This window comes from Leptolyngbya sp. Heron Island J (genome assembly GCF_000482245.1).
GTDB lineage: Bacteria > Cyanobacteriota > Cyanobacteriia > Phormidesmidales > Phormidesmidaceae > Leptothoe.
Genome location: NZ_AWNH01000015.1, coordinates 55751 through 112752, shown reverse-complemented (window position 1 = coordinate 112752; position 57002 = coordinate 55751). Strand labels below are relative to the sequence as shown.

Annotated in this window: 55 protein-coding genes and 2 tRNA genes (1 of these 57 cut by a window edge); 22 read left to right on the top strand and 35 right to left on the bottom strand. The window is 48.8% G+C overall.

What is annotated here, in order from left to right; translation table 11 throughout:
* The 9 genes from N836_RS0137195 to N836_RS45185 all read right to left on the bottom strand — a co-directional run.
* Positions 1–227 (bottom strand): hypothetical protein (locus tag N836_RS0137195; RefSeq protein WP_031291818.1); only part of this gene is annotated, 227 nt, incomplete at its 3' end.
* A 5-nt stretch (positions 228–232) separates the two neighbouring features.
* Positions 233–655 carry a hypothetical protein gene (locus tag N836_RS45220; RefSeq protein WP_023071242.1) on the bottom strand — a complete coding sequence of 141 codons (423 nt, stop codon included), beginning with the start codon at positions 653–655 and terminating at the stop codon, positions 233–235.
* The gene (locus N836_RS45215) at positions 656–1180 is read right to left on the bottom strand and encodes a hypothetical protein (protein WP_152532066.1); all 525 of its coding nucleotides are present in this window, start codon (positions 1178–1180) and stop codon (positions 656–658) included.
* A gap of 154 nt (positions 1181–1334) precedes the next feature.
* Complete coding sequence (locus tag N836_RS45210) at positions 1335–1679, bottom strand: hypothetical protein (protein WP_023071240.1); 345 nt, start codon at positions 1677–1679, stop codon at positions 1335–1337.
* A gap of 12 nt (positions 1680–1691) precedes the next feature.
* Entirely contained in the window at positions 1692–1985 is a 294-nt protein-coding gene (locus N836_RS45205) for a hypothetical protein (protein ID WP_023071239.1), read from the bottom strand.
* Between the two features lie 14 nt (positions 1986–1999).
* Positions 2000–2638, bottom strand: coding sequence for a hypothetical protein (locus N836_RS45200; protein WP_023071238.1), 639 nt, complete (start codon positions 2636–2638; stop codon positions 2000–2002).
* Between the two features lie 319 nt (positions 2639–2957).
* Entirely contained in the window at positions 2958–4502 is a 1545-nt protein-coding gene (locus N836_RS45195; RefSeq protein ID WP_023071237.1) for a hypothetical protein, read from the bottom strand.
* A 2-nt stretch (positions 4503–4504) separates the two neighbouring features.
* Positions 4505–6889: a collagen-like protein 5 gene (locus N836_RS45190; protein ID WP_023071236.1), complete on the bottom strand. Its 2385-nt coding sequence runs from the start codon at positions 6887–6889 to the stop codon at positions 4505–4507.
* A gap of 2 nt (positions 6890–6891) precedes the next feature.
* Positions 6892–7221 (bottom strand): hypothetical protein, encoded by a 330-nt coding sequence (locus N836_RS45185; protein WP_023071235.1) that lies wholly within the window; start codon positions 7219–7221, stop codon positions 6892–6894.
* A gap of 138 nt (positions 7222–7359) precedes the next feature.
* On the opposite strand from N836_RS45185, the gene N836_RS45180 reads away from it, so the two are divergent.
* Positions 7360–8103 (top strand): hypothetical protein, encoded by a 744-nt coding sequence (locus tag N836_RS45180; RefSeq protein WP_023071234.1) that lies wholly within the window; start codon positions 7360–7362, stop codon positions 8101–8103.
* Here the strand turns inward: N836_RS45180 and N836_RS0137190 are convergent, their stop codons facing one another.
* From N836_RS0137190 to N836_RS45170, 3 genes are read right to left on the bottom strand one after another with little or no spacing between them, the layout of a single operon-like run.
* A complete protein-coding gene (locus tag N836_RS0137190) occupies positions 8104–8445 on the bottom strand; it encodes a hypothetical protein (RefSeq protein ID WP_023071233.1) in 342 nt (113 codons plus the stop codon). It abuts the gene before it with no gap.
* Complete coding sequence (locus tag N836_RS45175) at positions 8438–8680, bottom strand: hypothetical protein (protein ID WP_023071232.1); 243 nt, start codon at positions 8678–8680, stop codon at positions 8438–8440. The genes N836_RS0137190 and N836_RS45175 overlap by 8 nt, the downstream gene beginning before the upstream one ends.
* A 3-nt stretch (positions 8681–8683) precedes the next feature.
* Positions 8684–10066, bottom strand: a complete 1383-nt coding sequence (locus N836_RS45170; RefSeq protein WP_152532065.1) for a hypothetical protein — start codon at positions 10064–10066, stop codon at positions 8684–8686.
* Between the two features lie 268 nt (positions 10067–10334).
* Here N836_RS45170 and N836_RS45165 point away from each other — a divergent pair, with 268 nt between their 5' ends.
* The 3 genes from N836_RS45165 to N836_RS45155 all read left to right on the top strand — a co-directional run bounded on the left by N836_RS45165 (position 10335) and on the right by N836_RS45155 (position 11434).
* Complete coding sequence (locus tag N836_RS45165; protein WP_152532064.1) at positions 10335–10610, top strand: helix-turn-helix transcriptional regulator; 276 nt, start codon at positions 10335–10337, stop codon at positions 10608–10610.
* Between the two features lie 126 nt (positions 10611–10736).
* Positions 10737–11186, top strand: coding sequence for a hypothetical protein (locus tag N836_RS45160; RefSeq protein ID WP_023071229.1), 450 nt, complete (start codon positions 10737–10739; stop codon positions 11184–11186).
* 17 nt (positions 11187–11203) lie between these two features.
* Positions 11204–11434 (top strand): hypothetical protein, encoded by a 231-nt coding sequence (locus N836_RS45155; RefSeq protein ID WP_023071228.1) that lies wholly within the window; start codon positions 11204–11206, stop codon positions 11432–11434.
* Here N836_RS45155 and N836_RS76355 read toward each other — a convergent pair.
* Positions 11431–11580 carry a hypothetical protein gene (locus N836_RS76355; protein ID WP_161634929.1) on the bottom strand — a complete coding sequence of 50 codons (150 nt, stop codon included), beginning with the start codon at positions 11578–11580 and terminating at the stop codon, positions 11431–11433. The two genes, N836_RS45155 and N836_RS76355, sit on opposite strands and share 4 nt — an antisense overlap.
* Positions 11581–11622: 42 nt before the next feature.
* Here N836_RS76355 and N836_RS45150 point away from each other — a divergent pair, with 42 nt between their 5' ends.
* From N836_RS45150 to N836_RS45125, 6 genes are all read left to right on the top strand, one after another.
* On the top strand, positions 11623–12195 hold the full coding sequence (locus N836_RS45150) for a hypothetical protein (protein WP_023071227.1): 573 nt from the start codon (positions 11623–11625) through the stop codon (positions 12193–12195).
* A gap of 146 nt (positions 12196–12341) precedes the next feature.
* Complete coding sequence (locus N836_RS45145; RefSeq protein WP_023071226.1) at positions 12342–12926, top strand: hypothetical protein; 585 nt, start codon at positions 12342–12344, stop codon at positions 12924–12926.
* Complete coding sequence (locus tag N836_RS45140; protein ID WP_023071225.1) at positions 12919–13314, top strand: hypothetical protein; 396 nt, start codon at positions 12919–12921, stop codon at positions 13312–13314. Before N836_RS45145 ends, N836_RS45140 begins: the two co-directional genes overlap by 8 nt.
* 13 nt (positions 13315–13327) lie before the next feature.
* On the top strand, positions 13328–13861 hold the full coding sequence (locus N836_RS45135) for a hypothetical protein (RefSeq protein ID WP_023071224.1): 534 nt from the start codon (positions 13328–13330) through the stop codon (positions 13859–13861).
* A 3-nt stretch (positions 13862–13864) separates the two neighbouring features.
* Entirely contained in the window at positions 13865–15283 is a 1419-nt protein-coding gene (locus N836_RS45130) for a hypothetical protein (RefSeq protein ID WP_023071223.1), read from the top strand.
* A 190-nt stretch (positions 15284–15473) separates the two neighbouring features.
* On the top strand, positions 15474–15998 hold the full coding sequence (locus N836_RS45125; protein WP_023071222.1) for a hypothetical protein: 525 nt from the start codon (positions 15474–15476) through the stop codon (positions 15996–15998).
* A gap of 180 nt (positions 15999–16178) precedes the next feature.
* On the opposite strand, the gene N836_RS72875 is transcribed toward N836_RS45125, so the two are convergent.
* The 7 genes from N836_RS72875 to N836_RS45100 form a co-directional block, all read right to left on the bottom strand.
* Complete coding sequence (locus N836_RS72875; protein ID WP_051394518.1) at positions 16179–17330, bottom strand: pentapeptide repeat-containing protein; 1152 nt, start codon at positions 17328–17330, stop codon at positions 16179–16181.
* Positions 17331–17434: 104 nt separating this feature from the next.
* Positions 17435–18688 (bottom strand): site-specific integrase, encoded by a 1254-nt coding sequence (locus tag N836_RS74115; RefSeq protein WP_081716798.1) that lies wholly within the window; start codon positions 18686–18688, stop codon positions 17435–17437.
* 3 nt (positions 18689–18691) lie between these two features.
* Positions 18692–18765, bottom strand: a tRNA-Pro gene (locus tag N836_RS45115).
* 131 nt (positions 18766–18896) lie between these two features.
* Positions 18897–20075, bottom strand: coding sequence for a D-Ala-D-Ala carboxypeptidase family metallohydrolase (locus N836_RS45110; protein ID WP_023071219.1), 1179 nt, complete (start codon positions 20073–20075; stop codon positions 18897–18899).
* Positions 20076–20193: 118 nt separating this feature from the next.
* Positions 20194–20559, bottom strand: a complete 366-nt coding sequence (locus N836_RS45105; RefSeq protein ID WP_023071218.1) for a DUF1818 family protein — start codon at positions 20557–20559, stop codon at positions 20194–20196.
* Positions 20556–20957 (bottom strand): hypothetical protein, encoded by a 402-nt coding sequence (locus N836_RS72870; RefSeq protein WP_023071217.1) that lies wholly within the window; start codon positions 20955–20957, stop codon positions 20556–20558. The genes N836_RS45105 and N836_RS72870 overlap by 4 nt, the downstream gene beginning before the upstream one ends.
* Positions 20958–21061: 104 nt before the next feature.
* Positions 21062–21286: a DNA-directed RNA polymerase subunit omega gene (locus tag N836_RS45100; protein WP_023071216.1), complete on the bottom strand. Its 225-nt coding sequence runs from the start codon at positions 21284–21286 to the stop codon at positions 21062–21064.
* A gap of 344 nt (positions 21287–21630) precedes the next feature.
* Between N836_RS45100 and N836_RS45095 the strand changes: the two genes are divergently transcribed.
* On the top strand, positions 21631–22674 hold the full coding sequence (locus tag N836_RS45095; RefSeq protein WP_023071215.1) for a class I SAM-dependent methyltransferase: 1044 nt from the start codon (positions 21631–21633) through the stop codon (positions 22672–22674).
* Positions 22675–22852: 178 nt separating this feature from the next.
* Here N836_RS45095 and fba read toward each other — a convergent pair whose 3' ends face one another.
* From fba to sipA, 3 genes are all read right to left on the bottom strand, one after another.
* Positions 22853–23926 carry a class II fructose-bisphosphate aldolase gene (gene fba, locus N836_RS45090; RefSeq protein ID WP_031291803.1) on the bottom strand — a complete coding sequence of 358 codons (1074 nt, stop codon included), beginning with the start codon at positions 23924–23926 and terminating at the stop codon, positions 22853–22855.
* Between the two features lie 247 nt (positions 23927–24173).
* Positions 24174–24245: transfer RNA gene (locus tag N836_RS45085), tRNA-Lys, on the bottom strand.
* An 87-nt stretch (positions 24246–24332) separates the two neighbouring features.
* Positions 24333–24560 carry a regulatory protein SipA gene (gene sipA / locus N836_RS45080; protein WP_023071213.1) on the bottom strand — a complete coding sequence of 76 codons (228 nt, stop codon included), beginning with the start codon at positions 24558–24560 and terminating at the stop codon, positions 24333–24335.
* A gap of 275 nt (positions 24561–24835) precedes the next feature.
* Here sipA and N836_RS45075 point away from each other — a divergent pair, with 275 nt between their 5' ends.
* On the top strand, positions 24836–25636 hold the full coding sequence (locus N836_RS45075; protein WP_023071212.1) for an ion transporter: 801 nt from the start codon (positions 24836–24838) through the stop codon (positions 25634–25636).
* Positions 25637–25691: 55 nt separating this feature from the next.
* On the opposite strand, the gene N836_RS45070 is transcribed toward N836_RS45075, so the two are convergent.
* Together N836_RS45070 and N836_RS0137175 are read right to left on the bottom strand one after the other, a co-directional pair.
* Entirely contained in the window at positions 25692–26171 is a 480-nt protein-coding gene (locus N836_RS45070) for a hypothetical protein (protein ID WP_023071211.1), read from the bottom strand.
* A 90-nt stretch (positions 26172–26261) separates the two neighbouring features.
* On the bottom strand, positions 26262–27749 hold the full coding sequence (locus N836_RS0137175) for a serine/threonine protein kinase (RefSeq protein WP_023071210.1): 1488 nt from the start codon (positions 27747–27749) through the stop codon (positions 26262–26264).
* A 185-nt stretch (positions 27750–27934) separates the two neighbouring features.
* On the opposite strand from N836_RS0137175, the gene argC reads away from it, so the two are divergent.
* From argC to N836_RS45050, 5 genes are all read left to right on the top strand, one after another.
* Positions 27935–28906 (top strand): N-acetyl-gamma-glutamyl-phosphate reductase, encoded by a 972-nt coding sequence (argC, locus tag N836_RS45065; RefSeq protein ID WP_023071209.1) that lies wholly within the window; start codon positions 27935–27937, stop codon positions 28904–28906.
* Between the two features lie 400 nt (positions 28907–29306).
* Positions 29307–30311 (top strand): DUF1350 family protein, encoded by a 1005-nt coding sequence (locus tag N836_RS45060; protein ID WP_023071208.1) that lies wholly within the window; start codon positions 29307–29309, stop codon positions 30309–30311.
* Between the two features lie 141 nt (positions 30312–30452).
* Positions 30453–34655: a DEAD/DEAH box helicase gene (locus N836_RS45055; RefSeq protein WP_023071207.1), complete on the top strand. Its 4203-nt coding sequence runs from the start codon at positions 30453–30455 to the stop codon at positions 34653–34655.
* Positions 34656–35143: 488 nt separating this feature from the next.
* Complete coding sequence (locus N836_RS72865) at positions 35144–38512, top strand: EAL domain-containing protein (protein WP_161634928.1); 3369 nt, start codon at positions 35144–35146, stop codon at positions 38510–38512.
* Positions 38513–38959: 447 nt separating this feature from the next.
* Complete coding sequence (locus N836_RS45050; protein ID WP_023071205.1) at positions 38960–40714, top strand: DUF3747 domain-containing protein; 1755 nt, start codon at positions 38960–38962, stop codon at positions 40712–40714.
* A gap of 561 nt (positions 40715–41275) precedes the next feature.
* Here N836_RS45050 and N836_RS45045 read toward each other — a convergent pair.
* The 4 genes from N836_RS45045 to def all read right to left on the bottom strand — a co-directional run bounded on the left by N836_RS45045 (position 41276) and on the right by def (position 44621).
* Positions 41276–42490, bottom strand: a complete 1215-nt coding sequence (locus N836_RS45045; RefSeq protein WP_023071204.1) for an FAD-dependent oxidoreductase — start codon at positions 42488–42490, stop codon at positions 41276–41278.
* Positions 42491–42505: 15 nt separating this feature from the next.
* Positions 42506–43495, bottom strand: a complete 990-nt coding sequence (locus N836_RS45040) for a methyltransferase domain-containing protein (RefSeq protein WP_023071203.1) — start codon at positions 43493–43495, stop codon at positions 42506–42508.
* A 287-nt stretch (positions 43496–43782) separates the two neighbouring features.
* Positions 43783–43983, bottom strand: coding sequence for a hypothetical protein (locus N836_RS45035; protein ID WP_023071202.1), 201 nt, complete (start codon positions 43981–43983; stop codon positions 43783–43785).
* Between the two features lie 80 nt (positions 43984–44063).
* Entirely contained in the window at positions 44064–44621 is a 558-nt protein-coding gene (def, locus tag N836_RS45030) for a peptide deformylase (protein WP_023071201.1), read from the bottom strand.
* Between the two features lie 188 nt (positions 44622–44809).
* On the opposite strand from def, the gene N836_RS45025 reads away from it, so the two are divergent.
* On the top strand, positions 44810–45715 hold the full coding sequence (locus N836_RS45025; RefSeq protein WP_023071200.1) for a cell division protein FtsX: 906 nt from the start codon (positions 44810–44812) through the stop codon (positions 45713–45715).
* A gap of 130 nt (positions 45716–45845) precedes the next feature.
* Here the strand turns inward: N836_RS45025 and psaC are convergent, their stop codons facing one another.
* Complete coding sequence (psaC, locus tag N836_RS74415) at positions 45846–46091, bottom strand: photosystem I iron-sulfur center protein PsaC (RefSeq protein WP_006515950.1); 246 nt, start codon at positions 46089–46091, stop codon at positions 45846–45848.
* A 418-nt stretch (positions 46092–46509) separates the two neighbouring features.
* Between psaC and acpP the strand changes: the two genes are divergently transcribed.
* The 3 genes from acpP (at position 46510) to tkt (ending at position 50577) form a co-directional block, all read left to right on the top strand.
* A complete protein-coding gene (acpP, locus tag N836_RS45020; RefSeq protein ID WP_023071199.1) occupies positions 46510–46752 on the top strand; it encodes an acyl carrier protein in 243 nt (80 codons plus the stop codon).
* A 67-nt stretch (positions 46753–46819) separates the two neighbouring features.
* Positions 46820–48073 (top strand): beta-ketoacyl-ACP synthase II, encoded by a 1254-nt coding sequence (fabF, locus tag N836_RS45015; RefSeq protein ID WP_031291789.1) that lies wholly within the window; start codon positions 46820–46822, stop codon positions 48071–48073.
* A 506-nt stretch (positions 48074–48579) separates the two neighbouring features.
* Entirely contained in the window at positions 48580–50577 is a 1998-nt protein-coding gene (gene tkt, locus N836_RS45010) for a transketolase (RefSeq protein WP_023071196.1), read from the top strand.
* Between the two features lie 339 nt (positions 50578–50916).
* Here tkt and secG read toward each other — a convergent pair whose 3' ends face one another.
* The 4 genes from secG to N836_RS44990 form a co-directional block, all read right to left on the bottom strand.
* On the bottom strand, positions 50917–51264 hold the full coding sequence (gene secG / locus N836_RS45005; protein ID WP_023071195.1) for a preprotein translocase subunit SecG: 348 nt from the start codon (positions 51262–51264) through the stop codon (positions 50917–50919).
* Positions 51265–51414: 150 nt separating this feature from the next.
* Positions 51415–53013, bottom strand: coding sequence for a 2,3-bisphosphoglycerate-independent phosphoglycerate mutase (gpmI, locus tag N836_RS45000; protein WP_023071194.1), 1599 nt, complete (start codon positions 53011–53013; stop codon positions 51415–51417).
* Positions 53014–53589: 576 nt separating this feature from the next.
* Complete coding sequence (locus N836_RS44995; protein ID WP_023071193.1) at positions 53590–55311, bottom strand: ABC-F family ATP-binding cassette domain-containing protein; 1722 nt, start codon at positions 55309–55311, stop codon at positions 53590–53592.
* 128 nt (positions 55312–55439) lie between these two features.
* Entirely contained in the window at positions 55440–56168 is a 729-nt protein-coding gene (locus tag N836_RS44990; protein ID WP_023071192.1) for a DUF928 domain-containing protein, read from the bottom strand.
* A gap of 91 nt (positions 56169–56259) precedes the next feature.
* On the opposite strand from N836_RS44990, the gene N836_RS44985 reads away from it, so the two are divergent.
* The gene (locus N836_RS44985; protein WP_023071191.1) at positions 56260–56883 is read left to right on the top strand and encodes a hypothetical protein; all 624 of its coding nucleotides are present in this window, start codon (positions 56260–56262) and stop codon (positions 56881–56883) included.
* 6 nt (positions 56884–56889) lie between these two features.
* Here the strand turns inward: N836_RS44985 and N836_RS77400 are convergent, their stop codons facing one another.
* On the bottom strand, positions 56890–57002 hold the 3' end of the coding sequence (locus N836_RS77400) for a hypothetical protein (protein ID WP_023071190.1). 409 nt of this gene lie beyond the right edge of the window; only the last 113 of its 522 coding nucleotides appear in the window; the start codon falls outside the window, past its right edge — the gene reads right to left on this strand; it ends in the stop codon at positions 56890–56892.

The following is a 57002-nucleotide window of genomic DNA, read 5'->3' as shown; positions in this document are numbered from 1 at the left end:
GTACTGGGCTTCCCGTTGCCATCGCGCAACCAAATGTCATCGCCCTCTCGGTAAAGGGTCGCGTGAACTCTGGACAGAGATTGAAAATAAATAGACCGTGGGTCAACACCCACGGCCATTTGATACGTATCGCCCTGACCTTTGCCAATGGTGGCCGGTAGGTTTTCCAGGTCGATGGGCGTTGACTGTTGAGCTCGCCCAGGCCTGCATTCAACTATTTTCAACATTGAACTTACGGGTTCAAATCCTGCTCCTGATATTCGTCAACGAGGTCATCCACCAGCAGGTCAATGTCCTCGACGATGTCTTCAATGGGGTCTCGCTGCGGTACCCAATACTCCACCACCACACTCCACCCATCGACCGGCACATACCGGCTGCTTTTGAACTGCACCTCGTGACGGCCTAAGTCGGGTTCCCAGGGAGACATTACAACCATTTCTGATTGGGGTTTGGGCCAAATGCGAAGCCACCGATTAGAAACAATATTCTGATCGGTGAACTTCACCCGCATGTAGCCACGGAAGCCCGCATTTAGCACCGTTGGATTGGTGGAGCTATAGGTCAGCCTTACGTGCTCACCAAAGACGGGGATGGGAATGCTCCACAGAACACTCCCGGATACCTGTGCCTGCCCTGCATATTGCCAAACCATCTAATTAGTGGGAATGCCGAATTCCTGCATGACGGCGGCAATCACAGCGGTTGGATCAGACGGGATAGTTTCCCCGCTCCAAATGCCAACAAAGGCATAGTCAACCCCATACAGACTTAACGTGAGTGGCCCCAAATTCGGCTCAACAAAGGAGTCAGACGAACTAACCAAGGTCTCGTTCAGCCAGATATCTTGTCTATCAGGCGAGATATTGGCAGTCAACACCAAGGGTTGATCTGCGGCCATCGGTATCCCGGTGCCTAGATATGCCCCGCCTTTATTGACCCGAAAATAGGCAATCTCGTCTGAGAAGACGGTAAAGAGCCGATCAACTGCAGCACTGGAATTACCAACGTAGATATCGCCCCTATTGGGCTGGCCAGTGCGAGCCGCCGATAGACGAATGACCAAACTAATCAACCGAGTCGTTGGGACTGAAATCGGCGAAGAGCTAATCAAGCTAGCGCCATCTTGAGTGGTCAGCCAATCGTCATCCACTTGAATGGACCCGTGTTCTTTATTCAAGTGAATGGACTCACTGTTAAGGGTCAACAGGTCTGAGGGTGTCCCGTCAAAAAACGGCCCCGAAACCGAGCTGTACGCTTGCCGCAACGAAAATACAAGGCCACCTGGGAAAGCATCTAAAAAGCTTTGGGGGATGGTGACCTCACCCCCTGCACTATGAAAGAGCTACAGCTTCATCCAAGCTATCGCCGATGACCACCTTAGCAACGGCGGTGCCAGTGACCCGTAACGCTGGATCGCCATCAATGGTCGTCGGTACGCGGTTGATCACTGGGTAGGTAGAGCGGGCATCGTTAGCGTTGTCAGCGTCATATTCAGCAACGGCGGTCCCTGAAAGTGCATCTAAAAGCTTGATAGCGCCTTCTGCTAATGGGGAGTCCATACCGACTATGTCACCCGTCAGCAGGCTGAAATTAAGGGTGGCATTGCCACTGCCATCGTCTTCAAAAACGTTGGTGCCCAAGTGGGCGTTCACCATAGTGGGTGTGATGTCTGCCATAGTTGAAAAATCCTAAATTTGGGTTAGTCGTTGGTCGTATTCACCCTCATGGATGTATGCATCCAATTGGGTTTCAGTTGCTGGTCGCATCAGGCCATTGCGGCCAAAAATGATGTGCCGTTGGTTTGAGCTATCACCAAACCTGAGGCTGTCCAAAATGTCAGCGGATGGAGCGTTTAAGGTTTCTGCATACAACGGATGCCCTGGCAGGATAATGCCGCCTTGGGATAGCCATCCATTAGAGACCGATTCCTCATAGGTGATCACCACCTCCGGTACCCCATCTGCTGCAATCTCAGTCCTCATCGTGTGTAGCCCTATTAGTTTGCTGCGCGTGGATCGTCCGTCACGGCTCTGCCGAAAGCGGCCCAGCCAGCGGGCATATTGTCTACTCGGGTGTGGTCAATAAATCCGATGCTTAAGCCCTCATCAGAGCGAGCCCCAAAGACCGAAGCCCCCTCAATCTTGTTGTCACCCTGAATGACATTAGGGTTGTTCAGATCCGCCTGTACATAGGCTGATATCCCCATCTCAGCGAGCGTTGCAGCCGTAATCCGGTTGAACTGCTCAGTTTTCATGTCCCACACTTTGAGTAGCTGTGGAGCAATCTCAGCCTTAACCCGTATACTTCTAGACCCGCGCCCTAGCTTAGGATTCCGAGTGGAGCCCCGCACTAGTTTCCAGTCAGCGGCAATTGCGCCGTTGATTGACTCCCAATCCACAAACGACGTTGTGTTGGTATTGGGACCACCCTGAGCGCCATCTGGGTTTTTAGTCATTCGCCCAGGCTTGGGAGCGGATGCACCATACACGATGATGCCTACAACAGCAGCCACCTGAGTGTGTCCTAAAACGTTTTGCTCCGCTTCTGTGCAGTTGGTTGCAAAACCATAGTTGATCGTTGAACCATTAAACGGGGTGACAGCAACTTTAGTCCTGGCCCCATAGACAGAGCCCATACGCCTGTACTCCTATCGTGATTTCGTTCGCTACGATAGCAAAAGAATTTTGGTGAAACCACTGCCAGATGGGGCGTGTGGTGTATTACACCCCTTAAGGGAGTCTCTTAAGACAATTAGTTTTTAACCATGGTCACAATCGCTTACGCTCGCATGTCTACCTGTAGCCGCCGGGCGATGCTCCGAACAAAAACCAGGTTTGGGCGGCCCTATCAGTACAGGCCTAGAATCACGCTGGTTAGGCGGCTACAGAATGAGTTGAACATGACTCATGTTCAAGTGCTGGATCAAATCCAGAAAGAACGTGAATACCTGATTGCTAGGCAAACCTAAGGAGTTCGGCGATGTCTGCCTGAAAGTTGCGGGGGGCCGTATCGCGCCACAGCTCAAAACGCGCTTGCCTATCAATAAAACTACCGTTCACCGAGACCCGCCCTTGATCGGCGGCCAGCACCCGCTGTCGGTTGACCACTGTGACGTGACCGGGATACACCCTGGTCACGTTTTTCTGCAACCGGGGGTTTATGATTCGTTCGTCTGCCCGTCGTTCCTCCGTTACGGTGACGGTTTGAATCACCGAGTTACTGAGGGTCATTACAGCCCTTATTCGGTCTTCTGCTTCGTCTGCGGTCGCACCAAATGCAGACACATATTCGTTTTTGCCTAGCCGTGCTGTCGCTCGCCATCGTCCCCATAGATACCCATTTGGCCCACCTAAAGCGGCTCTGAGCTGCTGCCAGTCTAAGGCCGAACGTTTGACATCGGGGACCGTTATGGTGACCCTTTGTACAGCGTTAGCCCCGACCGTGATGTAGGGAGGAGCATCAACGCTGTATAGCTGGAATTTGATACGTAGACTGAGCTCTTTTTCTCTGACATAGTCATCAACCGGCGCACCGATCAGTTGCCCCACATCTCGACTCTGAATCAGCTGATGGGATACTAACGCTTGAGAAACGCCCGCTTTAACGTGACTTTCGGGACCGGCGAGCACAATTTTCTCACGGTCGTTTGTTCGATCCGGCTGAACTTCTACCACCCGCTCAGCTTCCTGTTGGGCCATTCTCTGTTGCGCAAACCAGCCATCGAGGGAGTACGCGACAACGTAGCCAGCTTCGATGCAGCTATCAAAGACTTCCTCGATCATTTCCTCAGTGAAGTTTCGCCAAAAGGCTGAGGGGATGCGCTCCACCTGCTCATCAATCGCGCCATAGATAGTAAAGGGGTTTGCACTTTGTTCGCCCCAGGTTGCCTTAATTTCTTCAGCTCTCTGAGACCCCAGAATGGTATTAAGAATGGGATTGGAATCTTCTTTCAGCCAGCGCCGGACATTTTTATAAACATCAAAGGCCCCTTGCTGGACTAAATTTCGAGCGGCGAGCCGGATGGCGAAAGCGGCCTGGCCAATGAACTCATCTATAAATTCCTCGCCAACCTGTTGGGTGACATACAAGGCCATGCGCTCATCAATGGCAAACAGCGATGTGGCTGGCAGAACGCCACAGGCTAGGTAACCAATGGTGCTACCCGTGACACTGCCGAGAACCGATCCATAGGCCGTCCATTGATTTCTGACTTGCTGGTCTAATGCCTCGTCAGGCCGGTTCCAGTCAAATGAAAAGATTTGAAGCGTACTCTGAAAAAACAGGGTCCACAGGCTTGAGAATGACCAAATCATACTGGGTATGGCCTGCAGTACCGCACCCACAGCAAACCCCTTCAGATGGTTGACCAACGACAGTGATCCGGCAGCGGCCCCAGCTGCACTAAGGCCGCCGCCCGCTTGAAATAGACCGCGTGAGAACTGCCGGGTACGAGCATTGACCCGGCTAAACAGGGTAGCGGCGTTGAGAGATATGCCCATGGTTATGGTGTGGTGTTGTCACTGCGATCTCTGAGTTGAGGCCCCTGAGTTTGGTCACGACCATAGGGGTTCGATAGCCCAAAGCCTTGTTCTACCTGTCGTAGATATTCGTCGAAGTCGGAGCCGCCTGCTGTTTCGTTGACATTACGGGCCTGGTCTAGTCGTTCGCGCAGGGCCTGTTCAATATCGTTAGTGCCGGTATTTCTAAAGAACACAGCCCGGATGATGGCGGCTGATGCACATAGCTCACGTAGACAGCTTTGCAGGTCCATGTTGTCAACATTTTCGACGGCTTCCATCGGTACATGACCTGGGTTAAGCAGCTCCAAGATGTTCTCTACACCGGGTGTATATGTGTTAGGCACCTGGCGAGTAGTCTGGCGCAGGTTGTACCCCAGATACTCAGCGTTACCTTGTGCAAATTGTCGGGCCAGCATGGTTTGCTGTTTGATGCCAGTGGTCTCGGTCAAGGTTTTGAAAATGCCCTGCTGGTTGATGCCTTGCCCCACAGCCATAGCCATTAGCATCCCTTGAATCTCAGCGAGTGAGTCACTGACGGTGAGGTTTTCTAGTGGGTTGCCACTATCTAAGTCCTGGATGGTATTGGGCCAGCCGCCAATGGTGGAATCTAAGTTTTTGGCCTGCCAAAGGTGAGCTTCACCCAGGTTGTTGAGCGTCGTGGTCTCGGTTGATTTTTTGTTCAATATGCTGGGGACTGACATGGGAAATGCTGAGACCCCAACAGCTGAACTAATGCCGTTGACGATGTCTAGGATGGTTACCAGCAGCCCTAGCCCTGATAGGTCAGTTAGGTTTCCAAGAGCGTCCAGTATCCTTTTTTCAGTTTTTTTAGTTTGGTTAATACCTGGGAGACCACATCGACTGTTGCAACTGTCCGGTGGGTTAGAGCTATTGCCGTTGTTGCCAGATTGAGTCTCTGGTTTCCGATTATTGCTAGCGTTGGTAGCGTTGCCGGGGATTAGCGGCAACGGTGGAAAACCCGGAACAGACGGTGCTGTTGGTGCTTCATTCCGGCCAGAGTCAGGTGCAACACCTGGCGACAAGCCTTGAGAGGGTGATGGGATAGTTGGAGAGGCGATGTCCTGGGGGGTTGCGTTAGGTGTTGGCTCTGGTGCGGATGAGTCTTGTGGGCCAGTGCCTGGGGATTCATATGGCGTTGACCTTGGTGCCAGTATTTTGGGGGCGCTTGGCAGATTTGGTGTGTAGTTATCAGGCAATCCATCCACAGGAGTTGAATCTGTAATTTCTCCCTCAGGATCAAACACATCCTCATTGGTAGAGCCTCTAATATTGAAATCATCTTCAGGATTGCCTGTGATAACTTTGACCGTTTTTCCATAAATGGGGCTTCCATCAGGATTTGGAGTTTGCTGTTCATTTCGCTCAATTTTTATCCTTACAGGTCCTACGACTCTTCTTTCTCCTTCACTCCAGTTACCGCAGGTCCCTTCTTTTGGTCTACATGACCTGCCCCTGAAGCTAATGTCATAAACTCTGCCAGGTTCTTGAGCTATGGGGTCTCCATTTTCATTGGTTGGGATGGTTATGCCAGAGGGAAGCTGACGGTCCTGTGTGATTTCTGGAGCACGCTCACTATCAGGTTTGTTTTTGCCAAACAACCTGTTGACAGCGCCTGTAGCAAGGCCAGTCAAAAAACCTGCTGCTGACGCTGAAGGGGAGAAAGGTGTCAGCGTATTTTGTAATCCTTGAGCAACGCCTGAGGCTTCGCTTAAACCAGGAACGTATCGCCCCCGGTTAAACCCTTCAGCATAACCTTGCCTAAAATTGCCGGGTGCGTTGACCGCACCATAAACGACTCCAAGTGCATTAGAGACTTTGTTTAACCCATTTAATGCTCGTGCTCCATTTCCTAAATTGGAACCAGCGCCTGGGTAACCCCTGCTAGGTGTAGGCCTTGTTTTTGGATTAATAAACTGATGACTACTTGTTAAAGGCCCTCCCTTTGATGGTGGGGTATGGTTGGAGCGTGATGTGACTTGTTGTTGTAGGTTTTGCCGCTGAACCCTACTAGCCTCTAAAGCCTGATTTTGGATTGCAGTACGTCTGTTAAATGCATCGCTACGTTGCCTCGGAGAGATGTCATCTCGCTGAATATATCTATCAATAGACTGGATTTGGGCTAGCGCTGTATCACCCGTTACGTTGAGTTTTGGCCCGTTAGTAGCGGGTGTAGGGCTGGCGCTACGCAACCTGTCTGTGTAACCTCTTGAGCGATTTGCCCATTGAGTTGCCAATGCATCACGTTGAGCTGTATACGATCTGCCTTGAGTCGTAAACTCGCCAGCTTCAGCAGCTAGGTTTTCTAATCTATTCAGTTCTGAGATGACTTCTTTAGGAACGCTCACACTTAATCGCCTACATAAGCGGCAGCTGGATCTGATGTGGTCATGGCTTCAGCAGCTTGATAAAGACCGCTATAGGTTGGGGACAATGCGTCTTCACTAACCAAAAAGTGAGCTACCACGGTGATTCTTGTTGTCCCATCGGCAGCTTTGTAGGGACCGTTCCAACTAATGACAGGTTCGTTCCCTGAATCGGAGCCCAAGGCTTCACGCAGCTTAAACGTCACACCATTAGCGATGTAATAGTAAGCCGTTAGTAACTGCAACAACACTTTCTCCATGCCGTTAGCCCCAGTCTTAGCGTCATCAAAAATATCAGTATCCAGAAATCGCATAGTTCGATAGTTCAATAATTTTGAATTAATCAGATAATAGCTTACGTGAACTTTTTAAATATGAGCTTGGTCAATTTTTAATGGTTGACCAGACAGTTGAATTCCGGGGTGAATTTCTAATAAGAGCTAGGGTTAAATATGCAAGTTGATATATCTGGTATTACCCGCCTAACAAAGGACAGAGCGACATCCATTCGGCTGTATCGAGGCTATAAGAAACGTCACCATGGTCAATCGCCGGAATGGGTAGTACAGAAGATAATTAGAGATTTGGAGCGGGAACGTGAGGTGGTAGGGAAAACACAGCCCGTGCGTACGCGAGGTGGTCAGAAAGCTCGAAAAACAACTAATAAAAATAAAGAATTTTATTGGTATCGTGGTGTTTCTATTGAGCGAGGTAGCTGGGCTGATCGGAATCGAGGGCTAGTTGTTTTTGGCTTTTTTGTAGCTCTGACAACTGGAAGATTGCTCAGCAATGGAGGCTTTGACTTTTCAAGCACTCAACAATTGGAATCGTTCAACACTTTAGAGGCTCCAGCGCTGCTTGAGCGAGTCGACAATGGTTCTGTTCTGACCATTCAGAATGAAGTACCTGAAACCGTTACGGTTACTCTGAACAGCTTGGAGTCTGAGACGACTTACTCATTTACAATCCCTGCTTACCCAGGTGGTAGATACTATTCAGACTCAGCAAGCTTGCCGGAGGAATGTAGCGATGATGCTCCTTTTCACAGCATCTCTGTAGAACCCGGTGTCTATGAGGCGACCATGAGTTACCTTGGCACTACGCGCACGGGTGCAGGGAATTGGATCATGGTTGAGGGTTGGGAGCAGTTTGGTTGCTACTACAGCGTCTATAACGATAACGACAACTATCAGTAATTACGCCCGCTTCTTTTGATTGCTGGGTAGGCTACGTTGCCAAATCTGGATTGCTCGCTGGTGGGCTGTGGGGTTTTCCTTATTGGCCTTCCAGTCGCGGAGCAGTGCCAGGTTGTAAGTCGGTTTGCGGCCCTGGTAGCTGTAGTGAACATTGAGTATCCATTCTTTGTGATAGCGTTCCACCTGGCGGACGCTGACACCTAGAACTTTGGCAGCTAGTTCCTTATCGCCAGTCTCGGGCAGCTGCTGAGTTTCCAGAGCCGTGGCAATTCGCTCTTGAGCCACGGCCTGGCGCTCCAGGGCCTGGGCGATCGCAACCAACACATTTAGCAACTTAAGCACGGCCTAACCCTCCGTCGATAAGTTCTATGCAAAGCCTTTCTTCGAGCAGCTCCATGTCATCAAAGCTGCACCAATCTTTCGTGGGCTGGTCTAGCCACTGAGTTAGCCACTGGTGAATTAATGGGGACCGCCAGGTCAATCCAGCCACCATCATTAGGACTTCTACCTTGGCTATCTGGTCTGAAAAGTCGATAGGTGGCTCTCTAAGAGCAGCCTCAGGACGGAGGTTTTCCACAGCTCAGACCCCCTGCCAGCCTGTGGAAAACCCCTCTCCTCCCCCTGAACCCCCTCCTTCTCCCCTGGGGTAAAGATTTTTTTGGGCGTCCCTCACGGGTACACACCTCAGTAACTCCCCTAAGGTGTGTAATCCCTCTGATGGTGGTTGTTCTGGGGGATTGGTTGATGTTTCGTTACAATCGCGCGATCGCACTCCACCCCCCTCAGGCTCTGGTATTACACACCAATGGTCCGGGTGCCAGAGAGCTAGGTTTTTGTAAAGGGTTTGAACGCTGGTCCGGGCTAGCTTGCATAATGCCTGTATCCTGGCCGTGACTCCCTCGGGTAGCTCTCCCTTCTTGCAAAGATGGGTGATGGCTTGGGATATGCGTCGCCGGGCGTCGAGTTGTTTCTCGTCGTTCTGGTTGACCACACCATCATGGATAGAAGTCGAAGCTGATGCTTGTTGCGTACCGATTGGCCACCAAAATCGTGTGGCCCATTTGGCCCAGGCGCGGCTTTTTTTTGCGATCGCACCCTGATGCCGACACCATTCCTGGTAGCCATCGCGGGTAAGCGCCATCTGCTCTACATAGGTCGCCAGTTCGTCATCGGCCAGGCCTTCAAATACTCGCCCATAACATGCGATCGCTTTTAGGATGCCGTTGGTCTGGCCGTGGCCGGTCCACCCCAGGTCAATTTCTCTTCGCAGGTCATCGGCCCACATTTCCAGTTTGCCTGCCTTCGATCGCCGTCGTTTGCGTTGCAGTTCACGGCCCTGCTCCAGCGCTGGGATAAGTAACTCCATGTCCTGGGCCTGCATACAAAAATCCCACTGCCAAAAGAAACGCTCCAGGGTTCCAGCAGTGGGATTGAGGTTGTGATCAAGAATGCAGCTGCCTGAACCTGGCTGTAGTGGCAGCCGGTGGCCGTTATATTCTGTGACTTCCCATTTCCTGCCATAGGGCTTGATATTGGGGAAGGTTTCACAATGGCCAGGTTTAACTTTGATTCCCTGGGCTTCCAGGCAGTGCTTTAAGGTGCATGCCAGGTTGAAGGTGCTCACCGGCGCTGGCAATGGGCAGTACAGATGCCACCCTCCCGACCAGGACGATCGGGTGAGGATCGTTCTTACAATGCCTATGGTTTCAAGGGCTTCACGGATTTGCTCTAAGCTGCTGGCGTCGTGGTAGTCGCCACCGGCGTCGATATCGATGAGCGCATAGCGGGTCTGATTGGGAAAACGGACGCCTATCAAAATGCCCGCGTCTTGCCATCTTGACCAAAGGGCACGCGGGCGCATAGGAAATGAATGGGTTGTCCAGTCGGTAGCGTTGGTAGCGTCCTCAGGACGTTCAATCGTTCGCCATTTATAGCCAAAGGTCGTACATAGACGCCTGGCCATTGGGTCATTGGGTAGTGCGTCTTTCAGGAGATTCAACATAAGGGGAATGGCCCATATTTATTAAATATGCATATCCAGGTACGGTAGTGCATACGTTCGGGGTGAAGTGAGTCCAATCAATTGAGACAATAGACATGCATTGGGGCCTTGTCGGCAAAGCAGAACCCCCATGCATGTCGTTAAGGAAGCTGCACTTCCGGCAAACATGTGTACCCGAAGTTGACTTCGGGTACATTATTGTCTAATATTTACCCGAAGTCAACTTCGGGTGACTTCTAATCGCCGGGAGCAGCTTCCATTGGAAGTTGGTCTCATGGATGTGTCTCGGAATGATGAATTTGTGAACAGACGTAAGGAGCTTAAGCTACGGCAACAGGATGTAGCAGACGCCTTAGGCGTCACTACCCGAACTGTCCAAAAGTGGGAAAGTGGGGAACACATTCCCGAATTTTCTCCTGACAAAATGGCTGATTTTTGTCGTTTATTTCAAGTTGATATTGATGGGTTAGCCGCTATTTTTAGGCAGCCACCTAACTCGCAATAAATCAATTGCGGCGTGGCTCCACCCACGCCGCAAAGTGTCCAATTCAATACCGCGATGTATTCAAGAAGGACTGATCAATTATGCCTGATTAACAGCCTTTCTAAGTAAATTAACGCTTCACCCACTGTGAGGCAGAGCACAGGTCGCATTGCGGCCACAGATTGTAGTGTCAAAAAACAATTTGCAATGTACCAACAACCATCATTCCTAAAGCTGAGCGAAGACCGCGTCATTGGCCTATTTGGCAATATCCACGAAATCAATCGCCTAACCGACGACAACGAAATCACTTACTGGCTCACCACGGTCACCGAACCCTATCGACTCAGCGAACAAGAGTTTACAAGTCTCATGGCCTGGGCCACCCACCCAGACCGCTGTGTCTTTGTGCAACCAGACGAGCAAGTCGATGCATACCAGGACTACAAGAACCGTGGCGGTTTCATGCAGTTTGACCAGTGGAAGCAAACCTATCAACGACACCAGCGATTAGTCAAAGAGCTGGATGCGATTGAGAAGCCATCACAATCCCTGCTCAACAAAGTGGGCCAGCTAGAAGGCTCATTGCTCCTGTAATTCAAAACTATTCTGAAATGTCGCAGTCCAACTTAACTCAACGACAAACAGCTCAAAATCCTGCTCTCGTCAGAATATTGACCTACTACCCACCAAGCGCTTTCTCAATCTGGGGCAATGACAACGTCGAAGTTGCCTTTTTCCCTGATCAACAAGAAGCCATGGTCATCAGCGGTGACTTTGAGGTGAGTCTTGTTGAAGGTGTTGATAGCGCAGAAAGTGCTGTAGTCCAGCACGAGTCCGATTAGCGTTCAGTGGAACGCGTCGGAACGTTGACAGAACTTGGATGGAACGGATTTTCTTGCTCAGGGCGTTCCAAAGCGTTCCAAGCCTGTTCCAGCAACGTTCCAAGACGTTCCAAATCCACTAAAACAACACTTTTAATCTGTTCCAAGGCGTTCTAAGCCTGTTCCAGCAACGTTCCAAAGGTTTTATCATGACTATTTCTCTGCATAAATTTTGCACACAAAACAACCTCTCTAAGTCCACCGTCCATCGGCGCTGTCAGGAGCTAAATATTGATACCAGTAACGGTCTTGACCAGGATGCTGTAACCCGCCTATTGAATGAGTTTTCAGTACAGCCTGAGCAGACACAGGAGTCTGAAGCAGCTGAAATATCAACGCTAACTATCAGCACAGGTAACCATCGAGGAGCACTTGATTTGCCCTCCCTGCCCACTGATATAAATCTCTCTGATGTACGCGGGAATGCGCCTCTGGCATCATTTGAGGCGGAAGATATTGAGCGTTTCTTAGATGCCTGCGATGGCTTTGTCGCTGCCACCGATGCTGACTACCAAAATCAGTTGGAAGTCACCAGGAAAAAGGAAGCAGCTGCGCTCAAAGTCAAAGCCAAGGCCGAGGAAGTAAAAACAGCATCATTGCGCTACCAGCTGCGGTCAGAAGCTCTCAGTATTCATAACCGTAATTTAGATACTGAATTACAAACTGCTATGGAGGAGTTACGGGGAAAGCCTACCCAGGCCGCTGGTGGTGCTGGGGGTTAGTTGCGATCGCCATAGTTCTCATGGGTGTGATGGCAATACAACACAATCCGCTCACCTGGGAGCCTGAAATTCAACTCAAACCAAAGGGATAGGCAGCCTGAGCCACCTATCCCCCTAGTGTCCCGCGAAAAGGACGAATTTATTATATGACAACAACACTCTTACAGCCCTATAGCCCTGGACAATCCTATGTCTTTAATGGGCTAGAAATACCCAGCCAACAAACTTTGCCGCCAGCCGGGCAAGAATCCTTTGCCTTTAGGCCTGCGTGCTCTCAACTGCAGGAAACATCCATCCCTGGCGATTCTACCCAGGTCAGCTGGGGGATGCCCTACAACAACAATTTTTATAGCTTCAGCGTCAAACCTGCTGGCCTCAGCACTCAACAGGCTCACCTTTACCTGGATGCAGAAGGCAATTGCAAAATCAATGGTGTTGAGGTTCCCCTGGTCCCTGCCACTCTGTTGCCTAAAGATCTGCTGCCCGAATCAGTGGTGACTACTGAGACGGTAGATCCAGCCATGATTAATGTTGAAGCTCCATCCCAGGGGCTATCCACTCAAACAATGACAGGCCTGGCTTTTATCCTCATTGGCTTAGCCATTGCCATCAGCGGCCTGTTTAGCCAGAAAACCACTCAGGTAGCGTCTTCTCTGGGTGCAACTGAGGGGGCTAGCACAAGCGGCCAGGACAGTTTAACGGCGTTAATGGAGTTGCTTAACAGTGATTAGACGAGTCAATGGAGATAACTTTTTCCAGGTTGCTGGCGGCCTGGTGCTGACAGCGGTGGGTGGCATCATTGTCATTACCAGCCTTAACCCTGATGTTCAGTCCCAGCAAGAGCATGCGGCCCAGGTCAAACAATTGCAAGTTAGCCAGGAGCGAGAGGCCCAACTAGCAGAGCTGGAGCGATACAAAGCAAATGAGCGCTATTTAAATCGGTGCTCATTGCTTAAATCCAGCCAGATTAGTGCCTCTCTTCAGGTGAAGAATGTGCCTCTCAATACCCCTGTGTGTGACTTATATGGCAACACAGCGCTACCTACTGCCGATGGCACGTTAACCGACATCGCTCGCACACCAGACCAAGACGTTATCCAACAACGAGTTTCCAGATAAGAGGAGAAAATCAATGACTGCAAAATCACAAGGATGGACCCGAGTTCAACGCACTGCTGAACGTGTACGGCAAGGGGCAGAAGACCTGAAAAAACAAGCAGATGCATTGGGCAACAATCCAGACAAGATTGATAGCTGGATAGTCAAGATATTGGTCTATGCCACGTTCATCATTCCGCTACAGCTGTTTGTTTCCAACATCAGCCCCTACATCAGATTGTTTGAGAATGTCCTAGACCGGGCAGGCATGATTGTCGATATCACTGGGCTGATTGCCATATTGGTCATCCAATATGCTGAGATTCGTCCCTTTACCTGCAGTGTCAATACACCCCGCAAGGCCTGGTTACGACGGATTTATGTTGCCCTGGCAGCGTTCACCATAGACCTGGCTGTCTGTAGCTGGGCCTGGGACATATTCGACAACCAATATGGGACACCCATGATCAGCGATATCAACTGGCTCAATATGGGGCGTATTGTCTCTATTGTTTGTGGCTTCTCCCTATGGTTCGCGTTTCGCAAAATGATGCAGCGGAGGGCTTAATCCATGGATGCAACTTTAAAGTCTCAGCTCAAGCAAGAGCTAAATGAAGCCTTGGGTGATTGCAGAAAAGTAGCGGTTGCTAATGCCTTAGAGCGATACAGTCTGCCATCTCAGCTGATAGCCGTAGTCGTTGGGGTGTTTGGTGGTGGCTTGCTATCAACAGTCATGCCAGGGGGTGTGATCGCATCGGCCCTGATCGGACTGATTATCTCCGGCGCGGCCACCAAACTCAGCGACGATGAAGCCAAGGCAATTGAGTTAGGAGACCTGGAAACGCTGAGGCGTTACTACCCTAAGGATCAACTAGATGAAAAGGTCAAACCTATCTTGGCCAAAGCTGTTGACGCAAAAAAGCTGCTAGCTCAGGGGGCACAGACTACGTCGCAGACGTCGACTACGACGGAGACGGTAACTGGCAGCCAGTCCCGTGAGCCTAAGGCTGCTGCTAAACCGAGTTCTACATTGCCGATTGCTCCGGTCAAACTGTCTGGCAATGCTCCGCATCTGCTGTTGTTTGGTCGCAGTCAAAACGGCAAGACAACCACAGCAGCCCATGTGCTAACGGACATTCAGGTTGACTACATATCCTTGAAAGCGTCTGACAAAGTGCCTGAGTCTTGGAATGGTTATCTAATCAGCCCGACAGATACAGACGGTCAGCTTAACTGGGTTCTCGACCGTTGGGAGGAGATGTTAAATAGCAGCCTCCAGGGTAAAGGTAAGCAAGCTAAACACGCCTTTGTCGTAGATGAATACATCAGCATCCGTGCCTTGGTCAAAAATCCCACCAAGGAGCGCTTAAAGACCTTCTTCATTCGGTTGCTGACTACAGGAGCAGGTATGGGGCTTTTGGGCGGTATCCTCACTCAGACATCCAATGCAGGAGCCTTGGATATTGAGGCTGACATCCTTAAAAACTGCTCCACTATTGCCGTTACTGGAGAGCGGAAAAACAACCCATGGATGGCCAAAGTTTTTTCTAAATTCACTGGGTATCAACTAGATGAAGAACAGAAAAAACAGGTTAAATCTCTATCTGGATACTGGCAAATTTGGGATAACAATGGCCCATGTCTATCTCAGATCCCTGATTATTTAGGTGCCTTAAAACCTTTGGGAAATTGCCCGACAAGGCAACCAGAAAGTGAAACCAGTCATCCTGGTTTTGCTGACAATCCGTTTATGAACACCATGAAAACGGATAAAACAATTGATGAGCGAATAGTTGAATACTTTCAGCGTAATCCTCAGCTGGCTACTCCCAGGACAGTCTATAGAGGCATCACCATCACCAAAAAAGATGGAGACCTAAAGGTAGGAGATATCAGGGAGAAGTTAATCAGTATGTCTGAAGAAGAAAAGCCAAGGATTGCAATGGAAAGTGCAGGGCACTTCTATAAGTTCAAGTTGATTGGCACATAGCGAAAGTGTCAGTGTCATGGGGTGTCATGGAAAAAGTCTTTTGTACTGTCGCTGACGTCACTGACATGTCACTGACAGGCCTTGACGTCACTGACATGTCACCCTGACACCTGTCAACGGACGTCAGCTGACAGGTGTCAGTGACACTCACTGACACTTAATTGTCACATTATTTACTAATGAGAAAACAATGAATATCGAAAGAGCAAACATACTTGCAAAAACTGTTCCTACCCCTGACTTTCTGTTGGGTGATGTTGTTAGGACAAACCAAGGAATTGGCATTGTTATTGGCATTTGTGCCTGGGATGATAATGAACCAGTTTACGTAGGCTATAAAGTGCAAATTAATGACCCAGGTCCAGTCGTAGATGAAACCGGCGATGTTTGGGATACATTCAATACACAAGAAGACTGTGTTGACTACTTTTATAAGTCTGAAGAATTGAGCTTGATTTCTCGATACCAAGCTGGTATTTGGATATCTGTTGAACAGAAATCACCTATTGCCAATAGTGTTGTTTTAGGGACTATTGCTGATGCTGATTCTTGCTATGCAATATGTGACTGGGATGGCTTTCTTTTTAGCAATCCTGATACTGGAATAACCCTTACTCCTCAACCCACCCATTGGGCTAATATTCCTCCAATGGATATAGACCCATTTGGACCATTAACTACAGACCCATTTGAGCCTGGACTAAGTCTGGTCTAAAAAGGCCAACTGGCACACAGGTCAACGCCCCATTCTTTCGTTGGGGCCTGTGCATGAAACCCGCGTAACTACGTTGACTAGTTGCGCGACTCGCAGGAAATCAGGGCCTGCCTCAATAGTCGATTTAAGTGCGGGCTTCCACCCAACAAAGACCTTGGCGATGATGTACTGAAATCGCTGTTATCCAATTTGTCTTTCTTCTGGAATGATTGGCAAGGGAGTATCTTGCGTAACTGTGTCTACCCTTTGAAGAAAAGCTAATAAAGTTCTTGGATCATCAAGAATATGTGGCGTAGACTCTAGCGTGTTTTGAATCTCCGTTGAAACAGTCCTGACAATTATCCTAGGCTCACAGTCTGGCGCGGTGTGCTTAACAACTATCAGTTTTCCGAGAGTTAAAACTACATTGTCAAAGTTCTCTACAGCTTTAAGAAGCTCAGCGGTTGCATTAGCCAGCTTTTGAGTCGATTCAACTCCTGTCTTCTCTAGCTGTGCTTTAAGGTTTTCTTTGCCGCGTCGATAAAAATCTTCTCCTTCCTGTGCAGCCTCTGCCATTACTTCAGGAGTCAAAATTTTGGCTACTTTGTATCGAATCCTACTAAAAAAAGAGCCTCGTTTTTCTGAAAGTATTTCTGGATCTGTGTAGCCAGCTGCCTCTGCGTAATTAGAAAGCGCGGTTTTTAATTTTTCGAGAGCTCTTGGATCTATTTCTTGGTCAAAAATCTTGATGCCGAAAGTTTCTTCTGCAGTAAGGTAAGCCCCAAAGAGGTTAGCCTCACTGAGGTCAGCCCCAAGGAGTTCAGCCCCAAGGAGTTCAGCCCCACGGAGTTCAGCCCCACTGAGGTCAGCCCCAAGGAGTTGAGCCCTACTGAGTTGAGCCCTACTGAGGTTAGCCCTACTGAGGTTAGCCTCACTGAGGTCAGCCCCACTGAGGTCAGCCCCAAGGAGGTAAGCCCCACGGAGTTGAGCCCCACGGAGTTGAGCCCCACTGAGGTCAGCCCCAAAGAGGTTAGCCTCACTGAGGTAAGCCCCACTGAGGTAAGCCCCACGGAGTTGAGCCTCAGTGAGGTTAGCTCCAAGGAGGTTAGCCCCACGGAGTTGAGCCCTACTGAGTTGAGCCCTACTGAGGTTAGCCCTACTGAGGTCAGCCTCACTGAGGTCAGCCCCACGGAGGTCAGCCCCACGGAGGTCAGCCCCACGGAGGTCAGCCCCACGGAGCTCTATAGAGTCATTCGGATTTTCCTTTCTCCATTGATTCCAGGTGTCTGAACCACGCAGCAAAATTTCTCGGAGGTCAAGCCGATCTAAATCTACAGATATATCGGTTGCCACTGGGTCTACCTCTATTTGCAAGCATATGAACGAGCTTCAACTGGAATGAAGCTCATTCAGGAAAGACTGAACAAAATAGAAACAATGAACAATTCCGATACTTACTACTCACTTTCCCAGACAGACTTAAGCTCTGCTTCCCCTCTAACACTTCCCGTATAGTGCCTCAAAATAGTCTCCTCACTGTTACCGGTGATGGAGGCTATTTCACTTACAGACCACCCCTGGTCTAGTGCCTGGGAAATGAACGAATGACGAGTATTGTACGGTTTCCGGTAAGGCACCGACGCTATATCTAGGGCCGGTGTCCAATGCCGCCGCCGGAAATTGTGGTCATCAATAGGGTTACCCTCGGCACTAGTAAACACTAAATCATCCGGTCGAACCTTGGTCGGTTGCCTTTTTCGCAGCATCTCCACCAGGTCGGCCGATAGTTTAAATGCCCGGTCACGGTTAGTTTTAGTCGGCTTCCGCTCACCACGGCCCCAGCTCTCACCAATCCAGATGCGATCGCACCCATCTGATAAATGCCCCCACCGCAGGCCTGCCGCTTCCCCCGGCCTGCAACCCACACCCATTAGGAATTTCACAAAGTCCAGGTAGTGGGGGTGATGCTCTGCAAACGCTTCCAAAATCCGCCGATACTCATCCTGAGTAAACGGCCTGGGTCGCTGCTTTGGCGGTGCCTTCACCCGTACATTCTTCCATGGGTTATCAGCCACCAGCTTCTTACCGATCGCCCAGCTCCAGCAGCTGCGCATCATGCCAATCCGCTCGCGGGCCGTCGCCGGTGAAAGCCGTTTCAGTAACCAGTCGCGGAAGTCTAAAGCATGGTCCTCGATGACCCGATCCGCCTGGCGGCTACCAAAGTAAGTTTCAAGTTGCGATCGCAAGCCAAAGTACTTATCTAGGGAGCGTTTCGTTACCTGTCGGCGTTTCCAATCAACATACTTTTGATAGAGTTCTAACACCGTCAGAGCATCTATCTGCTCATATCGATACTTCACAAGCGACTTATCGAACTGGTTTGACAGCATGTCAGCTCTGATAACCTCAGCTTTGGCAGCCGCAAGTGCGCGATTTGCGGGGGTATCCAGCAAACCAATGGCCATCACATGGCGTTTCCCTTGGTAACTCCACCGCAGCCGGAGCCACCCCTTATCGACATTGACTTTAACCTCACCCTTACGGGCACGTTTTACAGGTTCAACCACCAGTTTTTGCAGACCAACTATCGACCAGTTTATGTCGCTTCCAGTCGCAAAAATGTCGCTTCCAGTCGCCGACAATACCCAAACAATAAGTTGATACACCCCGCGCTTTAAAACACAAAAACCGCTGATATCAGCGGTTTTCATCAATCGGAGCGGCGGGATTTGAACCCACGACCCCTACTACCCCAAAGTAGTGCGCTACCAAGCTGCGCTACGCCCCGATGCGTTTTTAACGCTTGACTAGCATAGCATATGGTTAGAAATTCTTTCTGCAATATTTGGTGTAATCGAGCACTTAAATCAGAATGCAAATGTCGTTCGATCAGCTGCTAAGAGCTTTGCCTGAAGTATGCTAAAACCCGTAACTCCAGCGTGCGTAGTAGCCGCGCGTATCAATGTGGGTAAATACTGTGGCACTGGCTAGGCCACCCCTAGAGCCCCACCAGCGATTGAGCCGATCGTAAACATCGTAAGGATGAATGCCGGGGGCGACAAAATCTACGGCATCGCCAACTAGATGTCGTGAACGACTGGCTCCGCCGACACGGCGATTGGTGACCGGGTCGCGATACCAGGAGTTAATGGTAAGGGGACGTCCTCCTAAGCGATCACGCACTTCTTCCATAACGCGGGCAATGCGGATAATGCCATAAACGACATTGCGATCGACTGGAATGCGGCTACCGCCATGGGTGGCTTCTCCCCAGGTAAAGTGGCCGCCAGGAATGATGGAATTTGATAGGTAGAAGCTGCTCTGAAACCCTGGCAGTTTAATGGAGGGGCCGCTAGGTTTTGGCGGTGGGGTTTCGTTTTTGGGCTGGTTGTCTTCTTCGTTGCCTTCGATTTGAATATCGGGTTTATAGGCATACCAAATCCGCTCAGAACGATTGCTGAAACTAGGTTCAGCTAGTTCTAGTTTGACATGGTTAGCTTGGGCAGGCTCATGTTTAACGAGTTCTAGCTCTGTTTTGTTTTTGACGAAGACTTTCTCTTGGTTGCTAAGCTGTGATGCCATCTGTGGCGATGTCTTAAAGAGGGTGTCGCTAACAACGGTGAGGGTAACGGTGTCACCTAAAATACGAATGTCAGGTTTATAGGCGTACCAGACGGTACGATTTTCAGGGCCTAAAAAGGCGTTTGCGATCGCAACCCTAACATGTTGCCCCTCGGCTGGCAGGTAGGACTGTAAGTAATACTCTGTACCATTTGACACAAAAACCTTTTCGCGATCGCTAAGCTGGTTAGATAGTACAGGCCGCTGTTTGAATAAAGTATCGCTAATCACCGTCAGCTTTACCTTAGTGTCATAGATTCTGGCATCGGGCTTATAGACATACCAGTCCGTTTGCATGGCCGGACCCAGGGGTTTTGCTAGGGTGACCTTAAAATGGCCATTTTGAACGATATCTGCTTTGGCCAGATCAAACTCTGTGCCGCTGGCAACAAATACCTTTTCCTGTCTGGGTAAATCGCTTGATAAAACAGGACGCTGTTTAAACTGTGTATCGCTAACGACTTTTAGCTTTTTCATATTGTTTTACACCCTGATTGCCAAAGCACTCTGTCTGGTTACCGTTAACAGGAGATTCAAATATTAACCGGATTTTCCGTGCATTTGCCTAGTGTAAAACACTAAGTTAAAGTCCATATCAAAATACATCGATATGGGTTAAGCCATTTAAGACTTCTGGGACGGTGCTGGAAGGCCAGGCTCCTTCAGCACCGCGACCGTTAAGTAAAATAAATCGGAGACTGTAGCTATGGTGAAATCCCTCAGCTTCCATCCAAATCTGAGAGGTTTCTTGTTCACAGCTAATTTGCTCATCGGGCATGAGCTCACTGGCCAGTGATGCCATGATGGTGGCCAATTGCTGGGCCAGACGCCGTAGCGCTTCAAACTCATCCTGGGTTAGCTCCAGAGCCCAATTGTCGCCGCCGACTAAAGCCTTGAAATTTTCACGCTCGTCGTCCCAGCCTACTCGCCAGCCTTTACCCTCTCTGAGCAGTGCGGTCATTGGGTAAAGTGTTGCTCTAAGCTCCGTACGAGGTCGTGCCGCTGCTGACGACTTAGAGATTGCATTGCTTGCTGATCACGGCTGTTCAATGCGGGCTGCTCAGCCTTACTGCTGTAAGAGGCATTGAGATAATCAGCCATGGATAATTCCCAGTCAAGATGATACTGGGCAGGACGGGCCTGGGCATCAAGATGATAGTCAATAAATCGACTGAGGAGAGTGGTGTTGGCTGTCGTCGCGCGGGGAATGTCTGGATATTGACTGTATAGCTGATTGGCAATTGCGATCGCAGGTGCTTGACCTGCCATTAGAGGCTCACCCGTTTGTAAAATACTGCCAGCCAAAACCGTGAGGGTGGTCAAAGTGACCAAGAACCAAAACTTAAGCTGTTTGCCCATACCGCTGAGTAGAAATGCGAAGTAATAAATAAAAAAATATCTGCTAGTTGTATATACCGAAGCAAACTGACCTATCGGTGTAATAAGCCAGTTTCTTCAGTTCTTTACTCACCAATAATCTCAGGCTGAGTCAGCTCATCTGACATTTCCACAATGGCGCGTAATACCGGCTTCATCCGAGATTCATCAATACTGTCAAATTCTTCAAAGCGACGGCGCTGTGCCCGATTGGCCACCTGGACAGTGATGCGGTAGCGATTTGATGCAGCACTAATTAAGTCTTCAGTACGGCGCATCATCTGAGTGGTATCAATTGCCAGACGCTTCATTAATGAGTCCTCTAGGGTGGCTTTTACAACCCATCCATACTAGCGCAGCTTCCCATTAGTAATAGCACGGCAATTTTGCTTTTGTACCCCCAGCTGCCTTTATGAACTTTTACAATGATTTATATATGAATATTTTGCGGTCAGTTTTAAATTGAGCCAGGTTACTTAAATCCTGTGTTCATTGAGCTGGCTGCAATGGCTAGTTGGCCATCAGAGGCTTTGAGATTGAAGCGTTGCAGGTAGAGTCAGTTTTGGGAATATCTCTGCTGCCTATCCACAACACCAGTGTCTTGCTGTCACTCTGATGGCCAAGAGTCCTAATCACGTTTACCTGTCCGAGCACTATGCCAGATACGTTGACAAAACTTGCTTATCAAACTTTTCAGCAAGGCAAACAAGCCTTTGGGTACACCCATAAAACTCTGATTAACCGTCTGCGTGAAGTGGTTTCCCCAGTTGAGCCGGGCAGTACATCTAAAATTCCTGCCTCTACTCTATCGCTGCTAAAGCAGCGATTAGATGAGCTGACTGAGGTGGACTGGCAGGATGCTGAAGCTGGAGTCTATCCCGCAAGCTTGTTGTTTGATAATCCTTGGGATGACTTTTTCAAGTACTACCCCATGCTAGTTTTTGACACCCCCAGTGTTTGGGAACGTTCAAAAAAGAAGCAGTATCAAGACTTTGGGGCTGATGTTGATACTGATGGCTATCCCAGCTACTACGTACAAAACTTTCATCATCAAACGGATGGTTACCTGAGTGATATGTCCGCAAATCTCTACGATTTGCAAGTAGAGCTATTGTTTAATGGTGCGGCTGACCCAATGCGGCGGCGTATTCTAGCTCCGCTGAAGCGTCATCTTGACAATCTGACGGGGAACCCGAAGGTGCTGGATGTGGCCTGTGGTACCGGACGTACCTTGAAGATGATTCGGGATACGCTACCGCAAGCTTCACCTTATGGTGTAGACCTGTCTCCTACCTATCTGCGTAAAGCCAACGAGTTGCTAAGTCAAGAGCCAGGCACGCTGCCTCAGTTGATTCAGGCTAATGCTGAGGCATTACCCTATCTAGATAATTATTTTGAGGCCACGGTCAGTGTTTTCTTGTTCCATGAGCTACCTGCCGATGTGCGCCAAACGGTGATCAATGAGTGCTATCGCGTAACTAAGCCTGGTGGGGTGTTTATTATCTGTGACTCAATCCAGAAGTCAGATAATCCAGAGTTCGCACCGATGATGGATAACTTTCCTTCAGTTTTTCATGAGCCTTACTATCGGCATTACAGCACGGATGATATGCAGTCTCGATTGGAATCTGCCGGATTCCATAGTGTGGAGGTATCCAACCACTTTATGAGCAAGTATTGGGTGGCTAAGAAGGGATGATCGTTTTGTCGGAAATCCGGTGACTAGTGTCAATGGCTAACCCACCCCGCCTCAGGCACACCTCCTGGGAGGGTTAGTCGCTAGCGCTTCTCAGCCAATAAAAAAAGAGGATGGCTACTAGCCATCCCCTTTTCTAATCACGTATTAACGCTTTTAGCTAAACCAAACCATCACTTACTTAAACAGCGACAGCAACCTTCGCATCCAGCTCGCCAGCTTCGTACTTAGCTGCAAACACTTCAACGCCAGCCTGCTTAATCTTAGAAGCATTACCAGCAGTACCAAATGCCTGATAGCGATCAGAGCAAACTTGCTTCATGTACTTGATGGAAGGCTTGAGGAAGTGGCGAGGATCAAAGTTGGAAGGATCCTTCATGGCTGCTTCGCGGATAGCAGCTGTAATAGCCAGACGGTTATCAGTATCAATGTTCACCTTGCGAACACCGCTCTTAATACCTTTCTGAATTTCCTCAACAGGTACACCGTAAGTTTCAGGAATCTGACCGCCGTACTGGTTAATCATGTCTAGCCACTCCTGGGGAACGGAGGAAGATCCGTGCATGACCAGGTGAGTGTTGGGCAGACGCTTGTGGATTTCTTCAATGCGGCTGATGGCTAGAATTTCGCCAGTGGGCTTACGGGTGAACTTGTAAGCACCGTGGCTAGTCCCAATGGCAACTGCTAGCGCGTCAACCTGGGTAGCTTCTACGAACTGAACAGCCTCGTCGGGGTCAGTCAGTAGCTGATCGTGGGAGAGTGTGCCCTCAAAGCCATGACCATCTTCAGCTTCACCTTGACCAGTTTCCAAGGAGCCCAGGCAGCCTAGCTCACCTTCAACACTGGCACCGATGGAGTGAGCAACCTTAACCACTTCAGCAGTGACGTTAACGTTGTACTCAAAGCTAGCGGGAGTCTTGGCATCAGCTTCTAAGGAGCCGTCCATCATAACGCTAGTAAAGCCGTTGCGAATAGCAGAGTAGCAAGTCGCAGGGCTATTACCGTGATCCTGGTGCATAACCACAGGAATATGTGGATATGTCTCAATAGCCGCCAAAACAAGGTGGCGCAAGAAGTTTTCACCAGCGTACTTACGGGCACCGCGGGAAGCCTGTAGAATTACAGGGCTATCAGTCTCATCAGCAGCCTGCATAATAGCCAGGATCTGCTCCATATTGTTAACGTTGTAAGCGGGAATGCCGTAGCCGTTCTCAGCGGCGTGGTCCAGCAAGAGCCGCATAGGTACAAGCGCCATATAATCCTCCTAGTACTTTTCGCCGTTTTGGCAGCTTTAATTAAAGGGTCGAATAGGTATCCCTACTCATCAATATTAGGTCACAACTCCGAACTTATGACGAGTTGTTTCTAAAACCTGAGTATTTCATTAAGGATAACAGCATCTACGAAATGACTTTGTGGAATAGATAACTTTGCTATTTCCTTTGTTGAGGAAAATTAAATTTTAGGGACGTTCCATGGAACGTCCCTAAAATTTCTCTGAATGGGTCGCCTGGGATTCGAACCCAGGACCAATCGGTTAAAAGCCGAGTGCTCTACCGCTGAGCTAGCAACCCGTGTTGAAGAACGCTTCTCAAACACAGTTATTCAATATAACAGATAGTTTCCTAATTTGAATAAAAATTCGAAAAATGCCTGACGGGTCACGAGTTAGGGACCCGGTCAATGTAACGTCCATCAATCAGAAAGGATCCGCGCTCAAATCTGACAGCCCAATAACCACCGGGCTTTTGCTCCATGACAATCCCTTCTTCGCCCAGGGTGACTAAATCTGGAGGGCGCAGCATCGGCATCGGGTCAGCGGTTTTCAGATAGGGCGGCTGGGTGGTCACGGTGACACGATCGCCGACCGTGAATAGCTTGTCGACCATAAGGGGAACCTATAGAAAATTTATTGCCAGCCTATAGCATCTACAAACAAATGCCAAAGCAAGCAATATTTTTTGAAGAATATTATCTCTATTCGTACATTCCCTTTCTATAGGGTTTGCCGTCCTTTTGTTAGGGCGCTGAATTGAGACTGAATGGCATTCAATAATTGATTTATAAACAGTTTAAGGATTGATATTAGTCTAGGTTTTAGGGTAATTACTGATAAGTCTGTTCAAGAGAATAGCTTGTTTCTAATAGATTTGATTTATACACAATGGGAGATCCGGTGGCGACGCTGAAACTGCGCATACGCGCTGAGCTAGAGGAGGCGGAAACAAGTCTGGGGTTGGGGGTGAATATTGCGATCGCAGCCCTGATTCTCATTTCAGCCGGATTGTTTATTGCCGAAACCTACTCTTTGTCAGCGAATGTGAGTGCAGGATTAGCCATACTCGATTGGTTAATCCTGATACTCTTTTTAGTCGAGTATGGAGTGCGGTTGTGGGCGGCTGAACACCCCCTGCGCTATGCCATTAGCCCCTATGCAATCGTCGATTTAGTCGCAATTTTGCCCGTATTAGTTGGATTTTTTGATACCAGGTTGCTACGGTTGATCCGTTGGCTGCGTGTTCTCAAACTAGCTCGTTTTTTAGAAGAGGAGCACTGGCTGGGGCGGGAAGGACTGATCATTGCCCGCATCATTTTTACCCTGGTTTCCATTATATTTATTTACTCGGGAGCCATCTTTCAAGTGGAGCACCCGGTGCACCCCGAGGTATTCGGTACGTTTCTGGACGCCATGTACTTTGCGGTGGTGACTATGACCACCGTGGGCTATGGCGATGTTACCCCCGTGTCCGAGGCGGGACGCACCCTCACAATTATGATGATTTTGACAGGTATTGCCCTGATTCCCACCCAGGTAGGCAGCTTGATTCAAAACATTAATCGCATGCAGAACGTCAATACCCTGCGCTGTATCCAGTGTGGTTTATCCAGACATGAAAACGATGCCATTTACTGTCGGCGTTGCGGCACACGCTTACCTGAGGTGCAGGAGACTTCAAAAGCATAAATACAGTGTGGTGATGACTTACCTACTTGCACAAAACTCATTGCCCCATAGATCGTTATCCCAACGTCCGAAATGCCTCTTCTACCAAATGCTTAGCCTTTTGGTCTAAGGCAATCCAATCCACATCCCCAATCTCCAGATTAAGCAAATTCATATCTATGGTGATCGGGCCATCGCTAGTATCTACACTGTTGCAAAGCCGGTAGCACAGTTGCCAAACATCCATCTCCTGCTGCTGATCCTGCTTTTTGAGGCAGAGAATATAGGAGTGTTCAGGAACTGGCAGTTGTGCAAGAACTGCTTGGATTTGGTCATACTCCTCAGGTGTAGCTGTTTCTAGCATTTCCTGCAGAGATAAGTATTGCTGCTGCTGCTCAGGGGTTGCCTCAGTTGGCCAGCTCATATCATCGCGATAAGAGCCAGTCCACTCAGACACGTCTAACTGTTTACGAATATTGTCAATAATGCGAATCAAGGCAGGTTGCATCAGTGCCTGGGCATAGCGCTGGTCTTGGACAGTAGCAAACTGAGGCATGGGGGCAAATGAGATATTGAATTGAAAATAGTTTAGGTGAAAGCGATCCTTTATTTCTCTGTACTGTTTACGCCCTTTTCGTTGCGGCGTTTACGCTAAACTCCTAGGCGACTGCACCAGCCAAAGCTGTAAGATATCGTTGATCCAGCTGATATCTGTCTGGCTTACTCCGAGATCCTGGGCTGCAAGTTTGTGCTCCAGTGTGCCAACGGTGGTACGGTTCTGACGCAAACGGAACGTGATAGTAGAACTCCCCGGCTGGAGATCAATGTCTTCAATGTCTTGTTTGTAGGTGTTGATCTGATAATCCACCGGACGACAGGGAAAGCGATACCCCAGCAGCATAATGTCTGGCAAAAGCTGAATACTCACCTGTTGAAAAACAGTGGTTAGCATCGTCTTGAGCCCTCGCTGAGCGCAACAAAGACTAAGCTGAATCCAGCCCAGGCTAATCATAATGGTCAGTAGTCGCTGGGCAAAATCTGTTAGCTGTAGCCAGAGGTCTGGCAAATTTTGGAAAACAAGGGCAACTCCGGCGGCACCGATGACTGTTTGGAGAAGCCCTAGACAAAATGCTTTGTTTTTCCAACCTAAAGGCGGAAATAACATCTCTAGGGTTTGACTATACTCAAAAATCTTGAACTGAGCGTTGGCTGGGATGGTTGTTTTTGACGAAGTTTGCTGGAAATGCTGACCTGGTAGGCGAGGAAATCGGCAGTGAGTTGAAGCAAAGATTTTGTCGGCTTGTTCTAACCCATTTAGCGCGGCCTTGGCGGACACTGGTCGCTTATGTTGTTGAGGCTGAGTAAGCCAGCGTAACCAAGACTTAAACGGTCGACTCATATGTCCTAGCTCTTGGCAAAACAACATCCGTAGTCCCCGTTGAGGTAATGTGTGTGGATGTTGTCCGGTGGCAAGATGCACTAGTGTGGCCCCGAGGCTGTAGAGATCGCTGGCGGGTACAGCTCGATCACCCAGCTGCTCAGGTGGCCGATAGCCAGGAGTCCCCGAGATCAAAATAGGCAGATCTGCGGTATGTTCTGTATCATCCGAGTGCTGTACCAAACCAAAATCCACTAAATAAATCTTTCCCAGGGGTAAGTTACCGTATGGGCTGAGGACAAAACTACTCGGTTTGATATCGCGGTGAATAATTGTGGGGTGTTGTGTGTGCAGATAATCAAGAATCTCTAAAATTTGGCAGGCTAGCTGGCGCACTTCTGATTCAGTAAAAACTCTCCTGGGGTTGAGTAGGGCATAGAGAGATTGACCCTCAATATAGTTTTGCACCAGCATCAGACCGCGATAGCCATGGTGATTAATTTCAAAGCTGTCGCAGTAGCTTGGAATCGCTGGATGGTCTAGAACTTTGAGCACGGCCGTTTCTTTATGAAAGCGGGCTACGTCTGTGGTCTGAATAGGATCGTCAAAACATAGATACTTGATGACCACCCAGTTGTTGCAGCTATGGTCATAGCCTAGCAAGGTTCTACGGCCAAGTCGTGCTCCTAGATTTTGTTGAATACTGTAGCGATTACGTAGTCGAGGAGCGGTTTGTAACACTCTGGGGGAAGCCATTGTATTGTTGATGGTGTCGCTTATTGCTCAGAGTGCCCGCTTGCTGAGTCTTGGTAGCGAGGTAGAGGCATCTCCTTGTAGTGCTCTTGTGACAACCATTGACCTATGAGAATGGACATCGCCTACCGAATCATAGCCCGATAAAATGACACCCATGGTTTAACAGAGTTATCGGGAGTTGCCCCATGGTTCAGCCGAGGGTTTTTATTGATGGTGAAGCAGGTACAACTGGACTACAGATCTATGCTCGTTTAGCCCAGCGCGAGGATGTCACAACTGTCAGTATTGATCCTGCTAAACGTAAGGATGTGGCGGAACGGGCGCGGCTAATTGATACTGTTGATGTGGCTATTTTGTGTTTGCCGGATGCAGCGGCCCGTGAGGTGGTAAAGCTGATCTCCAGCCCCACGGTTAAAATTTTGGATGCTAGTACAGCCCATCGTACTCACTCGGATTGGGTGTATGGGTTTCCAGAATTAGCACCGGGTCAGCGGGATGCGATCGCAAAAGCCCACCGCGTTAGCAATCCAGGCTGTTATCCCACCGGTTTTCTAGCGGTGATTAAACCGTTAGTTGCAGCTGGACTGATTCCCGCTAGTTTTCCAGTAACCATTAATGCTATTTCTGGATATTCCGGCGGCGGTCGCAAGCTGATCGAAGTCTATGCAGGTTATCGAGGTACATCGGAACCGTTGTATCCCTATGGCGTTTATGGTTTGACCTTTGGTCACAAGCACGTACAAGAAATGCATCAATATTCTGGGCTGGCCCATGCACCCCTGTTTTTGCCAGCGGTGGGGGCATTTGAGCAAGGGATGCTTGTGCAAATGCCGCTGCCGCTTTGGACCTTGACACAGCCGCCTACTGGGCAGCAGCTCTATAATGCGCTGGCTGACTATTATGCCCAAGAACCATTTGTGCAGGTGAATGCCCTCGATGATATGGATGGACTGCGCGATCGCAAATTTCTCGATACTAAAACTGCCAATGGAACCAATCAGGTGCAACTGTTCGTCTTTGCTAACGATGATACCCACGAGGCATTGGTGGCCGCACGCTTAGATAATTTAGGCAAAGGGGCTTCAGGGGCTGCTGTGCAAAATATGAACATTATGCTGGGGCTACCGGAGCACACAGGCCTGAGTCCAGCAGTCTAGCCATGGAAACCTGATGCCGGTGCAGACAAAAGAGGAGTTGCTAGTACACTAGCGACTCCTCACTTAGAGACTTATTCCCACTGTGGAGATACCGATTCTCGCCATGGCGAGGATTACGGGGGAGAACAATTACTCCCAACCCTGATGCAAAGGTCATAGCTGAGTCGACTGATATGGTCAGACCAGCCACGCACTGTTTCACTCTTGATGCAAGCTGTTGCTACTGTGGCCTAACAACAGTGGATTTGGGTAGTACCCTTTTGTGTACTCCTACCGCAAAATTACTGAAAATTCAGTAGTTTTGGCGGACTGTCCGGAATTATGAATGATGATCGGGTAAGGATCAAAAGCCCTAAAAATCGACTGCGGCTCTAGGCGTCTTTCTATACGTTAAATTGCTATGGTTTTATCATTCCCTAGTCATGCCGCTCGGCTCCAGTTTGTGCCGTGTTCCCACAGTTGGGTTGCCCTTCATCCTCAACCTAAGGGAGTTATTCAGTTGGTGGGTAGTGGCGTTTTGGGTAAATTTCCGACAATTACCTACCGTCATTTTCTAAAAAGTCTCTTTGCTGCTGGTTATACCGTTGTTGCGTTTCCGTTTCGGTCTACCCTGCACCATTGGTCAGTTGCCATCGATCTATTAGATGAACACTATGGCCTACGGGCATCACTGGTGGAGTTGGCTATTGCTAAGGGATATGACCCCAGCGTTTATTTGGATGCGGCTAACTATACATGGATAGGCCACGGTCTAGGTTGCAAGTATGTAATCCTGCTAGAACTGTTGAGTGCTGCACCGAAGGAAGTAGAGACGTATTTTCACCAGGTGGGATCAGATAGACCGCAGCTACAAGAAATTCAGCAAGGACTGTCTTTGCTGGGCCATCGCCTAGGATTAGTTGAAAAACGTATCCAGCAGCTAACTGGGCGGTGTGTTGACTATGGTCAGCCTTCGATTATGCATCAAACGTCTTTGTTGCTGGCCCCGGCGCTCACAGATTCTATCCTGGTCAAGCTATTGCAGCTGGTTGCCAATCAGCGGCTGGTGGTATCACCCACCGTTGAGCAAACCCATCAGTTGGTTGAATACAGCCGTTTATTTCATCTGACGGGACTGATTCAATTTGCGCGCGATCGCAAAACTGCCAATGCCTGTCAACAGCTGATGCAAGAACAGCCTCACCTGCGTCGACGGTTGCTCAAGGGCAATCATCTAGAACCAGTTGGTATTCAGCTGGGGCAGCTGGTCGTTGACTTCAATCCTTTGGATAAATTTATCCAACCTTTGAACTGCCGTGACCTGGAATTCAAATCCCTGGCGCTGCTCCATTGCCTGCGCAAGACATCTGCATCATCCCGCCAGACTAAATGTGCGGCTCCTGCTAGACGTCGCTTCGCTGCTTGAACCCTGAGTTCCTGATTGATCTCTGCCTAGCTTGCTCCATTTTGGTGGCCTGGGCTGCTGAGATCGCTGCAGTTCAGCTACCCCATTGATTCGCCATAACTAATATAATGAGGGGTTTATGCGAGCATACCGGGGATTCAGATGGGTAGCTGGATGGATGATGATGTAGATCTGATAGAGGTGGAAGAGCTGCGATCGCAACTTTTCAGCCTCTACAAGCAGCAAACGTCTTTACGCAAAAGAATTGTCCAAATCTTCTCAATCTTCTACAGCCCCACCAGTATTGCCAACGTCGCTACCGCCCTGAACTATGTGGGTATCACCACCAAGACTGGCAAAAAAATCACCCCCAGTAATCTCAGACCCCAGATTGCTGTTCTGCTTGAGGCGCAGCTACTGGTCTATGGTGCGGGACAGCTACCCCAGTGTAATCCCCTAGTTGTGGAAAGCGTTACTCGGGATCTGCTGACGTCAGACAGCTTTGCACCTATGCTTCAGACCGTTAAGAACATCGTCCATCCTGGTCGTCATTACAGCGGTCGAGCTAATCGCATCCGTCACATTTGCCGGTCTAAGGATGAACTATACCGTGAGGCTCGTCTAGCCCTTTATGAAGAGAATTTTGACGCCTTACCTCAGCTATTTCTTGACTATAGCAACTATAACTACTACGCCAATCCCGTTGCCCTAGAAGATTTTCTCCTGGATGTAGCCAACAACCCGTTTGATGCTGATTGGCTACGTCAGTTGCCGACTGAACACTACGCTATGGTGTTGAAAATGCTGTTAGTGAGGGCAACAGCTGTATTAGAACCTGCTGATGAGTTATTAGAGCTATTAGAAGACCATACTGAGGGGTTAAGTGAACTCAAGGTATTGCTCGTGGAGCAATACCTATTGCGTAATCAGTTTGCCGAGGCTGAAACCATCCTAGACGGTCTTGTTGACGAACAATTTCAGATTTATGGGACGGCGTTGCGTGGCACTCTCGCGCTACTGATGGGGGACACTAACCTCTCGCTAGACTACTATGCAACGGCCACTAAACTGGCGCGTAAACAGCTCAATAAAAAAGCGGTCATTGGTGGCATTGCTGGACTGTTTTATATGCTGGCCTTGCTTAAATCAAGGGACCCAAAACATCTAAAACAAGCTGTGGCTATTAGTACCCCACTGATGCAAAATTCAGGGTACTTAAGCAACGCTTACACATTGCTCCATGAGATCACCTTATTGCACCAGGGACAACTCTCTGCTCGTCAGAGGCTGTTAGAGCTGATCGAATGTTATGGCACTGATTCAGACGACAGTTTTGGCATGTTTTTTAGTATGCTCTGCCTCTACTGGCTAGACCTAGACGAAGCTAGAGCTGTGGTGCCTCGTCCTCTGGCATTGTTTGCCGAGCAAGCTGAAGAAGCGGGGTTTGATTGGTTTGCTGTCGAGGCCGCTGAAATTTTAGGACGTTTGCTCCCCGATAGTGACTATAGGCAATGGGCTGCTCAGCGGTCTGGTATTTCCATTGTCGATACTCTAGAGCCCCAGAGTACCTGGGAAATTAGCTTAAAAGCCTTGACCAGCGTAGCAGGTGCGGCTACTAATGCCAGTCCAAAAACCGAACGACGTTTAGCCTGGTTTTTGACCTTATATACCAAACACTGGTTGTTGCAACCCAAGGAACAAAAACTGAGCGTTAAAGGAACCTGGACCAAAGGGCGTGTGATTGCCCTGAGCCGACTGGCTAAAAATGCGGCAGAATTTGATTATCTCACTGCTCAGGACCTCCAGGCCTGCAACCATATTAAGTATGACTACTATTCTGGCTCTCAATATACCCTCAATCGTGAAGCGATTAAGGCCTTGGTGGGACATCCTCTAGTATTTTGGGAAGACTCTCCGACGGTGCGTGTAGAGATTGTTGCTGCTACGCCAGAGCTGGTGATTGAACAGGCAGGGGATGGTACACTCACACTGCGAATGGAACCTGCCATCAGCCCTAGTGATGGCATCACTTTGGTTAAGGAAACACCCACTCGGGTAAAAGTGTTAGAAGTCAATGCCGAACACCAACGCATTGCCGAGATTTTGGGTAAACGCAATCAGCTAACGGTGCCTGCTGCTGGTCATGAACAGGTGTTGGCTGCAATTCAGTCGGTGTCTAGTTTGGTGACAATTCACTCCGATATTGGGGGTGATATGGATGATGTTGAAACCATTGAGGCGGATGCCAAACCCCATATCCACCTGATGCCAGCTGGTGACGGACTCAAACTGTCAATGTTAACCCGACCCTTTCCGAATTCTGGCGCGTACTATCCACCGGGTACGGGGCGGAAGACGGTAATTGCTGAGATCGATGGCAAACGCTCCCAAGCGACCCGTGATTTATCGATGGAAAAACGGTTGGCCCAAGATATTCAACAGGCTTGTCCGGCGTTACAGCTAGGTGAAGAAGCTGAGGGAGAATGGATTTTAGATGAACCAGACACCTGTTTAGAGCTGTTGCTACAGCTTGAAGCTGTAGAAGAAGATATTGTTCTAGAGTGGCCTGAAGGTGAAAAACTGCAAATTCGTAACAAGGCTGGCATCGACGGTTGGCGACTGCATATTAAACAGGAACAAGACTGGTTTTCCGTCAGTGGAGAGTTGGAATTAGACGACGGCAGTGTGATGGATATGCAGGCTTTACTGTCGCTGTTAGACCAAACATCCAGCCGGTTTGTACCCATTGGCGATGGTCAGTTTCTGGCATTGACCCAGGCGTTTCGTAAACGATTGGATGAATTTCGAACTTATGCGGAGCGGCACGGTCAGGGAGCGCGGTTTCATCCTCTCGCAGCTCTGGCGTTAGAAGAGACTCTAGATGAAGTTGGGCAGCTAAAAGCCGATAAAAACTGGAAGTCTCACATTAAAAAGCTTAAAGAAGCACAAACCATTGCTCCAGAGATTCCTTCCACCCTCCAGGCGGAGTTACGAGACTATCAGCAAGAAGGATTTCAATGGTTGGCGCAGTTGGCCCATTGGGGTGTGGGTGCTTGTCTGGCTGATGATATGGGCTTGGGTAAAACGCTGCAGGCACTGGCTGTAATTTTGTTGCGGGCACCTGAAGGGCCAACTCTGGTGGTGGCTCCTACTAGTGTGGGGGCTAACTGGATTAACGAGGCGCAGCGGTTTGCACCCACTCTGAATGTGATGCAGTTGGGCAGTGGCGATCGTCAGGCTGTGGTTGATCAGCTGAGTAAGTTTGATTTGTTAGTGTGCAGCTATGGACTGTTGCAGCAGCCAGATGTGGCGGCACTGCTGGCGGAGGTAGACTGGCAAACCATCGTGTTGGATGAGGCTCAGGCGATCAAAAATAGTGCCACTAAGCGTTCCCAGGCGGCGATGAAGCTTAAAGGTCGGTTTAAGGTGATGACCACCGGGACCCCAATTGAAAACCACTTGGGAGAATTGTGGAATCTGTTCCGATTTATTAATCCTGGATTGTTGGGGTCGTTAGAGAAATTTAATGAACGGTTTGCGACTCCAATTGAGCGCTATCAGGATAAACAGGCGCGTCTGCGACTCAAGAAATTAATTCAGCCGTTTATGTTGCGGCGTACGAAGTCTCAGGTGTTAGATGAGCTGCCCTCGCGTACGGAGATTACTCTCCATGTTGAGTTAAGTGCTGAAGAGAAAGCATTGTATGAGGCCTTAAGACGGGATGCGATCGCAAAACTAACTCAAACCGATGCCAAAGCCGGAGCCAAACATCTACAGGTGCTAGCTGAAATCACCCGACTACGACGCATGTGCTGCAATCCCAAGCTGATTATGCCAAAGGCGGCTCCTACCAGCGCTAAGCTCCAGTTATTTGGCGAGGTGCTTGAAGAACTCCTCAGCAATCGGCACAAAGCTCTGGTATTTAGCCAGTTTGTCGATCACCTGACGATTATTCGCCAGTATCTAGACGAGCAGCAAATCACCTATCAGTATCTGGACGGCAGCACACCAGCAAAACAACGCCAGCAGCGGGTTGATGCCTTTCAGTCAGGAGAAGGGAATGTATTCTTGATCAGTCTCAAGGCTGGAGGGACGGGGCTTAACCTGACAGCGGCTGACTACGTGATCCACATGGACCCTTGGTGGAACCCAGCGGTAGAAGACCAGGCCTCAGATCGGGCCCACCGTATTGGTCAGACCCGTCCGGTGACAATTTATCGATTGGTAACTAGAGATACAATTGAGGAAAAAATTGTTGAACTACACAACAAAAAACGCGATTTAGCCGACAGTCTTCTAGAAGGTGCTGATATGAGCGGTAAGCTTTCCACGGCAGCCCTGTTGGAACTGATGAGTGAGGCATAAGATAGCCAGACTACGGTCGATCCGCTAGTCGGATTACTACCTAGCTAATTCGGCACTAATTCGTGTAACAGACGAACTGACTTTTGTAAACACTGCTTTAGTCTTTGGAGATTCTTGATGTTAGGGTACGTACTTATGCGCCCAGGAGATATGGTGTATCTTGAGTAAGATAGGCGAACTCTCAGATTATTTAAAGAGTAAATTTACATTGATCACTCCCTTGAATCAGGTATCGTAAATTTATTTTTGTCGGCGAAAATAATTGTGCTCTAGACGTTTTTGCGAAGTATGTAGCGTAATTGTAATGGTGTTGTAATCGGTTCAAAAGAGGTTCTTCCTGCAGCCGTCTTTAAGCTGATGCACGGTGCACAAACTTGTTTATTCGTAGAACAGCTATCAGCTGTTCAACGTGCTTTTAAACGTATGTTTGATTGATATATCTGATGAATATAGAGCCCCCGAGTAGTGAGCCCCTTACTCCATCGCCTGTGAGTTTCATTGATCGGGTTGAATTTGATCAAACTCCTCTCATCGTAGAGCCTGATGTTTCCTTAAGTCAGGTTTTGACACGGATGTCCCAGGGATATACAGAGCAAGATACAGATAAAGCAGCTGAGACGCCTCCCATGGCCAGCTATTGTCTAGTGATGTTAGGAGGGCAGCTCCGAGGTATTTTCACGGAACGTGATGTTGTTAAAATTATCGCCGAGGGAAGTGATTTAGATGCTTTTGTAGTGGCTGATGTGATGACTCGCAATGTCATCACGATTTCTTCTGCAGAATTAGAGCGTCCATTTGATGTAGTTGCTCTGCTAAGGCAGCACCGTATTCGCCATTTACCAGTACTAAACGACCGCGGTCAGCTTCTCGGTGTTGTGACACAAACGAGTTTACGTCAATCGTTGCAAGCTACTGATCTATTGCGTCTACGGCGGGTAAATGAAGTCATGTCAACCCGTGTTGTAACGGCTACTCCTGATGCACAACTATTGAATGTGATCAGGCTAATGGCCACCTATCGGGTCAGCTGTGTCGTCATTGCTGAGGCTAATGATTTATCAGCTAGTCAGAGGCCCATTGGTATTGTCACCGAACGGGACATTGTTAAACTGCAAGCTCAAAATGCCGACTGGTCTGATCTCGTCGCCCAGGCTGTGATGAGTTCCCCGCTGCAGTGTGTTAGCTCTCAAGATAGCCTATGGTCTGTCCAGCAACGTATGCAAGCTATGCATGTGCGCCGATTAGTCGTTGCTGACGATGGTGTTCTGGTTGGGATTGTGACCCAAACCAGTATCTTGTTATCGCTTGATCCGGTAGAGATGTACCATACTATTCAAACTCTTAGCAAAGAGCTAAATCGATTACAGGATGAGCGTTTGGAGCTATTGCGGGCACAAACCTCTCGATTAGAGCAGCAGGTACAAGTTAGTGAAGCTCGTTTTCGGGCAATTTTTAACCATACGTTTCAGTTTATTGGTTTGCTAGCACCTGACGGTAGGCTGCTCGAAGCTAATCAGACTGCATTGAATTTTGGCGGTCTACGTCGAGAAGATGTCATCAACTTACCGTTTTGGCAGGCGTTCTGGTGGAGCTTATCTACTGCAACTCAGACCCAACTCCGCGAGAGTATCGAGCGAGCGGCTCAAGGTGAATTTATTCGATATGAGGTCGATGTCCTGGGGGCTGATAATCAAATCATCACCATTGATTTTTCACTGATTCCAGTCGTAGATGACTCGGGTGAGGTGATTTTGATTATTCCAGAAGGACGGGATATTAGCGATCGTAAACGCATAGAAATCGATCTAGCAGAAAGTCGAAATCACTATGTCAGTCTAGCAGCAGCTTCTCCTGTAGGGATTTTTCGTACGAATCAACAGGGCGATTGTCTATATGTGAACGAACGTTGGTGTGAGATTGCTGGTATCTCATCAGAGGAGGCCTTAGGACCAGGATGGACTGTAGCAATTCATTCAGACGATCGAGCCCGCGTCTCTCAAGAATGGTACCAAGCTGCCCAAGCAAATCAGACCTTCCAGTCTGAGTATCGCTTTCAAACACCTGCTGGCACTGTAACTTGGGTGTTTGGGCAGACTGTGGCTGAGTATGATGCTGAAGAAGCCCTGACGGGTTACGTAGGGACCATCACCGATATCACTGAGCGCAAACACCTGGAGGAAGAACTAGAAGCCGAAAAAGAAATGGCCCAGGTTACGTTGGATTCCATTGGTGATGCTGTCATTACCACCGATGCCAGTGGCAGGGTGAATCACCTCAATCCCATTGCTGAGACCATGACAGGATGGACAACCCAAACCGCTAGGGGATTGCCTTTAACCGAGGTCTTTCAAATTGTTAACGAAACGACTCGACAACCTGCCATAAACCCCGTAGATCAAGTGTTGTCAGCAGGAATCGTCACCGGGTTAGCTAATCACACGATTCTAATCCGAAGAGATGGCCAGGAATTTAGCATCGAAGATTCTGCTGCACCGATTCGAGACAAAACTGGTCAATTGATTGGAGTAGTGATGGTTTTTCACGATGTGACCCAGTCGCGCCTGATGGCAAGACAGCTAAGCTGGCAAGCCACCCATGACGCATTGACTGAGCTATATAATCGTCGCTATTTTGAGGCCGAGCTTGAAAACGTAGTGCAAACGACAGTACAGCAAAATCAGCACCATGTGCTCTGCTATTTAGACTTAGATCAGTTTAAGGTAGTCAACGATACCAGCGGCCATTTAGCTGGAGATGAGCTGTTACGGCAGTTGGCTCGATTGCTTAAACGACACATCCGAGCAGCCGATACCATGGCACGTCTAGGCGGTGATGAGTTTGGTATTTTACTAAACCAATGTCCCCTTGATCGGGCGGTCAATATTGCAGAGAATTTACGTCAGGAGATAGCAGATTATCCATTTATTTGGCAAGATCAAATCTTTCGTGTCGGTGTCAGTATTGGCTTAGTTGTCGTAGACTCGACCAGCACTACAGCGACTGCCGCGATGAGTGCGGCAGATGCGGCCTGTTATGCAGCTAAATATCGAGGTCGTAATCGCATTCAGATTTATCAAAAAAATGATGTCGAATTAAGCCAGCAACGGCAAGAACGACACTGGAGTATTGTTATCCGTCAAGCATTGGAGAATAATCGCTTCTGTCTTTATCGTCAGAAAATTACTCAAACACTTAATCCCGAGGGGACAGCTATTAATTTTTACGAGGTGCTTGTACGTATGCTAAATGACTCAGGAGAGAGCATTGCTCCAGTAGAGTTTATTCCAGCAGCAGAGCGATATAGCTTGATGCCGATGTTAGATCGGTGGATTATTCAAACCTGTCTAGAAAATCTGGAACAGCTATTGCAAGAAGGCGTTGAAAAAATACTCTACAGTATTAATCTCTCCGGTACGAGTCTTAATGATGAGCAGTTTCTTGAATTTGTAACTGCCCAATTTGCCAAGTTTAATGTGCCGCCTGACCACATCTGTTTTGAAATTACAGAAACAGCGGCAATTGCTGATTTTGAGCAGGCAACTTCGTTTATTCGAGCCTTGCGCCGTTTAGGATGTTGCTTTGCCTTAGATGATTTTGGCAGTGGCATGTCCTCATTTGCCTACCTCAAGGCATTGCCGGTTGATTTTCTCAAAATCGATGGTGGTTTTATTCGAGATATTACGTCTGATTCCACCACTGAGGCCATTGTTGAGTCTATCCATCGAATTGGCAACGTTATGGGTTTACAGATCATTGCGGAGTCGGTAGAAAATGACGCAATCTTAACCAAGATGCAAACAATTGGTATCGATTATGTCCAGGGGTATGCCATCAGTCGCCCATCTTTTTGGTGTTAAGACTTTGGGGCTACGGGGGCTGTTGTTCCATGGGTTAAAGTCCGTTTTCTAGGGCCGTCTGGATGTCCTTTTTATGCGCTATCTCGTAGTCGATATTAGCGACTGAATTGTCGACCAAACTCAGTACGCCTGTTCTGAATTCAGGCCATGAGCTGCCTTCATTAGTTTAGTGATGATGACTTTCAGGACTGTTGCCTGACTGGCTAAATAGAACTGTGCCAGCCTTGAAAGTTCCACACGTCAGTAGTTCTACGGACCTGCTTGGGAAGGGTTTTTAATGACTCACAAGCAAATCTCATCACGGACAGCTGATGAACTGATATAGTTGCTTACCGAATAGGCAATCTTTCTCGGAAAACTACGTAAATAACCGTTGGACGCCAACCCTGTGTTTCTTGTAATGTCACCTGCAGACAATCTATCTCCTACCCGCGACCCCTAAGGGATATGAAATCACTTCTTCGTCAACTCACCACACTATCGGCTATAGCAGCTACCACCTGTAGTGCAGCGATTGCGTTGCCATTGCAGGTATCGGCGGCTCAATTTGGCCAACAGCCGATTGCCGATGACCGTATCGTTGCTGTAGCCGAACCTGTAAATAATGGTCGGTTTTATAACCTGTTGATTATTGAGCAGCTGAGTTCGGCTCGGCGCTGTTGGCAGGAGCAAGGTAATAATCCGACAATCGTAAATCCGCTGCTGCTGACGTTTGATTTTTCGGGGATTTGTGGTCGGAGTTCCGATAGCAATGGCTATTCTGTCCGCGTTAATGGAGAAGACTTAGGGTCGCGCTATCGTCTCCGGGTGGAGCAGCAAGGGGATAGTTTGGTGCTGGTGGCGTCACCCAGCCCTTTACAGCGAGGTTTGCCAAAGCTGGAACTGGGTCGTTCTACCGGTGTGGTGAATGATTTTGTCAAACTTGAGCTAGATGCCGGTTGGACGCTCACCCGCCGCGTATTCAACGGTCAGACTCTGGGGCATATTTATCTGACTAATAATCAGCCTTTGGACACCGTGATTGCAGCGTCAGGGGCAAGACAACCAACTAGCCCTAGACCGCCAATCAGCAGCCCGACCCCCAGACCGCTGCCAACGCCGCCCAGTGGTAACCCGTTACCTCGTCCAGGTTCACCGCCACGAAATAATGACAATATTGATTACCAGGTGATTGTGCCAGGTGGGTCTGCCCTGTTGCGATCGCGTGTCAATTCGGTAGAACCGGGTGCCTTTCGAACTACGGTCAATGGTCAGTCAGTCATTCAAGCTGGGCGCTTTCGTGAGCAGTCCCGTGCCAATGAACTTCGTCAGCGGTTAGTGCAGGCAGGACTCTCAGCTCAAATTGTCGAAGTGGCTCAGGTGAACTCACCCACAACGCCAACACCGTCCACACCCTCGGCAAATGTCATTTATCAAGTGATTGTGCCAGGTGGGTCTGCTCTGTTGCGATCGCGTGTCAATTCAGTAGAACCGGGTGCCTTTCGAACTACGGTCAATGGTCAGTCAGTAATTCAAGCCGGGCGCTTTCGTGAGCAACCCCGTGCCAATCAGCTGCAGACCCGTTTGCAAAATGCTGGTCTTGATGCACGCATTGTCCAAACAACCGGCACGGCCGCTAGCCCACCCTCAAGTCCGTCTCCCAGATTGCCAACACCTGCGGCTAGACAAGGAGAGGTGCTGATAATGATTGACCCAGGCCATGGGGGACGCGATCCAGGGGCTGTAGGCCGGAACGGTTTGCTGGAAAAGGAAATTAATATTTTCATTGCCCGTCGTTTGCAGAGTACTTTAGAGCAGCGTGGCTATCGAGCAGCCCTTACCCGTACCCAGGATGTGGAAGTCGATTTACAACCTCGGGTGGATATTGCCGAGCGGGCTAATGCCACCATATTTGTCAGTATTCACGCCAATGCCATTAGTCTGAGCCGCCCTGAGGTGAATGGGCTGGAGACCTATTACTTCTCGACGGGGCGCAACCTGGCCCGTGCTATCCATAGTAGTGTACTGCGTAGTACAGACCTGCGCGATCGCGGTGTCCGCCAGGCTCGTTTTTATGTTCTTCGCAATACTTCCATGCCCGCAGTCTTAGTAGAAACCGGATTTGTCACCGGTCGTGAAGATGCGACCCGGTTTCAAAGTACTGCTGCCCGTGAGCAAATTGCTGATGCCATTGCTCAGGGAATTATCGACTACCTGCGCTGATCCAGGTGTGCTAGAACCTCGGATTATGCTCATGATCAATGCACTCTTGGTTGTTCCAAACTGCTCCATTCTTTTCGCAATTGCTCTGATCTTTGCGAAACGGTAGCACTGTCGGGTGGAAAGACGGATCTTGAGGTTGTCGTGAAGTGTTGGCGTAGACTGCTTGGTAGCCATAGCGAAACTTGACCAATCCGAGCATACACCCCATGCCTACCATGCTAGCTATCATGCAAAGGGCTGGTGCCAATATAGGTTGATGGATTGGTGTGGGCCTGATGCGCTGTTTGTGTCTCATGGCTGTGGCGAAATAAAACCGAGCTGGGATAGTGCAAAAACCGGATCTCTCTAAGAGGCTCTAAGAGACTCGGTTTGTTTGAGAGGGTGCGGCGATCGCAAGCGATGCTTGGCCAAAGCCTGGTGATAGGTAAGATGGCCTATACGGTTTATATCTAAAGCCATCAGCATTTCCACTCAAGAAAACTACTGAAGTTTTCTTGAGGTTTAGGTAAAGTGCCAAAATCTACTTAAATCTAAAGCTGTGCTTGGACTGGAAGTACCTGGTTAATCGCAGATTAATTGCACTGGTTGAGATCCATGTCTTAAATCATGCTGGCGAGCCAGCCATGCTTGTTGTAACCATGGCAATTTGCCAGCCAGTGGCAAAATCTGCTGGGCGATGGCTAATTTCCAGGGAGATGAGCGAATGACCTTTAAGCTATTGGCTTCTCGGATCTGTAGGGTTTGCGATCGCACCACTTCCGGCATTCGTTGTTGTTGAATCGTAGGTAAGGCGTTATCTATCGTCTCTAAAGTCTTTTGAAGGGCCGGTACCAGGTAGTTTGTAGCCACAATCGCATCTCTTAGGGCTAAATTAATCCCTTGGGCCCGTATCGGGGACATTGGATGGGCTGCATCCCCTAACAGTAAAACCCCAGGTCGCCACCACTGGTTACAGTGGCCAACCACCACATTCAAGCGCACCGGTTTACTAACCGCACCACGCTGGGCCAACACATGGGCCCCTAGCCAATCAGGAGCAGATTTTGCCGCTGCACTCAGCCAATCAACATCGCCTAACTGGCCTAATCCACCTTTAGGCAAAATCAGTCCATACTGCAGTTGGCCATCCCATGAGGTGTAACAACTAGCAGGATGCTGCTGAGCTTTGGCCATTAAGTAAAACTGACAAGTCTTCTGCAACTGTTGGGGAGCTGGTAGCTTAAACCACAGCACATCATACTGATCCGGTTGCAGTTCAATGGCCAACTTGGCTTTTCGCCGCACTAATGAGCCACGACCATCACAGCCAACCACTAAGTCAGCGCGTATTTCTGTGGTGCTGTTGCCTAGCTTAATCTGGACGCCAACTACTCGATTGTTCTCCCATAGCAGATCCTGCACCTGACAGTCTGTCTTAAACTCGAAACACTCATGCCGACTGGCCTCCTCCACCATGCCCTGGAGTAATGCAGGTTGGGAAATAATATTGAGCGATCTTTCTCCTAGATCAGGTTCGGGAATAACAAAAACCTCTTGACCGCCTAAGTGAATATTCCAGGATTCCAGTCGGCGGTGAGGTAACGTTTTCAGCAGTTCTGACAGACCCATCTGGTGCAGTGCATCCATGCCTGCAGGCATCAACCCTTCGCCGCGAAAAACTCGTTCGAAAGTTGTTTCTTGTTCTAGTAGCGTGACGTGAATGCCACTGCGAGCCAGTAATAGAGCTAGGCTAGCACCAGCAGGCCCCGCACCGACAATAATGACTCGCTTAGCCATGATCGATCTGGGGGACTAACGACTGACTGTTAACTGTTGTGTCTGCTCTGATGCCATTGGTGATTGCACGTTGGCTCTGACAGCACGAAACATGCCAAATCGACAGAGCCCAGCACCAAAGGCAAGACGCATTAATAGTAGGGTCGGGACCTCTCGTAGGGATTTAATGAATCCTGATGCACCAAAGCGGATCAGCCCTTTAGGACGAACAATACCTTGCCAAATTGAATCCAGCCATGAGGGCAGAGTCGCCTGTGTCCAGTCTGCAGTAACCACGCTACCGGCTACAAACCCCGTTGCTTCAAGGTTTTCAGCAAAGCCTTCAATGCTGGCAAAGGCAGGATGAGACCATTGGTCTAATAATTGCCGCATCACCGGCTTTTCCCAAAAATTGAGTGGTACCTGGCGATCATCTCGCTGATTCCAATCTGCCAAGACCAAAATGCCACCGGGTTTAAGCACCCGCATCAGCTCGCGGGCAAATACCGCCTTATCAGGCATGTGGGGGCCCGCTTCCACCGACCACACCACATCAAAGCTGGCATCTGGAAACGAGAGGGCCATGGCGTCGTCTATCTGAAACTGAGCTGTAACACCTGCTGGTGTTAGCTGCTGAGCCCGCTTTACCTGCTGAGGACTAATCGTTACACCGGTGACCTTAAACTGATACTCTCTGGCTAAAATTCGACTACTGCCACCAATACCGCAGCCCACGTCCAACACCGTAGTACCGGGGGCTAACTGATCTAATCCACCCCACTTCACCATTTCGTGGACAAAATCTGATTTAGCCTTAAGAAAATCCTTGGATCGTGGCGGTGATCCGTAGTGCCCTAAGTGAATATGCTCGCCCCAGTAAAACTCCAGGATGCCATCTTCAGTCCACTGGTCGTAGGAGTTGGCAACTGAGTCTGAGGACTGATAACGACGGGCTGTCAACAGATAAGCTGCCACTCCCAGTACGGACAATGTCAGGAGTAGCTTGAGCACAAAAAGTAGACCCATGGGAGATACGCAGGGATGTAAAAAGAAGATAAAGTTGTAACGCTGCAGCAACGTCTGGAAGCTGACGTTTCCAGGCTTTGCTTAGAAACGATACATTCCTTTACATTCTAATGTGTAGGGTGGCTATGCGGGTTGGAAGCCCTACAGATATCTACATCACCCTAAAGGGCTTTGAATCCTCTGTGAAGTTGATTGGCAGAACCGTCTCGATAGTTTTCTCTCTCAGATGAAAAACTACTGGGACAACGATTATCCGTTGTTGGCCTCCACCCATTGCCTAGCGTGATCTACCACTGCTGATTTTCCCGAGTATCTTTAACAGCCGCCATAAAAAATAGCACGGTGATGGGGATGCTCAAGGTTAAAACAATGGCAGTGGGTACTACACCCAAGTCTGGCTCCCCGTAGGCAAGCTCAAACACAGACCCTACACCGGCAATGGCGGTGATGCAGGTGCCAGCCAAAAATAAACCGCTTTTAGGGGTCACAGTATTCTCCTAATAATGAAAAAACAGTTGTTGCATGGTCTTGCGCGTAGGGGTGTTGCAGGCAATGCCCCTACATATTCCTAGGCAACGTTTCTAACATCATTGGCAGAAAATCCGCCTTTTTGCAGTTCTTGGGCCAGGGCAATTCTATTTTCTACCCGGTCAACAAACATGACTCCATTGAGATGATCCATCTCATGCTGAATCACACGGGCTAAAAGATCATCAGCCTGGATTTTTTGAGGACGACCATTTTCATCCTTAAAGCTAACTTCGATCGCAGCTGGGCGAATCACGTCAAGAAAGACACCGGGAATGCTCAGACAGCCTTCCTGGCCACAGGCCATTTCTTTGCTGTGGCGAATAATTTTAGGATTGATGAGTACCAGGGGCTGGTTAGATGCCTCTTCCGGATCGGTATCAACGACTAGAATCTGCTTATGAACGCCCACTTGGGGTGCAGCGAGTCCAATACCATCCTCGCTATACATGGTTTGCAACATCTTTTGGGCTAGAGCACGAATGTTCTCATCCACTTTGGCCACTCGTTTCGTTGCCTTTCTGAGGACGCGATCGCCCAAATAATGGAGTTCAAGAGGCGGTTTTTTTAACTTTTTTTTGCTGACTGAAATACCCACGGTTAAATTGATTAGGCTGATGGATCTAACCTTATCCTAGCAATTAGGGCTTCATCTCGCGTATGCCATTCCAATGTATGGAGGGGTGTACGCTTGAACGCTTTAGGCTGTGCCCTGGGGTAATATCTTCATCGGGCTGCTTGTGTGTTCTGCATTGTTCATAGTTATTCCTCAGCGTGTCAGTCAGCATGGGTAAGTTTTTTACTAAAGCTAGCTATCTTTTGCGGGAGACCTTTTTGGGGCTGCAGCGCGGTGGTTGGATGAATTGGGCTGCCGTGAGCACGATTATGGTGCTCCTATTCCTATTTGGGATTAGTTTGCAGGCAACCTGGCAGGTGGAAAGCTTACTGAATCAGTTTGGTAGTCAACTAGAAATTGCGGTTTATCTAGAAAGTGGTGTAACTGCCGATAGCCTTAGCGATCGCATTCGCAATTTAACCGATGTTGCAGAAGTAGAAACAGTCACAAAAGAAGAAGCCTGGACGCAGCTTAGTCAGGAACTGGGGATTGAAGATATGCCCCAGGCTACCGAGCAACTTAAGGGTAATCCTTTAGTAGACGAAATCAAGGTTAGGGTCAGAAACTCTGAAGCGGTGCCCAGTGTAGCGACTCAGCTGGAAGGAATTCCTGGTGTTGATGAGGTTCTCTATATTACAGAAGCGGTACAGCGTCTGACTGAACTTAATCAGGGATTGCAGTATGTCAGTTTTGGGGTGCTGGCAATTTTGAGTTTGACTGCGATCGCAGTGATCACCACCACCATTCGCCTGATTGTCATGGCCCGCCGCCGAGAAATCGAAGTAATGCAGCTGGTGGGGGCAACATCAGTATGGATTTACATGCCGTTTATTTTGCAAGGCATTACCTTTGGACTCATGGGCGCACTGATTGCCTGGGCATTATTAGTGGGCTCACATCAGTCCCTACAGCGCCTATCCGCCCAGCAACCCGAATTTTTACAGTTTTTGGCCGTAGGACTGCAGTTTACGCCAAGACAGCTAATCTTATTGCCAGCATCCCTATTTGCCTTGGGTAGTCTGGTGGGTCTGCTCGGTAGTTTAGTGGCTGTACGTAAGTTTGCTGTACGTGCCTAAATACCTCACGTGGCTTTCTGACAGTAGCTTCTTTAAAGCATAAAAAGCGGTTTCCAAAAAAAAACTCCCACCCCATCAGGGATAGGAGAGATAAACGTTTCGAGTGAAAGCTGTTATCGATTTTAAGAGTCTAGTAAGCCAGACCCATGCTACGAGTAGTCTCAGCACCCAGATATACGCGAATACTCAAGAAATCAGTCGGGCAAGCGGTCTCACAGCGCTTGCAGCCAACGCAGTCTTCAGTCCGAGGGGAAGAGGCAATTTGCCCAGCTTTGCAGCCATCCCAGGGCACCATTTCCAGTACATCCGTTGGGCAAGCCCGAACACACTGAGTGCAACCAATGCAGGTATCGTAAATCTTGACCGAATGAGACATCGAAGGAATGCTCCAATATTATTAAACGGTTTCAGCTATATAGCGGCTTGACGATGGCATTAAACAGCTATCTAGAGTGCGTCCCGTAGGATATATAAATCACATCTCAGAGAGCTTTGTTTACATTAACCAAAGTTAGCCAGAAGAGTTCTCCAATCAAGCTTTAGTCTATCAGTGCCGTTTTTTGGGAGCAGGGCAACGTGTCAAAAGTTTATGGATTGTAATATTGTCAGGTTCTAGTCCTTCCCAGTTGCCAGTGAGTCGAAATGCAGACGTCGTCTGTCCATGTAGGGCGCACGCTTTCCTATAAGATGAAAAAATGCCTAAATCCGGATAAACGTTCTGACGTCCTGGGGTATTCCAGTCTGGGTATTTAGGTCATGTTCTTTGCTGCCGCTGAAAAGGAAATTTGGAGATTATGGCTGACGACATTTTAGGAAAGGTTCAGAAAATCGTATCGGAGCAGCTCGGTGTTGATGTAGCTGAGGTTAAGCCTGAGGCTAGCTTTGCCAACGACTTGGGTGCTGACTCCCTCGATACCGTTGAGCTGGTAATGGCGCTTGAGGAAGAGTTTGATATTGAAATCCCAGACGAAGCGGCTGAGAACATTGGCACAGTGCAGGCAGCTGTTGACTTTATCAAAGAAAAATCGCCCGCATGAGCGCCCTTGCCTGTTTGAAACTCTGTTTTTTTAATACCTTGGGACCCTTACCCTTGTGTCGATGACCATGACAACTACTGAAAAAAAGCGCGTTGTGATTACTGGGATGGGGGCGATTACCCCCATCGGCAATACTTTAGAAGCCTATTGGCAAGGCCTGCTAGCTGCTAAAAATGGTATTGGGCCAATCACACTGTTTGACGCATCGAAGCACAAATGCCGCATTGCGGGTGAGGTCAAAGGGTTTGATCCTTTGGAATATATAGATGCTAAAGATGCTAAGCGGACTGACCGATTTGCTCAGTTTGCGATCGCAGCTAGCAAACAAGCCTTAGCCAATGCCAAGCTCACCATCACCGATCTCAACGCTGAACAAGTGGGTGTCATGATTGGTACAGGGGTGGGCGGCCTCAAGGTCATGGAAGAGCAGCAGTCTGTGTATATCAACAAGGGACCCAATCGCTGTAGTCCCTTTATGGTGCCGATGATGATTGCCAATATGGCAGCTGGTCTAACCGCCATTCATACCGGTGCTAAAGGCCCTAACTCCTGTGCAGTGACTGCCTGTGCTGCCGGGTCTAACGCTATCGGCGATGCGTTTCGTATTGTGCAAAACGGCTATGCCCAGGCCATGATTTGTGGCGGTACCGAAGCTGCAATTACGCCTTTGTCATTTGCCGGATTTGCCTCCGCTAGAGCCCTATCTACCCGCAATGATGATCCGGAGCACGCTAGCCGTCCCTTTGATAAGGATAGAGATGGCTTTGTGATGGGCGAAGGCGCTGGCATCTTGATCTTAGAAGAACTGGAACATGCCTTGAGTCGCGGTGCGTACATTTATGCCGAAATGGTGGGCTATGGCATGACCTGTGATGCCTATCATATGACGGCTCCAGTACCGGGTGGAACCGGTGCGGCTCGTTCGATGGAGCTAGCTCTCAAAGATGCAGATGTTTCTCCGTCAGAAGTTAGCTACATTAATGCCCACGGGACCAGTACCCCGGCCAATGATCCAACCGAAACGGCTGCAATTAAAACGGCTTTGGGGGACCATGCCAAACGGATTGCTGTAAGTTCTACCAAATCTATGACGGGGCATTTGTTAGGAGGCTCCGGTGGTATTGAGGGTGTGGCAGCCTGTATGGCGGTAGCCAATGATCAGGTGCCTCCTACGATTAATTTGCAAGCGCCTGATGATGATTGTGATCTAGACTATGTGCCCCATCAGAGTCGTGCCCAAACTGTAGATGTGGCCATGTCTAATTCATTTGGTTTTGGTGGTCATAACGTGACCCTAGTTTTTCGCAAGTATCGTAGCTAGTGCTACAGCTTGATAGGTATAATGACCTAACAGAAACATTAATTAACACGAAGGGTTGACCTGTTGTCAGGTTACTGTTCGTACCTGAGCATGTTCCAATTAATGAATGTGCTTGAAAGTCACGGTATAGGCTTAGACCAGTGGCTCTCCTTTGACAAGGTTGGGGTGGTTAACTCTCGTGCTCGGTGGGGTGCTGTGGAGGTCTGTCACAATCGGTTTTTGTGGATGAGTGGCTAAGTCCCTGCTCCCAACTGTTGTCTGTGGAATGTTTTTGCCACGTGGTTATGTGCTTGGGACTATGGGTTTAACCCTACAGGGTTAGTGCCCTATATCTAGAGTACACAATTATGTATGTAGATACGTACCTGTCCGTTTTTTAACCCATGCTTTGACGTGTTGGGGGTTACCTATTTGGTTGCTCTCAATCTGCTATCACCATCAGCAAAGGTGCGTTCGTCTACTTTGTTCACACCTGGACTGTACCGTTGTTAACTACTTGGAAGACTATGGCTGTTGCAACCCAATCTCTTGAAACGCAGTGTATTAATGCCATTCGGTTCTTGGCCATTGATGCTGTTGAAAAGGCTAAATCTGGTCATCCCGGTTTGCCCATGGGAGCTGCGCCAATGGCGTTTGTTCTGTGGGATCAATTTATGCGCTTTAATCCCAAAAACCCTCAGTGGTTTAATCGGGATCGCTTTGTTCTGTCTGCGGGTCATGGTTGCATGCTGCAGTATGCACTACTGCATCTGACGGGTTATGACAGTGTCAAGTTGGAGGACATCAAGAATTTCCGTCAGTGGGGGGCGACTACGCCTGGGCATCCTGAAAATTTTGAAACTCTTGGTGTAGAGGTGACTACTGGTCCTCTAGGTCAGGGTATCTGTAACGGTGTGGGTTTGGCGATGGCGGAAGCTCATCTGGCGGCTCGTTTTAATAAGCCTGACTGTACTCTGGTTGACCATTATACCTATGTGATTTTAGGTGATGGGTGCAATATGGAAGGAGTGTCTGGTGAGGCATGCTCATTGGCCGGACATCTGGGGCTGGGTAAGCTGATTGCCCTGTACGATGACAATCATATTTCCATCGACGGTTCCACTGACATTGCCTTTACTGAAGATGTCAGTAAGCGTTTCGAGGCCTATGGTTGGCATGTATTGCATGTGGAAGATGGCAATACTGATTTAAGTGCGATCGCAAAAGCCATTGAAGAAGCCAAGCAAGTAACTGACAAACCCACTATGATCAAGGTGACCACCACCATTGGTTATGGCTCCCCCAACAAAGCGGATACCGCTGGTGTTCACGGTGCGGCTCTGGGTGATGATGAAATCACCTTAACTCGTCAAAACCTGGGTTGGAACTACGCGCCGTTTGAAATTCCTGAGGACGTACTGACTCGTTTCCGTCAGGCTATTGATAAGGGTGCCAGCGCTGAAGCTGAGTGGACTCAGACCCTGGCTACCTATCGCACTAAGTACGCTGATGAGGCGGCCTTATTCGAGCGGATGATTTCTGGCAAGCTACCCGAAGGGTGGGAGGCTGCCCTGCCAACATATTCTCCAGAAGGTAAGGCTATTGCCACTCGGAAGACTTCTGAGGCCACATTAAATGCCTTGGCTCCTGCAGTTCCTGAGCTGGTGGGTGGTTCTGCCGACTTGGCAAAATCTAACAACACTTTGATGACAATTTCTGGTGATTTCCAGAAGGGTGCTTACGAGAATCGCAACCTGCGCTTTGGTGTGCGTGAGCATGGTATGGGAGCAATCTGCAACGGAATTGCGCTACACAACTCTGGCCTCATCCCCTACTGTGCTACGTTCCTGGTGTTTGCTGACTACATGCGGGCAGCAATTCGCTTGTCGGCACTGTCTGAAGCAGGTGTTCTCTACGTCATGACCCATGACTCCATTGGTCTGGGTGAAGATGGTCCCACTCACCAGCCTGTAGAAACAATTGCATCCTTACGGGCAATTCCCAATCTCTATGTGATTCGTCCGGCGGATGGTAATGAGACGTCGGGAGCCTATAAAGTTGCGATCGCAAGCCGCAAGACACCTACACTGATGGCGTTCTCTCGTCAGAATCTTCCCCAACTAGACGGTAGTTCCATTGACGGTGTGGCCAAGGGAGCCTACGTCATCTCGGATGATGCAGGTGCTGACCTAATTTTGATTGGTACTGGCAGTGAAGTGTCTCTCTGTGTTGAAGCAGCTGAGCAACTGCGGGCCGACGGTCAAAAGGTACGTGTAGTTTCCATGCCTTGCTGGGAGTTATTTGAAGCCCAAGATGCTGCCTATAAAGAATCTGTTCTACCTAAAGCGGTGACCAAGCGTCTGGCGGTTGAAGCTGGTATCTCCATGGGGTGGGGTAAGTATTACGGTGCTGAGGGCGACATCATTAGCGTTGATCGGTTTGGGGCATCTGCTCCCGGTGGTCGCATTATGCAAGAATTCGGCTATACCGTTGAAAACGTAGTTGCTCGCGCTAAAGCTCTCTAATCTAGGAAGCTCTTCTATGAGGACATCTATTGGAGATGTCCTCATAAGTTCTTGGTGAAACTGAACGGTGAAAGCAAAAGACGGAAAACTGGAAAAACTGTTTGCAGTAGCAAAGTTCCAGAATTCTAATGTGTCGTAACCATCCCATATATCGTTGGCTGAACGGAGTCGAAGCCAACTTTCCCAGCCAGCGCCTTTCGACTCCGCTCAGGGGATGCTCACAATTTGTCCTAACCAAACCTTCACTGGCTATATAAAACAAAAAAGCGGAAGTCGCGAGTAGTGGCTTCCGCTTTTTTGTTTTATATATTGCTGCCTTAGGCCTATTTGAGCCAGTCTTTACTCTGCAGTTGATCCAGGTACTTCAGGTGCACCTAGATCAGCAGGAATTGTTTCCGCTGCCGGAGCTGTTTCTTCAACGGGTAAGGCATCTACCGAGGTAGGTAATTCACCAATTGGAGTGGCTAGCCAGCCAGCACTTAGAATCACCGTAATTCCCATAAACAGAATAGTCAGAAGCCAGGTGGCACGATTTAGCGCAGTTTCAGCACTCTTGGTACTCGTAAACATCTGGGCCTGACCCCCCAAAGCACCAAGACCATCGCCCTTAGGGCTGTGAAACAGTACCAAAATAATTAACCCAATGGCAGAGACTAGCCATACCACCTGTAAAACCGATATTAGCATTGCAAATTTTTAGCCTGACTGTTCCTTAAACCAACCTAATATGTGACGCTCTAAAGGATCTAGACCCTTAGTCCTAACGCCAAACTATGGTACCTCAGGGCATGGTGCCATGGCGAACCCTTTGATATATCCTGTATCCCTACTTCTACGTTACAGCGATACCTTTACGGGGGTACGATTACGCTTTACATCAACAGAAATGGGAACAAGCATCGATTTACCAGTCATTTCCTTGGGTTGAGGTAGTTTGAGAATTTCTAAAATGGTGGGTGCAATATCAGCTAAACAGCCATTTTGACGGAGCTCAACCTCACCACCACGACCTGGAATCTTTAACCGTTCCCCTTCTAACAAAATAAATGGTACTGGATTAGTGGTGTGAGCCGTCCAAGGTCGACCTTCTTCGTCCCACATATACTCTGCATTGCCATGGTCTGCAATGATAATAGTGGTACCTCCAGCCTGGCCGACAGCATCAAGTAACCGCCCTAGCTGTACATCAACCGATTCAAGAGCTTGCACAGTGGCTTCCATATTGCCTGTATGTCCAACCATGTCAGGGTTGGCATAGTTGATCACCACCAAGCCATACTTCCCTTTGCTAACAGCGGTAATGGCCGTATCAGTAACAGACTTAGCGGACATGGCCGGTGCCTTATCATAAGTAGCGACCTGGGGGCTTGACACAAGTTCTCGGTCTTCACCTTCAAAGGGATCTTCCCGACCACCGTTAAAGAAGTAGGTGACGTGGGCATATTTTTCGGTCTCTGCAGTGCGAAACTGCTTAATCCCATGATCAGCCACAACCTCACCCAGAATGTTGCTCAGGTTTTGAGGCTCAAATGCAACCTGTACAGGTAGTGAGCCATCATACTGAGTCATGGTGACAAAGTTTAAGGGAGCGATACGCTGTCTATCAAACCCTTTGAATTTAGGATCAATAAAAGCTTGAGTAAGTTGACGGGCGCGATCGGGGCGGAAGTTGAAGAAGATGATGCCATCGTTGGGAGCAATGACACCAGATTCTAAACGAACTGGCTCGATAAATTCGTCGGTAACGTCTTGAGCATAGGCAGCCTGTATAGCTTCTAAAGCAGTCATGCCGCTACCGTTACCCTGATCTGTCATCACGCTGTAGACCTTTTCAATACGATCCCAACGTTGGTCGCGATCCATTGCATAGTAACGACCGCTAAGAGTGACAATGCGTCCTATTGCTTGCTGGTCTATGTGAGTCTGAAGTTTTTGAATTGATGATTGAGCGGCCTTGGGTTGGGTATCACGACCATCGGTAATGGCATGAATACAGACGTCTTGAATGTCTTGGGCTTTAGCTAAATCTAGAAGACCTAGCAGGTGATTCAAGTGCGAATGTACGCCACCTTCAGAGCAAAGGCCAACTAAATGAAGTTTGCTACCGCTGTAGCGGACCTTTTGGCATACGTCTAATAAGGCCTGATTTTCCTGAATGGAATCGTCTTCAACTGCATCGGAAATACGAACAAGTTCCTGAGGCACAATTCGACCTGCTCCGATGTTCAGGTGCCCTACTTCGGAGTTACCCATTTGGCCATCGGGTAAGCCCACGTGTTTACCTGAGGTCTGAATTAAAGTGTGTGGGTAGGCGGCCCAAAGACTATCGATGACCGGGGTTCTGGCATTTTTAATTGCGTTTCCATTGTTCTCATCGCGATATCCCCATCCGTCCAGGATGACGAGAACCATTGGAGAAACAGACTCCTGCGCCATACTTACAAATCCTTCTTCCGATTATGAACGACTGTGCCTTTTACTTAGCGAGATCATATCACTCGCGCTTTCCCAATCATTAAGGTTTTCTTAACAAGACCTTTTCGCCAGGAGAAAATAGCCTGTAATGTCTGGCTCAGAGACTTACTGAACCACAATTGGATATCTAAGTTCGCCGTTTCTAGGTTGCTTGGTCATGCCTACACTGCGATCCTTACCAGCCATTTTACCTATAGATAACAGCGCAAATGGTTACTAAAAATTATCGAGAATATAATGGTTTTAATTATATTTTTGACTTACGCTCCCCCTGATTTGTCAATGAGTCAAACTACTCATTCAAGGCTATTGCTTATCAGATGATTGCCCTGGTCAAATAGGTAGAGGGTCACTTTTTCTGTGCCTGGGTACCTGCTAGAAATAGCAATCGACCAATGCTTGCCCACTGTAATACCTACAAGTTTAGTTTGAGTTTTGAAGTCAGCACTCAGAACTATAGAAAGGTTTCGGGAACATGATGATAGTTACAGGACGACATCATGCATTTCTGACCTGAAAATAGACTGCTAGATTTTGTTAGCTTTTCTTTTTGGCTGCTGCTTTTGCCTTTTGTTTCTCTTTTTGCTTTTGGCGCTTAGCAGCTGTCTTGGCAGCGCGTTCCGCTTCTAGTTTTTCCAGCCGGGCACGCTCTTTTTCCTGTTCTATTTTTTCAAGATAGTAGCTGTAGTCTCCACGATACAAACGCAGCTCACCTTCTCGAATTTCAACGATCTTATTGGCAACTTGGGAAATAAAGAATCGATCGTGGGAAACAATCAGCACCGTGCCATCGTATTCTTGGAGGGCTGATTCCAACATTTCTTTGGCGGGGATATCCAGGTGATTAGTGGGCTCGTCTAGAACCAGGAGGTTAGCTGGAGCCAGTAGCATTTTAGCTAGGGCTAGACGTGCTTTTTCCCCGCCACTGAGGGCGTTAACAGATTTGCTTACCATGTCGCCGCTAAATAAAAACCGACCTAGCAGTGTGCGGACTTCCTCGTTTTTCCAGGTGGGGACCTCATCATGGATGGTGGCCATCACAGTTTTATCCAGGTCTAGAGCCTCTGCCTGATTTTGCTCAAAATAACTAGGGATGACATTGTGCTCCCCCAGGGTAGCTGAGCCCTCTACAGGCTCCTCTAGACTCATGATCAGCCGTAGCAAGGTGGATTTACCAGCACCGTTAGGACCGACAAAAGCGATGCGATCGCCCCGCTCAATCAATAATTCTGCCCCAAGAAACAGGATGTTATCTCCGTAGGTATGGGTCAGGTCGCTGATCTGTACTACCTCACGACCGCTGCGGGGGGCAGGTGGAAACTTAAATTGCAGAGTTTTAGCGTTAGAAATTGGAGCTTCAATCCGCTCAATTTTTTCTAACTGTTTCTCACGGCTCTTAGCCTGGGTACTACGGGTAGCGCTGGCCCGGAAACGATCGACAAAAACTTGCTGTTTGGCAATTTCCTTTTGCTGACGATCATAAGTAGCTTGCTGAGCCAGTTTGGTTTCTGCTTTTTGAGCCAGGTATGCACTGTAGTTACCCAGATAGGTGGTTGAGACTCCCCGCTCGGTTTCGACAATATGGGTACAAAGACGATCTAGGAACTCACGGTCATGGGAAACAATCACCATGGGGGTTGTTAATCCCTTTAGGTAGCTTTCTAACCACTCAATGGTTTCTAGATCTAAGTGGTTTGTCGGCTCGTCCAATAGCAGTAAGTCTGGCGCTTTGAGCATGACTTTGCCCAGGCCCATACGCATTTGCCAACCGCCGCTAAATGAGCTGACAAGGCGCTCTCCATCATCATTGTGAAAGCCCATCTCGGGCAAAATCTTTTCAATCTTGGCTTCTAGACCGTAGCCGTTTAAGGCTTCAAACTTGCGTTGTTCACGATCAAGTACTTTGATGAGCTTTTCTAGCTCATCTGGATCAGCCGTTTCCATTTGAATCGGAATTTCTGCCAGCTTGTGTTGGACGGCATTAGCTTCCTCAAAAACCGTCCAAAATTCTTCGCGAATTGTCCGACGAGGATCGACTTCAAATTCCTGATTGAGATAGCCAATATGCAGTTCATTAGGGCGAATCACATTACCGCTGGTGGGCTCAATCTCCCCCATGATGATTTTGAGCTGGGTGGATTTTCCGGCCCCATTCACACCTACAAGACCGATGCGATTACCTGGTTTGACTTCCCAGGTTACGTCCCGCAATACTTCTCCGGTGGGATAAACCTTAGTGATGTTTTCGAGACGCAGCATAAGTGAATAGTGGGATTACCAGCGTTGAATGTGTTCATAAACTTTAACAAATATCAACGTATACTTTGTTTGCTGCAGGTTAAAGCCTTGGTTTAATTTGGCAGTGAACTTAGCCAAAATAGTACCAATTAAGGTAATAGCGGGGCATCAGCAATATTCTCTAGCCCGATAGATTCTAGGAGTGTTTGCCAGCTATCTAGAGCCTGACGGTCGTTAGGTTGAGTGGTTAGATGATCGGTGAGGGCCCGGGTAGCATCAAACCATAGGCCATTTTCAGCTGCGATCGCAGCTCTATCGATCCCATCACTTTCTGCGAGGGCCGTTGCCAGTGTTGGCTCAGGTACTAGCACTTCAACAAAGCCATCTGCCATCATCACGGCAGCCAAATCGTCTGAGCAGTAAACGTCTACACTCCAGTAATAGTAATTATCTGGGCTCAGGGGAGCCAAACCAGCCGCTTCGGATAGCTGTAGCGTTGCAATACCAGCGGTTGACCTAGGGACAAACGTTGTTTGATAAACAGACTCGTAAATCCCATCCTCCTCATTGACAACTTCATACAGGTTGAATTCCACATAGCTAGCATTGTTGTCAGGCATATACCACTGGAATGCTGGGTAACGGTCAGTGGTGTAACCTAAGTCGTCATCTGGAAAGATAGAAGTCAGCTGCGGTGCTTGTGGATCGCTGATGCAACTTGAACCAGCTGGTGAACGAGTGCCGCCAGAAACGCGTACATTGGGAATGCCACGGGGTTGGGGTGTATAGCTAGGAAATGCTTCGGCGCTAGCGGCCATAGTAGTCAGCAGCCCCAACGCCACGGGAAATAGTGTAGAGAAAAGGCTAGAAATTTTCATGGAGACCTGAGATGCTTGACGTTAGGTGAGTGTGTTCAGTCGACTCAAGGTTGGAAAGCTAGGGTTTAAGATATGCGATCGCTAAACACTTATGAACTTTGATACTAAGCAGACCATAGGACAATTGCTGCTGAGCATGGGCGCTTTGGGGATCGTCCTAGCGCCAATCTTAGGTGGCAGTGCTGCTGCGATGTTAACTACAGAGCAGCACAGAGTAGCAAGTGCCGATAACAAAGACGCCCTGAATCGCAAGCAAGAGTCGCCTGAATCCGGTGAATTTGCTCGCTATGAATCTGCTCAATTTAGTGTGGATTACCCCAAGGAATGGCAAATAACCCCTCAAGGAGAGAATGGTTTGGCAATTGTCAGTCTTGCCGATGGCGTTAATATGCCTATTCGCACCGATATCGTAGTGCTCCGGGAAGATCCGCAGACGGTGGTTCCCCAGCGACTTGACCAACTTGTGGCTGAAGCGGTGGCTGTTCAACATTATTCTCTGGTTGCTATTGATGGCCAGTCAGGGTTTCGGATCTGGTACGAACCAGAGCAAGGACAGCGGGCTTTGATCACGTTTGTTGGCTATGGCAATTTACAGACAGTTGTGATTTCTAGCCAGTATGCCCAAGAGGCTGAGGCTGAGGCTCTAGTCACTCAAATCCATCAATCGTTTGTGAATCATTCAGTCACTCAAGCGACTACACCGACTACACCTTAGTTACGCTTAATGCCGTCGGGTATAGTAAGAAACCTCTAAATCAGCACACCAACTTTCATTAGTGTTTTCGTAGAGAAAAACTGCGTCTACACGAAAATAGCGACCATCGTGGAAAATAC

What these genes read in the sequence shown, in the direction of transcription:
- N836_RS45145 (WP_023071226.1), top strand. Translation starts at nt 12,342, where the DNA reads ATGACAACAACACTCTTACAGCCCTATAGCCCTGGACAATCCTATGTC.
- N836_RS45095 (WP_023071215.1), top strand. Translation starts at nt 21,631, where the DNA reads ATGCCAGATACGTTGACAAAACTTGCTTATCAAACTTTTCAGCAAGGC.
- N836_RS45100 (WP_023071216.1), bottom strand. Translation starts at nt 21,286, where the DNA reads ATGAAGCGTCTGGCAATTGATACCACTCAGATGATGCGCCGTACTGAA.
- N836_RS45170 (WP_152532065.1), bottom strand. Translation starts at nt 10,066, where the DNA reads ATGGCCAGGCGTCTATGTACGACCTTTGGCTATAAATGGCGAACGATT.
- N836_RS0137175 (WP_023071210.1), bottom strand. Translation starts at nt 27,749, where the DNA reads ATGGCTTCCCCCAGAGTGTTACAAACCGCTCCTCGACTACGTAATCGC.
- secG (WP_023071195.1), bottom strand. Translation starts at nt 51,264, where the DNA reads ATGCTAATATCGGTTTTACAGGTGGTATGGCTAGTCTCTGCCATTGGG.
- N836_RS45110 (WP_023071219.1), bottom strand. Translation starts at nt 20,075, where the DNA reads ATGAAAAAGCTAAAAGTCGTTAGCGATACACAGTTTAAACAGCGTCCT.
- N836_RS44990 (WP_023071192.1), bottom strand. Translation starts at nt 56,168, where the DNA reads ATGAAAATTTCTAGCCTTTTCTCTACACTATTTCCCGTGGCGTTGGGG.
- N836_RS45135 (WP_023071224.1), top strand. Translation starts at nt 13,328, where the DNA reads ATGACTGCAAAATCACAAGGATGGACCCGAGTTCAACGCACTGCTGAA.
- N836_RS45220 (WP_023071242.1), bottom strand. Translation starts at nt 655, where the DNA reads ATGGTTTGGCAATATGCAGGGCAGGCACAGGTATCCGGGAGTGTTCTG.
- N836_RS45210 (WP_023071240.1), bottom strand. Translation starts at nt 1,679, where the DNA reads ATGGCAGACATCACACCCACTATGGTGAACGCCCACTTGGGCACCAAC.
- N836_RS45125 (WP_023071222.1), top strand. Translation starts at nt 15,474, where the DNA reads ATGAATATCGAAAGAGCAAACATACTTGCAAAAACTGTTCCTACCCCT.
- N836_RS45105 (WP_023071218.1), bottom strand. Translation starts at nt 20,559, where the DNA reads ATGACCGCACTGCTCAGAGAGGGTAAAGGCTGGCGAGTAGGCTGGGAC.
- N836_RS45150 (WP_023071227.1), top strand. Translation starts at nt 11,623, where the DNA reads ATGACTATTTCTCTGCATAAATTTTGCACACAAAACAACCTCTCTAAG.
- N836_RS45045 (WP_023071204.1), bottom strand. Translation starts at nt 42,490, where the DNA reads ATGGCTAAGCGAGTCATTATTGTCGGTGCGGGGCCTGCTGGTGCTAGC.
- N836_RS45185 (WP_023071235.1), bottom strand. Translation starts at nt 7,221, where the DNA reads ATGCGATTTCTGGATACTGATATTTTTGATGACGCTAAGACTGGGGCT.
- N836_RS45155 (WP_023071228.1), top strand. Translation starts at nt 11,204, where the DNA reads ATGTCGCAGTCCAACTTAACTCAACGACAAACAGCTCAAAATCCTGCT.
- N836_RS45050 (WP_023071205.1), top strand. Translation starts at nt 38,960, where the DNA reads ATGAAATCACTTCTTCGTCAACTCACCACACTATCGGCTATAGCAGCT.
- N836_RS45200 (WP_023071238.1), bottom strand. Translation starts at nt 2,638, where the DNA reads ATGGGCTCTGTCTATGGGGCCAGGACTAAAGTTGCTGTCACCCCGTTT.
- N836_RS45205 (WP_023071239.1), bottom strand. Translation starts at nt 1,985, where the DNA reads ATGAGGACTGAGATTGCAGCAGATGGGGTACCGGAGGTGGTGATCACC.
- N836_RS45075 (WP_023071212.1), top strand. Translation starts at nt 24,836, where the DNA reads ATGGGAGATCCGGTGGCGACGCTGAAACTGCGCATACGCGCTGAGCTA.
- N836_RS45025 (WP_023071200.1), top strand. Translation starts at nt 44,810, where the DNA reads ATGGGTAAGTTTTTTACTAAAGCTAGCTATCTTTTGCGGGAGACCTTT.
- argC (WP_023071209.1), top strand. Translation starts at nt 27,935, where the DNA reads ATGGTTCAGCCGAGGGTTTTTATTGATGGTGAAGCAGGTACAACTGGA.
- N836_RS45040 (WP_023071203.1), bottom strand. Translation starts at nt 43,495, where the DNA reads ATGGGTCTACTTTTTGTGCTCAAGCTACTCCTGACATTGTCCGTACTG.
- sipA (WP_023071213.1), bottom strand. Translation starts at nt 24,560, where the DNA reads ATGGTCGACAAGCTATTCACGGTCGGCGATCGTGTCACCGTGACCACC.
- acpP (WP_023071199.1), top strand. Translation starts at nt 46,510, where the DNA reads ATGGCTGACGACATTTTAGGAAAGGTTCAGAAAATCGTATCGGAGCAG.
- psaC (WP_006515950.1), bottom strand. Translation starts at nt 46,091, where the DNA reads ATGTCTCATTCGGTCAAGATTTACGATACCTGCATTGGTTGCACTCAG.
- N836_RS45070 (WP_023071211.1), bottom strand. Translation starts at nt 26,171, where the DNA reads ATGCCTCAGTTTGCTACTGTCCAAGACCAGCGCTATGCCCAGGCACTG.
- fba (WP_031291803.1), bottom strand. Translation starts at nt 23,926, where the DNA reads ATGGCGCTTGTACCTATGCGGCTCTTGCTGGACCACGCCGCTGAGAAC.
- N836_RS44985 (WP_023071191.1), top strand. Translation starts at nt 56,260, where the DNA reads ATGAACTTTGATACTAAGCAGACCATAGGACAATTGCTGCTGAGCATG.
- gpmI (WP_023071194.1), bottom strand. Translation starts at nt 53,013, where the DNA reads ATGGCGCAGGAGTCTGTTTCTCCAATGGTTCTCGTCATCCTGGACGGA.
- N836_RS45055 (WP_023071207.1), top strand. Translation starts at nt 30,453, where the DNA reads ATGGGTAGCTGGATGGATGATGATGTAGATCTGATAGAGGTGGAAGAG.
- N836_RS45180 (WP_023071234.1), top strand. Translation starts at nt 7,360, where the DNA reads ATGCAAGTTGATATATCTGGTATTACCCGCCTAACAAAGGACAGAGCG.
- N836_RS45195 (WP_023071237.1), bottom strand. Translation starts at nt 4,502, where the DNA reads ATGGGCATATCTCTCAACGCCGCTACCCTGTTTAGCCGGGTCAATGCT.
- N836_RS74115 (WP_081716798.1), bottom strand. Translation starts at nt 18,688, where the DNA reads ATGAAAACCGCTGATATCAGCGGTTTTTGTGTTTTAAAGCGCGGGGTG.
- N836_RS45060 (WP_023071208.1), top strand. Translation starts at nt 29,307, where the DNA reads ATGGTTTTATCATTCCCTAGTCATGCCGCTCGGCTCCAGTTTGTGCCG.
- tkt (WP_023071196.1), top strand. Translation starts at nt 48,580, where the DNA reads ATGGCTGTTGCAACCCAATCTCTTGAAACGCAGTGTATTAATGCCATT.
- N836_RS44995 (WP_023071193.1), bottom strand. Translation starts at nt 55,311, where the DNA reads ATGCTGCGTCTCGAAAACATCACTAAGGTTTATCCCACCGGAGAAGTA.
- N836_RS45130 (WP_023071223.1), top strand. Translation starts at nt 13,865, where the DNA reads ATGGATGCAACTTTAAAGTCTCAGCTCAAGCAAGAGCTAAATGAAGCC.
- fabF (WP_031291789.1), top strand. Translation starts at nt 46,820, where the DNA reads ATGACAACTACTGAAAAAAAGCGCGTTGTGATTACTGGGATGGGGGCG.
- N836_RS72870 (WP_023071217.1), bottom strand. Translation starts at nt 20,957, where the DNA reads ATGGGCAAACAGCTTAAGTTTTGGTTCTTGGTCACTTTGACCACCCTC.